Annotated in this window: 53 protein-coding genes and 2 pseudogenes; 37 read left to right on the forward strand and 18 right to left on the reverse strand. The window is 37.5% G+C overall.

The window, feature by feature from the left end; translation table 11 throughout:
- Together rlmD and BN990_RS20550 are read left to right on the forward strand one after the other, a co-directional pair.
- The coding region (gene rlmD / locus BN990_RS20545) for a 23S rRNA (uracil(1939)-C(5))-methyltransferase RlmD (RefSeq protein WP_038247338.1) at window positions 1-900 on the forward strand (900 nt) is incomplete at its 5' end.
- A gap of 352 nt (window positions 901-1252) precedes the next feature.
- The gene (locus tag BN990_RS20550; protein ID WP_031335422.1) at window positions 1253-1618 is read left to right on the forward strand and encodes a cupin domain-containing protein; all 366 of its coding nucleotides are present in this window, start codon (window positions 1253-1255) and stop codon (window positions 1616-1618) included.
- 216 nt (window positions 1619-1834) lie between these two features.
- Here the strand turns inward: BN990_RS20550 and BN990_RS20555 are convergent, their stop codons facing one another.
- From BN990_RS20555 to BN990_RS20570, 4 genes are all read right to left on the reverse strand, one after another.
- Window positions 1835-2401 (reverse strand): DUF4256 domain-containing protein, encoded by a 567-nt coding sequence (locus BN990_RS20555; RefSeq protein WP_031335421.1) that lies wholly within the window; start codon window positions 2399-2401, stop codon window positions 1835-1837.
- A 368-nt stretch (window positions 2402-2769) separates the two neighbouring features.
- Window positions 2770-3471, reverse strand: a complete 702-nt coding sequence (gene tatC, locus BN990_RS20560; RefSeq protein WP_369759874.1) for a twin-arginine translocase subunit TatC — start codon at window positions 3469-3471, stop codon at window positions 2770-2772.
- A 90-nt stretch (window positions 3472-3561) separates the two neighbouring features.
- The gene (tatA, locus tag BN990_RS20565) at window positions 3562-3753 is read right to left on the reverse strand and encodes a twin-arginine translocase TatA/TatE family subunit (RefSeq protein ID WP_038247343.1); all 192 of its coding nucleotides are present in this window, start codon (window positions 3751-3753) and stop codon (window positions 3562-3564) included.
- A 109-nt stretch (window positions 3754-3862) separates the two neighbouring features.
- A complete protein-coding gene (locus BN990_RS20570) occupies window positions 3863-5611 on the reverse strand; it encodes an alkaline phosphatase D family protein (RefSeq protein ID WP_021290721.1) in 1749 nt (582 codons plus the stop codon).
- A gap of 530 nt (window positions 5612-6141) precedes the next feature.
- Here BN990_RS20570 and BN990_RS20575 point away from each other — a divergent pair.
- Genes BN990_RS20575 through lhgO form a run of 3 tightly spaced genes read left to right on the forward strand, consistent with a single transcriptional unit; the run spans window position 6142 to window position 9339 of the window.
- Window positions 6142-6837, forward strand: a complete 696-nt coding sequence (locus BN990_RS20575; protein WP_021290720.1) for a FadR/GntR family transcriptional regulator — start codon at window positions 6142-6144, stop codon at window positions 6835-6837.
- Window positions 6838-6853: 16 nt separating this feature from the next.
- Entirely contained in the window at window positions 6854-8143 is a 1290-nt protein-coding gene (locus BN990_RS20580) for an Nramp family divalent metal transporter (protein WP_081856206.1), read from the forward strand.
- A gap of 14 nt (window positions 8144-8157) precedes the next feature.
- On the forward strand, window positions 8158-9339 hold the full coding sequence (lhgO, locus tag BN990_RS20585) for an L-2-hydroxyglutarate oxidase (RefSeq protein WP_021290718.1): 1182 nt from the start codon (window positions 8158-8160) through the stop codon (window positions 9337-9339).
- A gap of 206 nt (window positions 9340-9545) precedes the next feature.
- Here the strand turns inward: lhgO and BN990_RS20590 are convergent, their stop codons facing one another.
- Together BN990_RS20590 and BN990_RS22780 are read right to left on the reverse strand one after the other, a co-directional pair.
- Window positions 9546-9797, reverse strand: coding sequence for a DNA-directed RNA polymerase subunit alpha C-terminal domain-containing protein (locus tag BN990_RS20590; protein WP_051739396.1), 252 nt, complete (start codon window positions 9795-9797; stop codon window positions 9546-9548).
- A gap of 28 nt (window positions 9798-9825) precedes the next feature.
- Entirely contained in the window at window positions 9826-10236 is a 411-nt protein-coding gene (locus tag BN990_RS22780; protein ID WP_074436719.1) for a hypothetical protein, read from the reverse strand.
- Window positions 10237-10413: 177 nt separating this feature from the next.
- On the opposite strand from BN990_RS22780, the gene BN990_RS20595 reads away from it, so the two are divergent.
- Window positions 10414-10842: a DUF4181 domain-containing protein gene (locus BN990_RS20595; RefSeq protein WP_081674739.1), complete on the forward strand. Its 429-nt coding sequence runs from the start codon at window positions 10414-10416 to the stop codon at window positions 10840-10842.
- A gap of 44 nt (window positions 10843-10886) precedes the next feature.
- Here the strand turns inward: BN990_RS20595 and BN990_RS20600 are convergent, their stop codons facing one another.
- On the reverse strand, window positions 10887-11459 hold the full coding sequence (locus tag BN990_RS20600) for a TetR/AcrR family transcriptional regulator (RefSeq protein ID WP_021290715.1): 573 nt from the start codon (window positions 11457-11459) through the stop codon (window positions 10887-10889).
- Window positions 11460-11727: 268 nt separating this feature from the next.
- Between BN990_RS20600 and BN990_RS20605 the strand changes: the two genes are divergently transcribed.
- The 8 genes from BN990_RS20605 (at window position 11728) to BN990_RS20635 (ending at window position 18332) form a co-directional block, all read left to right on the forward strand.
- Window positions 11728-13671, forward strand: a complete 1944-nt coding sequence (locus tag BN990_RS20605) for an efflux RND transporter permease subunit (protein WP_021290714.1) — start codon at window positions 11728-11730, stop codon at window positions 13669-13671.
- 4 nt (window positions 13672-13675) lie between these two features.
- Window positions 13676-15502: a methyl-accepting chemotaxis protein gene (locus BN990_RS20610; RefSeq protein ID WP_038247346.1), complete on the forward strand. Its 1827-nt coding sequence runs from the start codon at window positions 13676-13678 to the stop codon at window positions 15500-15502.
- Window positions 15503-15884: 382 nt separating this feature from the next.
- Entirely contained in the window at window positions 15885-16139 is a 255-nt protein-coding gene (locus BN990_RS20615; protein WP_051739399.1) for a hypothetical protein, read from the forward strand.
- A gap of 64 nt (window positions 16140-16203) precedes the next feature.
- Complete coding sequence (locus BN990_RS22785) at window positions 16204-16362, forward strand: hypothetical protein (RefSeq protein WP_021290711.1); 159 nt, start codon at window positions 16204-16206, stop codon at window positions 16360-16362.
- A 90-nt stretch (window positions 16363-16452) separates the two neighbouring features.
- Window positions 16453-16845, forward strand: coding sequence for a hypothetical protein (locus BN990_RS20620; protein ID WP_021290710.1), 393 nt, complete (start codon window positions 16453-16455; stop codon window positions 16843-16845).
- On the forward strand, window positions 16778-17545 hold the full coding sequence (locus BN990_RS20625) for a hypothetical protein (protein WP_021290709.1): 768 nt from the start codon (window positions 16778-16780) through the stop codon (window positions 17543-17545). The genes BN990_RS20620 and BN990_RS20625 overlap by 68 nt, the downstream gene beginning before the upstream one ends.
- A 120-nt stretch (window positions 17546-17665) precedes the next feature.
- Window positions 17666-18124 carry a hypothetical protein gene (locus BN990_RS20630; RefSeq protein ID WP_038247349.1) on the forward strand — a complete coding sequence of 153 codons (459 nt, stop codon included), beginning with the start codon at window positions 17666-17668 and terminating at the stop codon, window positions 18122-18124.
- On the forward strand, window positions 18117-18332 hold the full coding sequence (locus tag BN990_RS20635) for a hypothetical protein (protein ID WP_021290707.1): 216 nt from the start codon (window positions 18117-18119) through the stop codon (window positions 18330-18332). The genes BN990_RS20630 and BN990_RS20635 overlap by 8 nt, the downstream gene beginning before the upstream one ends.
- 100 nt (window positions 18333-18432) lie before the next feature.
- Here the strand turns inward: BN990_RS20635 and BN990_RS20640 are convergent, their stop codons facing one another.
- Both BN990_RS20640 and BN990_RS20645 read right to left on the reverse strand, forming a co-directional pair.
- Window positions 18433-18741 (reverse strand): hypothetical protein, encoded by a 309-nt coding sequence (locus BN990_RS20640; RefSeq protein ID WP_021290706.1) that lies wholly within the window; start codon window positions 18739-18741, stop codon window positions 18433-18435.
- Between the two features lie 115 nt (window positions 18742-18856).
- Window positions 18857-19750 carry a LysR family transcriptional regulator gene (locus BN990_RS20645; protein WP_021290705.1) on the reverse strand — a complete coding sequence of 298 codons (894 nt, stop codon included), beginning with the start codon at window positions 19748-19750 and terminating at the stop codon, window positions 18857-18859.
- Window positions 19751-19904: 154 nt separating this feature from the next.
- Here BN990_RS20645 and BN990_RS20650 point away from each other — a divergent pair, with 154 nt between their 5' ends.
- From BN990_RS20650 to BN990_RS20700, 11 genes are all read left to right on the forward strand, one after another.
- The gene (locus tag BN990_RS20650; protein ID WP_021290704.1) at window positions 19905-22082 is read left to right on the forward strand and encodes a malate synthase G; all 2178 of its coding nucleotides are present in this window, start codon (window positions 19905-19907) and stop codon (window positions 22080-22082) included.
- 263 nt (window positions 22083-22345) lie between these two features.
- Window positions 22346-23665 carry an FAD-binding oxidoreductase gene (locus tag BN990_RS20655; protein WP_038247354.1) on the forward strand — a complete coding sequence of 440 codons (1320 nt, stop codon included), beginning with the start codon at window positions 22346-22348 and terminating at the stop codon, window positions 23663-23665.
- A complete protein-coding gene (locus tag BN990_RS20660; RefSeq protein WP_038247357.1) occupies window positions 23666-25042 on the forward strand; it encodes a (Fe-S)-binding protein in 1377 nt (458 codons plus the stop codon).
- A 12-nt stretch (window positions 25043-25054) separates the two neighbouring features.
- Window positions 25055-26515, forward strand: coding sequence for an FAD-linked oxidase C-terminal domain-containing protein (locus BN990_RS20665; protein WP_021290701.1), 1461 nt, complete (start codon window positions 25055-25057; stop codon window positions 26513-26515).
- 24 nt (window positions 26516-26539) lie between these two features.
- The gene (locus BN990_RS20670) at window positions 26540-27328 is read left to right on the forward strand and encodes a fumarylacetoacetate hydrolase family protein (RefSeq protein ID WP_021290700.1); all 789 of its coding nucleotides are present in this window, start codon (window positions 26540-26542) and stop codon (window positions 27326-27328) included.
- A 93-nt stretch (window positions 27329-27421) separates the two neighbouring features.
- Entirely contained in the window at window positions 27422-29188 is a 1767-nt protein-coding gene (locus BN990_RS20675) for an L-lactate permease (protein WP_031335414.1), read from the forward strand.
- Between the two features lie 135 nt (window positions 29189-29323).
- Window positions 29324-30205, forward strand: a complete 882-nt coding sequence (locus BN990_RS20680; protein WP_038247366.1) for a helix-turn-helix transcriptional regulator — start codon at window positions 29324-29326, stop codon at window positions 30203-30205.
- A gap of 256 nt (window positions 30206-30461) precedes the next feature.
- Complete coding sequence (locus BN990_RS20685; protein ID WP_021290697.1) at window positions 30462-30929, forward strand: nucleoside deaminase; 468 nt, start codon at window positions 30462-30464, stop codon at window positions 30927-30929.
- A gap of 101 nt (window positions 30930-31030) precedes the next feature.
- A complete protein-coding gene (locus BN990_RS20690; RefSeq protein WP_038247367.1) occupies window positions 31031-31999 on the forward strand; it encodes an LLM class flavin-dependent oxidoreductase in 969 nt (322 codons plus the stop codon).
- 94 nt (window positions 32000-32093) lie between these two features.
- Window positions 32094-32345, forward strand: a complete 252-nt coding sequence (locus BN990_RS20695) for a GlsB/YeaQ/YmgE family stress response membrane protein (RefSeq protein WP_021290695.1) — start codon at window positions 32094-32096, stop codon at window positions 32343-32345.
- Between the two features lie 103 nt (window positions 32346-32448).
- Entirely contained in the window at window positions 32449-33096 is a 648-nt protein-coding gene (locus tag BN990_RS20700) for a peptidylprolyl isomerase (RefSeq protein ID WP_187370483.1), read from the forward strand.
- A gap of 212 nt (window positions 33097-33308) precedes the next feature.
- On the opposite strand, the pseudogene BN990_RS23295 reads toward BN990_RS20700, so the two are convergent.
- A pseudogene (locus tag BN990_RS23295) lies at window positions 33309-33461 on the reverse strand (helix-turn-helix transcriptional regulator); the annotation flags it as partial.
- Between the two features lie 480 nt (window positions 33462-33941).
- On the opposite strand from BN990_RS23295, the gene BN990_RS20705 reads away from it, so the two are divergent.
- The 3 genes from BN990_RS20705 to BN990_RS20715 all read left to right on the forward strand — a co-directional run bounded on the left by BN990_RS20705 (window position 33942) and on the right by BN990_RS20715 (window position 37298).
- Entirely contained in the window at window positions 33942-34883 is a 942-nt protein-coding gene (locus BN990_RS20705) for an aminoglycoside phosphotransferase family protein (RefSeq protein WP_038247368.1), read from the forward strand.
- 69 nt (window positions 34884-34952) lie between these two features.
- The gene (locus BN990_RS20710) at window positions 34953-35639 is read left to right on the forward strand and encodes a DUF421 domain-containing protein (RefSeq protein ID WP_021290692.1); all 687 of its coding nucleotides are present in this window, start codon (window positions 34953-34955) and stop codon (window positions 35637-35639) included.
- A 480-nt stretch (window positions 35640-36119) separates the two neighbouring features.
- A complete protein-coding gene (locus tag BN990_RS20715) occupies window positions 36120-37298 on the forward strand; it encodes a bis-aminopropyl spermidine synthase family protein (protein WP_038247375.1) in 1179 nt (392 codons plus the stop codon).
- 66 nt (window positions 37299-37364) lie between these two features.
- On the opposite strand, the gene BN990_RS20720 is transcribed toward BN990_RS20715, so the two are convergent.
- Window positions 37365-38546, reverse strand: a complete 1182-nt coding sequence (locus tag BN990_RS20720; protein ID WP_051170061.1) for an MFS transporter — start codon at window positions 38544-38546, stop codon at window positions 37365-37367.
- 357 nt (window positions 38547-38903) lie between these two features.
- Here BN990_RS20720 and BN990_RS20725 point away from each other — a divergent pair, with 357 nt between their 5' ends.
- A complete protein-coding gene (locus BN990_RS20725) occupies window positions 38904-43088 on the forward strand; it encodes a GH92 family glycosyl hydrolase (protein ID WP_074436718.1) in 4185 nt (1394 codons plus the stop codon).
- A 20-nt stretch (window positions 43089-43108) separates the two neighbouring features.
- Here BN990_RS20725 and BN990_RS20730 read toward each other — a convergent pair whose 3' ends face one another.
- Window positions 43109-43678, reverse strand: coding sequence for a macro domain-containing protein (locus BN990_RS20730; RefSeq protein ID WP_369759872.1), 570 nt, complete (start codon window positions 43676-43678; stop codon window positions 43109-43111).
- A 175-nt stretch (window positions 43679-43853) separates the two neighbouring features.
- Between BN990_RS20730 and BN990_RS23300 the strand changes: the two are divergent.
- Window positions 43854-44330 (forward strand): annotated as a pseudogene (locus BN990_RS23300) (DUF6157 family protein).
- On the opposite strand, the gene BN990_RS20740 reads toward BN990_RS23300, so the two are convergent.
- The 3 genes from BN990_RS20740 to BN990_RS20750 form a co-directional block, all read right to left on the reverse strand.
- Window positions 44314-45663 carry a gluconate:H+ symporter gene (locus tag BN990_RS20740; RefSeq protein ID WP_021290685.1) on the reverse strand — a complete coding sequence of 450 codons (1350 nt, stop codon included), beginning with the start codon at window positions 45661-45663 and terminating at the stop codon, window positions 44314-44316. The pseudogene BN990_RS23300 and the gene BN990_RS20740 overlap by 17 nt on opposite strands.
- 76 nt (window positions 45664-45739) lie before the next feature.
- Window positions 45740-46420 carry a GntR family transcriptional regulator gene (locus BN990_RS20745; RefSeq protein ID WP_021290684.1) on the reverse strand — a complete coding sequence of 227 codons (681 nt, stop codon included), beginning with the start codon at window positions 46418-46420 and terminating at the stop codon, window positions 45740-45742.
- A gap of 267 nt (window positions 46421-46687) precedes the next feature.
- Window positions 46688-47557, reverse strand: coding sequence for a LysR family transcriptional regulator (locus BN990_RS20750; protein ID WP_021290683.1), 870 nt, complete (start codon window positions 47555-47557; stop codon window positions 46688-46690).
- A 161-nt stretch (window positions 47558-47718) separates the two neighbouring features.
- On the opposite strand from BN990_RS20750, the gene mmgD reads away from it, so the two are divergent.
- Genes mmgD through prpB form a run of 3 tightly spaced genes read left to right on the forward strand, consistent with a single transcriptional unit; the run spans window position 47719 to window position 51228 of the window.
- Window positions 47719-48825, forward strand: coding sequence for a citrate synthase (mmgD, locus tag BN990_RS20755; protein WP_021290682.1), 1107 nt, complete (start codon window positions 47719-47721; stop codon window positions 48823-48825).
- A gap of 44 nt (window positions 48826-48869) precedes the next feature.
- Window positions 48870-50306, forward strand: a complete 1437-nt coding sequence (gene prpD, locus BN990_RS20760) for a 2-methylcitrate dehydratase (protein ID WP_038247383.1) — start codon at window positions 48870-48872, stop codon at window positions 50304-50306.
- 19 nt (window positions 50307-50325) lie between these two features.
- Window positions 50326-51228, forward strand: coding sequence for a methylisocitrate lyase (gene prpB / locus BN990_RS20765; protein ID WP_021290680.1), 903 nt, complete (start codon window positions 50326-50328; stop codon window positions 51226-51228).
- A gap of 232 nt (window positions 51229-51460) precedes the next feature.
- Here the strand turns inward: prpB and BN990_RS20770 are convergent, their stop codons facing one another.
- Genes BN990_RS20770 through BN990_RS20780 form a run of 3 tightly spaced genes read right to left on the reverse strand, consistent with a single transcriptional unit; the run spans window position 51461 to window position 54334 of the window.
- Complete coding sequence (locus BN990_RS20770; RefSeq protein ID WP_021290679.1) at window positions 51461-52873, reverse strand: amidohydrolase; 1413 nt, start codon at window positions 52871-52873, stop codon at window positions 51461-51463.
- A 15-nt stretch (window positions 52874-52888) separates the two neighbouring features.
- A complete protein-coding gene (locus tag BN990_RS20775; protein WP_021290678.1) occupies window positions 52889-53599 on the reverse strand; it encodes a hypothetical protein in 711 nt (236 codons plus the stop codon).
- 18 nt (window positions 53600-53617) lie between these two features.
- Window positions 53618-54334, reverse strand: coding sequence for a DUF5058 family protein (locus BN990_RS20780; RefSeq protein ID WP_021290677.1), 717 nt, complete (start codon window positions 54332-54334; stop codon window positions 53618-53620).
- 263 nt (window positions 54335-54597) lie between these two features.
- On the opposite strand from BN990_RS20780, the gene BN990_RS20785 reads away from it, so the two are divergent.
- The 4 genes from BN990_RS20785 (at window position 54598) to BN990_RS20800 (ending at window position 57579) form a co-directional block, all read left to right on the forward strand.
- Window positions 54598-54990, forward strand: a complete 393-nt coding sequence (locus tag BN990_RS20785) for an acyl-CoA thioesterase (protein WP_021290676.1) — start codon at window positions 54598-54600, stop codon at window positions 54988-54990.
- A gap of 197 nt (window positions 54991-55187) precedes the next feature.
- Window positions 55188-55976 carry a glutamine ABC transporter substrate-binding protein gene (locus tag BN990_RS20790; protein WP_038247387.1) on the forward strand — a complete coding sequence of 263 codons (789 nt, stop codon included), beginning with the start codon at window positions 55188-55190 and terminating at the stop codon, window positions 55974-55976.
- A gap of 224 nt (window positions 55977-56200) precedes the next feature.
- A complete protein-coding gene (locus tag BN990_RS20795; protein WP_031335408.1) occupies window positions 56201-56857 on the forward strand; it encodes an amino acid ABC transporter permease in 657 nt (218 codons plus the stop codon).
- Window positions 56857-57579, forward strand: a complete 723-nt coding sequence (locus BN990_RS20800; protein ID WP_021290673.1) for an amino acid ABC transporter ATP-binding protein — start codon at window positions 56857-56859, stop codon at window positions 57577-57579. Before BN990_RS20795 ends, BN990_RS20800 begins: the two co-directional genes overlap by 1 nt.
- Window positions 57580-57671 lie beyond the last annotated feature (92 nt).

Below are 57671 nucleotides of genomic sequence, written 5' to 3' on the forward strand. Positions count from 1 at the left end.
ATGGATACGTGTGTAATACAAGATGACAGCAATGATCGACTTGTAGAAGCGGTTCGCCGAATTGCAGATCGATTAGATATCGAAGCATATGATGAGCAGCATAATCGAGGGGTATTGCGCCATATCATGGTTCGTACTGGAAGAGAAACCAATGACGCGATGATTGTTATTGTTACCCGTACACAAAAAATACCGTATCAAGACAAATTAATAAATGAATTAACGGAAACGTATCCGCATGTGAAATCAATTATTCATAATGTCAACAACGAACGTACCAATGTCATAATGGGTAAGAAAACAAAGGTTATTTGGGGAGACGAGTACATATACGATACAATTGGCGAGGTACGTTTCGCTATTTCGGCCAAATCCTTTTATCAAGTAAATCCACCTCAAACAAAGGTTCTATATGACAAAGCATTAGAATATGCAAACATCGGAGCGAATGATATTGTTGTTGATGCCTATTGTGGAATTGGAACCATTTCATTATTCTTAGCACAACAAGCGAAAAAGGTTTACGGTATCGAAGTTGTTCCAGAGGCCATTAGCGACGCCAAGAAGAATGCTAAATTAAATGGAATAACGAATGCAGAATTCGTTGTGGGTGAAGCAGAAAAAGTCATGCCATGGTGGAAAGCCCAGGGCCTGCGTCCAGATGTAATTGTTGTTGATCCACCTCGAAAAGGCTGTGAGGTAGATTTCTTAAACGCCATGATTGAAATGGAACCAAAGCGAATTGTATATGTTTCCTGTAACCCGTCAACCCTAGCACGTGATTTGAAAATATTAGATGAAGGTGGCTATGAAACGAAAGAAGTCCAACCTGTTGATATGTTCTCACAGACAAATCACGTCGAGTGCGTAGCGTGGTTGGAAAGGAATTTGTCTAATTAAAATATAAATCACCGAACCAAAATAAACATTTCCGATTAAGACCTCGATTTCGTGAAAATAAACATTTCCGATTTCAGGGTCTTTTTCATGCCCATCCCTTGTCTTGTCTCGGTTTTCTCGTGTGTTTCCATTACGCAACATTCTCGGAAAATTTCTTTGTTAACTCAGAAAAGGCGAAAAAAAGCGGAATAACGGCATGTTTTTAACTGGACATGATAGAGTAGGGGGGGGTTCATTGCAAATTAAAATGATTATTAACATGACTGTATTATAAATGTAAAGAATAGAAATTAGTTATTAGTAGGTAATAAAAATTAGTATTGACAGGAAGTTAAAAGATGGAGGGATAAATATCATATACCAAGCCATTAATCTAAGGGAAAAATTATCAAAATTCAGTGATCACTGGTCTCCCAAAATTATTAGTGAAATAAATGACTATCAATTTAAGTTAGTCAAAATACAAGGTGATTTTGTGTGGCATGATCACAAGCATACGGATGAAGTATTTATTGTGTTACAAGGTGAAATGTCGATCCTATTTCGAGATGGGAAAGTTAAACTCTCTCAAGGAGAGATGTTTGTGGTACCAAAAGGGATAGAGCATAAGACTTTTTCCGAAACGGAATGTCATGCCATGATAGTTGAACCTAAAGGTGTAGTCAACACTGGTGAGGTTGAATCTGGATTAACTGCCGAAAATGATGTTTGGATTTAAGGAATATTATTCTATTACTTATATTGAATAGAAAAACGATAGGTATATATTTTTCATTGGTACATTTGAAAAAGACAAGTTTTAAACGCATCAGCTTAATATTACTAATTTAACTAGTGATAGATTAGAGGCAAATGATTCAACAAGATTTCCGAGGTCGAAATGAACTATCGAACGCTTTTCTGGTCCAAGAAAAGCGTTCGATCATGGAATCATTCACACGCTTAACGAGCCACGGAATCCTCTGGCACCATAGTAAGAGGATGCGCCGTTGTGATAGACGAAGACATGCCCGAAGCGGTAATCGCAAAAAAGGGCACCGCCGAGTTCTCTGATATCAGAGGGGGTTTGTACCCAACTTGATGTTTTTAAATCGAAATCTTCAAGTTGCTGCAATGCTCGATATTGTTCTTCCGTTAAAATTTCAATGCCCATGTCAGTTGCCATATCAAAAGCATTATTTTCCGGTTTGTGTTTTTTCCTTGACTCCAGCGCTTCTCGGTCATAACAAACACTTCTACGACCTTTTGGGCTTTCTTTTGAACAATCATAAAAAATAAATTCGTTCTTCTTTTTATCATAAATAACGACATCTGGTTCGCCGCCAGTTCGTTCCATTTCGTTGAGTGACCATAGTTTTTCAGTGTTATTAGCCAACTTTGCTTGAACGTTATCCCATTCCAGTCCTTTATGGCGGTGCATGTTTTTTTCAAAACGATCTCTCAATGCATGTAATAACGCTTCACGCTGTTCCTTTGATAATTCCTGTTTATTCGTCACGATCGTTTCCTCCTTATTGTTTTTATTCCGTAATAGTTTAAGTATATATAAATGTAGCTTGATAATAAAATCGTTTCAATAAGTGGTTGAATTCAGTTTACAATAAATCTTAGGATAAAGTAAATGACTTCTTCACCCTTATCAACCATTCAACCCATTCATAATAAGTAATAGAGTAGAAGAATGAAGAAGTAAAACGGAGGTATGTAGTGAGGTTCGTTTTGGAATTACATGTTGTCAGTATGCTATATGCTGTCATTCTATTTATTCCTATTGAACGGATGTTAAATAGCCGCAATTTTCATTCGAAATCGCGGCTTATGTACAGTTTTTTCTGAATGAATGCTACCAGTCACATCGTTCCTCATGTGTTAAGATTCGGATACACGTTGCCTGGTTAATACCCATTTCGATAATTGAATACTAATCTCGTATAGCAGGATGAGAGGTAATGCTACAATTAATGGCATGACAAGATCCGGTGGAGTTAACATGGTACATATAATAATTAATACAAAATAGGCATACTTCCTGATTTTCTTCATAAAATCTGGAGTTAGAATTCCAAGTGTTGTTAGGAACATGACAATGATTGGAAGTTCAAATAAAAAGGCAAATGGTATCGTCATTCCAAATAAAAATTTAAAGTAGCGGTCCACGGTTAACATAACTTCAAACATACCTTCAGATAAGGAAAGAATAAAAGGGAATATCAGCTTTACAAAAACTGCATAACCAAATACAAGACCACCAATAAATAATAAAAATAAGAAAGGGATGTATGATAAAGAAACCTTTCTTTCTTTTGCAGTTAACCCTGGCTTCACAAACGCCCAAATCTCATATGCGATGACAGGAATGATGCCCGTCAGTCCCACTAATCCGGCCATGCGGAAGTAAATCCAGATGATTTCCGAAGGGCTGATTACCATTAAATCGATATCAATATCATTGATAAAAAATGTGTAAATATAATCCACAAAAAGAAAACCTGTTAAAAAAAATAAAACAAACCAGCCAACGGTTACAAAGATTCGATTTCTTAATTCCGACAGATGACCAACGATATCCATTTCGATTTCATTCTCCAAATTGGTAACTCCTTTCTTATAACATACAGGAAGATGCAGGGGTTCCCACATCTTCACCTGTCCAATAATTATTCAACATTTTTTATTAACACTGGTTTTTTCTTCATTATCTGTGTCTCTTGTTAAATCATTCGTAGCTTTCTTAAATTCTTTCAACGTTTGCCCAGTTGCTTTTCCGATTTCTGGTAGCTTTTTTGGTCCAAAAATTACCAAAGCAATGATTAAGATCAAGATTAACCCTGGTATACCGATTGAGGATAACATTGATACACCTTCCTTCATCCATTTATACAAGTTGTATGTCTAAAGACCCCTATCCACTCCTACTGATACGTTAGCAAAAAGGTCCTCATCTAAGGGACCTTTTCACAAATCAATTTCCCGTTCCATTGCCTTGTTTCTGTACTTGTTTGTCATGTGCTTTATCTTGCGCTTTAATGCGGTCTTCTTCCACCTCACTCGATTGCTTCTTATGTGTAGACAATGGCTTGTCCTGTTTGGAAACTAAACCAGGCTGGTCGTGTTTTATCTCAAACGATGCCCTTGTATGGATTGGTGCGCCAGGTTGGCTTACATAGGATACGACACGGTAATCTGCCGTCCATTTCTCAGGTGTTACCTGACACCGCACATATCCTCGGAAGTCATTGAAAAATTTGATATGTGGATTTTCTTCTAAAATCGCATCGGTATCCTGACGCTTTTCACTTCCATCCCCACCTGAAGTGATTGAAGTTCCGACAAATTCTGACCCAAGCGTTGCTGAATCCGGGTCGTCAAAGTCGGTCTTAATATCTCCAGCCCAGTTTGCATGGACATCTCCTGTCAAAACAACTAAGTTCTTGACATCATTTTCTTGTACGTATTCGAGTATACGATCACGATTGGCAGAATAACCATCCCAAGCATCCATATTGTAAAGAACTTCACCATCAATATCATTATTAAGTTGATTAAAGAAGATTTGTTGAGCTAACACATTCCAACGGGCATTCGAGCGTCCAAGACCTTCTAACAACCAGTTCTCCTGTTCATTTCCAAGTAAGGTACGATTCGGGTCAGTAGATTCCTCGTTTGGAGGTTTGATGCCATCTCCGTTTGCTTGATTATCGCGGTATTGACGGGTATCTAGAACATTAAATTCAATTAAATCCCCATAAGTAAAACGGCGATATAAATTCATATCTGCTCCTTGCGGAAGGCTGGACTCTCGTAAAGGCATGTGTTCGTAGTAAGCTTGATAGGCGTGGATTCGTCTTCGGATGAATTCTTCAACAGATTGATCTCTTTCCGGAATATCATCGGCATAATTATTTTCTACTTCATGGTCATCCCAGGTAACGATCCATGGAAATGCTGCATGAGCTGACTGAAGGTATTTGTCTGTTTTATATTGCGCATGTCTGTTTCGATAATCGTCTAATGACATAATTTCCGGGCTGCTATGTGTGCGAACGTTCCCTGTAGTTGCAACATATTCGTTTGGCCCATATTCATAAATATAGTCTCCAAGATGTATGACGAAATCTAGCTTTTCTTCGGCCATATGCTTATAAGCAGTATAGAATCCATGTTCGAATTGTTGGCAAGAGGCAAAAGCAAAGCTTAATTTTCCTAGGTTTTCACCAGGTGCAGGCAATGTTTTTGTTTTTCCAATTGGGCTTACTTCATACCCTGCTTTGAAACGGTAATAATAATCACGGTTCGGCTCAAGGTCAAAAACTTCCACATGTACGGAGTGAGCCAGTTCGGGACGAGCAAGTTCTGTACCATGATTAATGATATGTTTAAAATGCTTGTCTTCCGAAATTTCCCATTCCACAGGGACATTATAGCTTGGCATTCCTCCATTGTTTAAAGGCTCAGGAGCCAGTCTTGTCCACAGTACAACACTATCAGATAGCGGATCTCCGGAAGCAACACCTAATTTAAATGGATAGCCAGTAAATTGTGGAGAAGCCTCTACTTTTAATCCATTAAATTGACTTGCTAAAGTCATTCCTAGAGCAATACCAGCTACCTTTGTAGTCTGGGATAAAAAATTCCTCCGATCCATCGAATGATTGAGCAGACGTTCGGACTCCGATTTGAGCATTTTCTCCAAATTTCGTTCTTTACTCATTTCAATTTCTCCTTTCTTACATGATTTGCATGAAAAATATAAAATATTTGAAATCACCTTCAGTATAAAAAAGGAATATAAACTGTATTTAAATGGAAATAAAAGATTCTGTAAAAGAAATTAGGAATATATAAGCATGAGCAAGGTGCTGGTTCCATGTGCCCTCCTAGTCGAAATCTAGTTGTGTGCTTAAGATGTTCTTGCAATGGAAGCTATATTTCATTCTTTTTCTAGGTAACAATATCTAACAAAATCTACCTAAAAATTTGATAGTTATTCATAATCTAATTTTTGATTAATGTTAATTATTCATATTATCTACATCATTTCTTAATATTAGTGTTCCAACTATAAAAAATATTGAAGCTTGCCTAATCATCAAAAAAACATGGGAGGCTTTGAATATAATTAAAACGTTGTTCTTTTTCATTACAATTAACAAAATATTCTTGCTTAAATAATTATTTTATTCTATACTGTATCAAACTGGACCACCCAATTTACCAGTATGTGAAAAGAGGAATGGTGATATGGATTTTTCGCCGGTAAAGAAGCAGCGGGTCTATCGGGAGATTGTTCGCCAGCTAAGAAAAAAGATAGAGGAGGGAGAGATTGCTTTAGGAGAACAATTACCATCCGAACGTAATCTAGCAGAAAGTCTTTCGGTGTCGAGAAGTTCTGTTAAGGAAGCCTTTAGCGTATTGGAATCTGTAGGTGTAGTGGAGATTAAACAAGGCAGTGGAGTTTACCTGCGTAATAACAACCATAACGATGTGATTGCAAAAATCAATGCGATTATTCATGGGGTTTCTGTTGATATTGTAGAGTTAATGGAGTTTAGACTAGCTTTAGAGCGAGATACTGCGTATTATGCGGCAATTCGTGGGAACAGGGAAGAAATCAGCAATATTGCAAGCGCATATCGTAATTTAGAAATGGCCGCAGAACAGAATGAGAATGGAGCGGAAGAAGATTTAGCCTTCCATATGGCAATAGCAAGAGCCGCGGGCAATTCAATTGTTGAGAGAGTCATGTATATGTTATCTAGTGAAGTTCGAGAAGGATTGAAGGAAAGCAGGGAAAGCACATTACATGTACCAGCAAGATCCAGTATGGTGCTTAAGGAACATAAAGCAATATATGATGCGATCAAAAATGGAAGCGCTAACATAGCGAGGGAAGCAATGGCTGTTCATCTAGAAGGCGTTCGAAAACGTTATTTATAGCAAAGGGGGAAAATAAATGCGTGCTGAAACAGTGGAAGAAAGAGCGGTAGATTATACGGATGAATCATTAGCACCGCCGACAACATGGAAAGGCAAGCTGAAGATGGTAGGGCCTGGTTTTGTTACAGCGGCAACCGGTGTTGGAACTGGCGACTTGATTGCTGCGTTAGTTGCAGGTGCAGGGTTTGGCATGACGTTGATATGGGCAATTGTAGTTGGAGCTATTTTTAAGTATTTTTTCACAGAAGGAATGGGGCGATGGCATTTAGCAACAGGTAGAACAATTCTTGAGGGATTCCACTCGCTGGGGAAATGGGCCACCGGTTATTTCGGCGTCTATGCTATACTGTGGGGTTTAAGCTATGGAGCAGCTGCTATGTCTACGAGTGCAATAATGATGGTAACGATGTTTCCGATTATGCCGTTATGGGCTTGGGCGATCATACATGGACTTGCAGGTATGGCCCTTGTATTAACAGGAAAATATAAGCTGTTCGAACGTATTATGACAGTCATGATAGGTATTATGTTCATCACTGTTGTTGGTTCAGCAGTTATTCTTTTACCCAATATTGGCGATATTCTAAGTGGGTTTGTACCTCGCACTGGAGACGGATCATTATTACTGGTTATGGGTCTCCTTGGAGGTGTTGGTGGTACTATTACAATGGCTTCATATGGTTACTGGATTCGAGAAAACAAATGGCAAGGTAGTAAGTGGATTCCAATGATGAAACTTGATTCAGCGATTGGTTACGTGATCACAGGGATTTTTACCGTGTCATTGCTCGTAATAGGGGCAGAGTTTTTATATGGAAGTGGAATTGAAATTAACGGGGAAGAGGGTCTTGTCACACTTTCTTCCATGTTCAGTAATGAGTTTGGTGAAGTGGCGCGTTGGATGTTCTTAATTGGTGCTTGGAGTGCGGCATTTTCTTCCTTACTGGGTGTTTGGAATGGTGTACCTTATTTGTTCGCAGATTTTGTAAGGATGCTGCGCGGAAAAGCGGAAAAAACAGTAAAACCAATATCTGAAAAAGATCCAGCATACCGAGCTTATCTACTTTGGTTGACTTTTCCTCCAATGCTGCTGCTGTTCTTTGACAAGCCAGTATTTCTTGTTATTTTATACGGTGCCCTTGGCGCATTATTCATGCCATTTTTGGCAATTACGCTTTTGTGGTTATTAAATTCTAATCGAGTAGAAAGCGCCTATAAGAATGGATGGCTCGCAAACATTGTATTGATATGCTGTGTTTTAATGTTTGGATATCTTAGTATCGTTGAACTAATCAACATGTTTTAAAGGGAGTGGACAACATGGTTTATGACTATGCAATAATTGGTGGCGGAATAATTGGTCTTTCTGTAGGAATGGAACTCTGTAAAAAACATCCGGATGCGTCCATTATTATTTTGGAGAAGGAAGAAGCATTGTCCCAGCATCAAACTGGTAATAATAGTGGTGTCATTCATTCTGGGATTTATTATCCACCAGGCAGTTTGAAGTCCAAACTTGCACGGCAAGGAAATAGACAGATGACAGCATTTTGCAAAAAGCATGGGATCACATTTGAACAATGCGGGAAAGTGATTGTAGCAACAAAGGAATCAGAATTGCCACTGTTGGAAGATCTTTATCATCGAGGGCTTCAAAATCAACTGAAGGTTGAGAAAATATCATTGGAAGAGCTCTATGAAGTGGAGCCGCATGTGAATGCAATTGCTGCGATTCGCGTTCCTAGTACTGGCATTGTCGATTTCAGTGAAGTATCGGCAGTATTTGCAGATTATATTGTACAAGGAAATGGTAATATAGCGCTGGGAACAGAAGTGATGGATATTGATGATCAAGAGGATTATGTGAACTTGGTGACCAATAAGGGGAAGGTTCGTAGTCGTTTCTTAATTAACTGTTCTGGGCTATTTTCAGACAAAGTTACGGAACTGGCTGGCATTAAAACAGATATGAAGATAATTCCATTCCGAGGAGAATATTATGAGTTGAATCCGGATAAACGACACTTAGTCCATAACCTCATTTACCCAGTCCCAAATCCAGACTTCCCGTTTCTTGGCGTTCATTTTACAAGAATGGCCGATGGAAGGGTATTGATCGGGCCAAATGCTGTCTATAGTTTTAAGCGAGAAGGCTATCGAAAATGGGATTTTAATTGGCGTGATTTTATAGAGGGAGCAACCTATCCAGGCTTTTTAAAACTAGCTAGAAGCAATATGAAAGAAGGATTAAAAGAAATGTACCGTTCGTACAGTAAGAGAGCGTTTATCAAAGAAGTTCAGCGGTTTATTCCTGAAATTAACGAAGATGATATTACATCAGCTACATCTGGAGTCCGTGCACAGGCACTAGACAGTGAAGGCAAATTGCTTGATGACTTTGTTATTATTCGTCAAGAAAAGGCTGTGCATGTCTGTAATGCACCTTCGCCGGCTGCAACAGCCTCAATTGAGATCGGTAAAGAAATAGTGGGAGCGCTGTAAGGGACGTACTTTATGGTGAAATCATGGCAGCGCAGGAAAGGTGGCAGAACGATCTCATACGGAGGAAAATTGTTTTGTATTGTAGAGAATGGGAGATTTCCCATTCTCTTTACTGATAGTAGTTTTGACCTTATTTATATATCGTTTGCATTTTGTCCTATTTTAAATAAAGGATTTGTATATTCGTTTATAATTTAAGAAAAATCTTACTTACTTTCTACCTTTTTAAAGGATAATCCATTCTCTTCTAATGATTGTTTCAATTTAGGTATGGAGGATGGTCCTATTCCATGAAACTGTAAGATTTCAGCTTCACTATACTGAGATAACTGTTGCAAAGAAGTAATATTATTGTTTTCCAACGCACGTCTGGCTGGTGCGGATAATAGGGAAAGGAATCCGTTTTTAGGTTTGTGTTCTTGCTCACATGTTCTAAGTGTCTTCCTTGAATTGATCATTAGCAAGGCCTCCTTTATTCTGACAAGATTAGTGTAAATACCCGCGAAATAGCATATACCTACAATACCAATATAATCCGAAAGTTAACAGTAAAATAGATAGATCAAAGAGAGATTGTGTAAAACCAAAAATCGTTAAACGGTTCATAAAAATGAAGGTAATGGCATTCAATAAGAAAAGTGCTACGGTAGATAGGAGGGCTAATATAATCGATCGTTTCATACGTAATAAGAGGAAAATGGGAGCAATCATTCCACTGATAAGATTTAGTGTCCAGCATATAAGTAGATAATTAGAAAAGTAATGATATTGATCATTTCCATCATCCTGTGAATCAAAATAGGTTGTGTTTAAACTAAGCGACATGATGTAATCATATATTCCAATCATGTAAAGAAAGATAAAAAATAGTGCAATTACCCATAGATGTAATGGCATCTTCTTCGTTTTTGACAGAACCATCTATCCAACGCTTTTCTTTCGTATAAGTAATGAGAAATGTTTATGTACGGAAAGCATCACTTACTTTATGATTAGGGTAACACATTATTGTTCATTTTATAAAAGATGCTAAAAGAAAAGCTTCTTTTATTTGGGAGGAATTTGGTTGTTATGATGAACGATGGCTTAGGGGCTATATTTTTGGGAAAACTAATTTTAATTATCGTTATTTTCCTTTTAAGTTTATTTCTTTTCAATTATGGAATTCGTAAATGGCTTAAAGTAAAGAGGAAGAAATTCTTTTCTTATAGTCATGTTAATGAGAAGCATGAACGAATAGATTGGATCATAAGGATTTCATTTATTTTCATCTTTTTGTTTCTTCCTATCATTAATCTAAGTTTGCCAGATAGTCAATGGTATCTTGAGCCAAGTTTTTTAATGATTATTTTTATTAATACCGTTGAAATAACCCGGTCGATAATGGAATGGAGATATGATTCGGACGAAAATTCCTATCTTTTTACCATTAGTCAGTTGCTATTCATCAATTTTTTCATTTTTTTCTTGTTTATTACTAATTTTTTCGATTGGTTTATATAAGTCTAATTCTATTAAAAGATGAAGAGCTAGGTAAGTAGAGTAAATTAATCTACGTAACAGTTATTAATTCCATTTAAAGCAATACGGTTAATAATTTGAGCAATTTGATGTGGAGTTTTATCCATATTACGAGCAAGCCAAAGTTTAATAACATGAATGCTGCCACTTATAATAAATGTACTGAGGTATTCAGAGTTAGCTTGATCTATTTCATCATCATTCATCCAGTTATTAATTAGGAAGTTGCTAGCTACCTCCATTACTCTTCGCTCAAAAGATGTATCCTCATTTTCATTTAAAAGTGTGTAAAATATATCGTACTTTGAAACGATATATTCTAATAACCTCTCTGTTGTTTGTAAAGCCTGTTCTTTTTCTTCAAAGTTATGCTGATTTAAATACGTATTCATGTCCGCGATAATTTCTTCTTCTATTTGTCTAAGTAAATCAAATTGATCTTTGTAATGCGTATAAAAAGTGGATCGATTAATGTCAGCATGTTCACAGAGTTCTTTGACAGTAATTCCAGATAGGGCTTTTGATTTTAATAATGTCATTAAACTATCCTTTAATACCATTCGCGTATATCTTTTTCGTCGATCTAATTTTTCGTTCATAAAAAATTCACACTTTCTTCCTAGTATTATCCGACACGATTGTTAAATATGTTGGATTTTGTACGTGACTTAACAAACTGTTTGTTGTTAATCCAACACTGTGTATATTATAATAATAAATGATTTCAATTAAGGGTGCAAGAGAGGATGAGCTCCGATTGGTTGGACAACAAAGATTTTAAAACATAAAAAGTCAGTCGTAATTACATTTATCACACTGGCAATTATTAGTGTTTTTGCTCAATTTGCCGTATCTATTAATTATAATATGGTAGATTATCTTCCAGAAGATTCACCATCGACAACGGCGATGGATACAATGAATGAGGAATTTGATGGTGCCATTGCTAATACGCGCGTGATGATGAGAGATATTAGCATTCAAGAGGCATTAGCCTTTAAAAAAGAATTAGAAGCTACCGACGGCGTTTCAGAAGTGACCTGGCTTGATGATGCAATTGATATGAAAACACCAATCGAAATGGCCGATACGGATACCGTGGAATCTTATTATAAAGATGGGAATGCATTATTCTCCTTCCACATTGAAGAAGGAAAAGAAGTTGAAACGACAGAGGCGATTTATCAATTAATTGGTGAAGACAATGCGATGTCTGGAGAAGCACTTGATACAGCAACATCTCAAAAAATGACAGGGACAGAAACAATGTATGCTGCTGCCCTGCTGATACCAATTATTATTCTAATTTTGATTTTATCTACTCGATCTTGGGCCGAACCGGTATTTTTCCTTACGGCAATTGGTGTTTCTGTACTTATCAACTTGGGCACGAATATTTTTATCGGAGAAATATCATTTATAACGCAATCCGTTGCTCCGATATTGCAACTTGCGGTCTCGCTTGATTATGCCATCTTCTTATTGCATAGCTTTTCGGATTATCGTAAGCAAACAGAGACGCCAGAAGAAGCGATGAAAATGGCGATGAAGCGATCATTTCCAGCAATTGCTGCTAGTGCGTCAACGACTTTCTTCGGTTTTATCGCATTGACATTTATGGATTTCGAAATTGGTGCAGATTTAGGACTTAATCTGGTTAAAGGGATCGTACTTAGCTTTATAAGTGTTATGGTATTTCTTCCAGCGTTAACATTAATGTTCTATCATTGGATTGATAAGACACAACATAAACAATTATTACCAAGTATACGCAATGTCGGCAAAACATTGTTGAAATTCCGGATACCAGCGCTAATTATTCTGTTCATCTTGATTGTACCTGCATTCTTGGGTCAAAGTCAGACTAACTTTATGTATGGGATTGGCGATCAACCAGATGACACAAGAGCGGGTAGTGATGCAACAGCCATTGAAGACGTATTTGAAAAGCATACGCCAATGGTATTATTAGTTCCAAAAGGAGATATCGCGAAAGAAGAGAACTTAGTTCAAGAATTAAAAGGGATATCTCAAGTGAAAAGTACCGTTTCTTACGTTGATGCAGTTAGTCCTGCTATACCACCTGAATACCTGGAAGAATCGGCAACAGAACAATTTTTCTCAGAGAATTATAGTCGAATTATCGTAAATTCAACTGTAGATAAAGAAGGAGAAGCAACGTTTGCGTTCATTGATCAACTAAGGTCACTAACGGCTGATTACTATGGTGATAACTATCATTTATTAGGGGAAAGTGTCACCTTATATGATATGAAGAATGTAGTGGAGAAAGATAACACGGTTGTTAATCTGTTAACGGTGATTACTATTGCCATCGTACTACTCGTTACGTTCCGTTCCATTTCCTTCCCAGTCGTATTATTAATTACTATCCAATCTGCCGTTTGGATTAATTTATCCATTCCATATTTCACGAATACGACATTGGTATATGTAGGTTATTTAATTATTAGTACGGTACAGTTAGCAGCAACGGTTGATTACGCAATTTTATTAACCGAAGCGTATAAAGAAAATCGTAAAGAAATGCCTGCCTTAAAGGCAGTTAAGAAAACAATCGATGAAAAAATCTTTTCCATTGGTGTCTCTGCATCTATCTTATCAAGTGTCGGGTTTATCTTATGGATGACATCTTCCAATCAGGTAGTTTCATCTATTGGATTGCTCTTAGGTAGAGGGGCATTATTAGCATTCATTATGGTAGTGTTGGTGCTGCCTGCCCTTCTGATTGTACTTGATCGAATAATTAAGAAAACCACGTGGAAACCAAATTTTTATAAGGGGAAGTGATGAGTTGCGAACCAAAAAAATAGGCCTGTTGATATTGAGTACTATGTTGGTGTTTTCGTCCTTTCCTTCTATTACCTTAGCTAATGAAGATAAGGAAGCCAAAAGCTCTGAAAATCAAGAAAAGACAGGAGACTATACCACGAAAGATGAGGTTGTATATGGGAATTTGGATGCAGCTGGAAAAATAGAAGATATGTATGTAGTCAATACTTTCCGTATGACAGAACCTGGAAAAGTTGTGGATTATGGTAATTATGCTTCTGTACGAAATCTTACTAATCTAGCAAACTTGGAAAATAAGGAAGGCAAAGTCCAATTCCAAGCTGAAGAAGAAGCGTTTTATTACCAGGGAAATATGAAGAATAAATCCTTACCCTGGGATGTTTCCATTACGTATTTACTAGATGGTAAGGAGATGGAGCCGCAAGAATTAGCTGGTAAGAGTGGATCTTTAGAAATACAAATATCTACAGCCGCGAATGATGAGGTTGATCCAGAATTCTTTGAGAATTTCTTGTTACAGATTGCCGTTACATTGGATCCAACGAAGTTTGATAATATTCAGGCACCTGAAGGGACAAAAGCAAACGCAGGTCAAAATAAACTAATAAACTTCTCGGTTATGCCTGAACAGGAAGAAGAATATATTATCTCGGCAGACGTTTCTAACTTTGAAATGGATCCGATTGAAATAAGTGCAGCACCTTATTCAATGTCGATTGAAAGTCCTGATACCAGTGGAGTAACTGGGGAAATGCAGGAACTTTCAAATGCAATTAGTGACGTTCATTCTGGTGTTGGAGAATTAAACGATGGAGTTAGTGAACTGAACCAAGGTGCGCAAGAGTTAAGTGATGGTTCGACTGATTATCGAAATGGAATGAATGAATTAAATCAATCTTCTAGTGAATTAATTAATGGTTCTGCATCCATACGAGATGCATTAACAACGATTAATCAAACCGTTCAGGAGAGCACTGGAAATGTAGATTTGAATAAGTTAAAGGAATTTCCAAATCGCCTGCGTGAAGTGGCAAGTGGTTTAGAAGATTCCGCGCAGGCAATTGATGGTATGAAGCAGGAATACAACAACGCTAACCAACAATTGAATGAAGCAATAAATGGTATTCCGTCTCATCAAATAAGTGAAGCACAATTCAATGAATTGAAGGAAAGTAATGCAGACCAACAGGTTATTGACCAATTGATTGAAACGTACCAAGCGGCAACTACAGCTAAAGAAACGTATAATGCTGTCAAAGGAGCATTTGACAGTGTGACAGGGGCATTGGATCAATCTTCCAGTGTAACTCGAGAGATGGCATCTAATCTAAATGAAATGGCTACTGAAATAGAGAAGACAATGGGAACAATGGAAGAAGTGGATGTGATTTCACAAATACAGGAAGGACTTTCTTCCTTCTCTTCGAACTATCAATCGTTCCATAATGGTTTAGTAAGTTACACGGATGGTGTCGATGAGTTAGCTTCATCGTATCAAGAATTGGATGCTGGGATACAAGAGTTGGCTAAAGGAACTGCTTCTACCAGTGACGGAGTGAATGAATTATATTCAGGTACAGAAGAATTGCAAGAAGCAACTAGCAACTTACCGGGTCAAGTCCAACAGCAAACCGATGAAATGATGGAGGAATACGATAACTCTGACTACAAACCTAGTTCCTTTGTGTCCGATCAAAATAAACATGTGGAAGTTGTACAGTTTGTTTTGCAAACAGAAAGTATTGAAATTCCCGAACCAGAATCATCCGAAAAAACAGAAGAAGAAGAAAAAGGTATTTGGGAACGATTCTTAGATCTCTTTCGGTAAGTGATCTTAGAAGCTGGGAAAAAATCAGCCAAATTAGCTAAAGTGGGTTCAATCATCGGTTTTGATGGTCGAACCCGTTTTTGTTTGGGTTTATTAAGACATGCAATAAGTCATCTGACTGAAACGAAAGGTGACTGACTCCAGCGGGAAAAGCAAGCGTCTGAAGACCCCGTAGGAATGTGCTCTGATGAGGGAGGGCCAATTATCAGATGGTCTGCCTGACTTCTACCAGGGTTTGTTCTCTCCTCTATTTGCTATTTTTTTATAGTAAATATTGACAGGAATACTTGATAATAGTTAACTATTAGGAGAAAAGATTTACATGTTATTCACGTTTATATGAAGAGAAGTAATTTGATTCGTTTGAAGGAGGGGAAGAAAGGTGGAGAGAAGAACGTTCGGTCTTATTTCAACTGGATTATTTTTTGTTGGCTTAATAACGTATTTCGTTTTTTTGTTAGGAAATGATCGTTTTTATGTTGCTGGAGGAATAATTACGTTCGTAGGATTTATCTTGGCATTTATATCCGATAAGGGAAGACATAAATGGATTGGTGTGATCGGGAACGGAATTATGGTGTTTATGATTTTTATTTTTCCTTTTCTTGTAACCACTTTCTTTTGGAATACACCTTAACCTGCCTAAAATCAAAAGGGGGAGGAAATGGAAGCGTGTAGTTATCTATATCTTTCATTGTATTATGTCATTATTGGGTGCGGATAACCAAGAAGATTTACCTACCATCGCAGCTGCAGAAGGTTTAAACTATGAAACTACATTTGAAGACCTGAACTTAGGACACCTATTTCACTTTGATTTTACACTTCCGCAAGCAGATCAGCGAGAGGTTTCCCTTTGAGTAGAGAAATATGTTAATGGCGAGAAGGCAGCACTTCCGATCAAGCAATTAACCTATGCAAATAGCCCCAATGAAAAGAATGAAGGAGAATTGGGTTTTGGTATCATCAATAATCAACAAGGCGTATCAATCTTTTTATATTCTCCCTATAGTTATCAAACACCGACGAATGTAGACTTAGCAACGGATCAATACTCAATAAATTGGGCTGATTATATTATTGATCAAAGAGAAAAATTATCTCTACAACTTGGAGAAGTCAAAACATTAGCTGCTTCTATTAAATCAAACGAAGATAGTATTCGAACAATCGATACAAGTTCGATTCAACAACTAATTCACTCCCATGACATGGTACTGTTATTAAAAATCAAAGTAGTACAGAGAAAAAAGACGAATGAGTTAGGGGGATTTTGTGGAAGTAAAAACGATCGCAGAAAGAAAATTAACTACTTCTTTCGTTACATCCGTATTTATTTCTAGTTTGTTTGCTAGTACCTTTATTTTGAATTCTAGTGAAGACGCCCATTTCTTAGAAGGTTTTTTTGGGATGTTTATCTTATATGGCATATATATTGGAGCAATTGTTTTTATTTATGGAAATCTAGTATCGGTAGGACTTGAGTACCTGAAAAAAAGAGGATTTATCAAATTTACATGGCTATACATACTTCTCCATGGCCTATTTGGGTTAGCAAATGGATTATTATTTCAACTTTGGATCCTTGGTTTACTTGGTATGATCGTTGCTATTCTTTATGGCAGTATCGATAGATGGCTTCATGCAAGGACACGGAAGCGAAAAAAGATTTGGATGTTCAATGTAGTTTCGGTTGCACTTGTACTATTGCTCTCCACTCATTCACAGCTTCAAAGACAACCTTCAGAAACATTCGCGCCTTTTACGGAGAAAGACGCTGTCGCAACTGTTACCAAAAACTTTACTGTCCAAAACAATGTTTTTCCCACTGAAGTTGGCGTATGGGAAGGTGACATTCGAGATTATCATGTAGAGCGTGAAACCGCCGTAGAGCCGTTAGGAAATGAGAAGTACATTGTCTCTTTTACAGAACGATGGAAAAAGGCTGATGAAGCAGGCTCTTTTGCACGTTATTATGAAGTAGATCGGAATGGGCAAAAATCTAAAGGCTTTGAAGGAGAAGATCCGCCTTATTATAAATAGGATTACGTCGATAAATTTTAATGCTGCATGAGGATAGGTTTGACTCGATCTAACATTTTATATAGCAAGACAACGTAAAAGAGTATTTTATATAGTTATTATTGTAATCAGGAGGTAAAAATGGCATACCAACTTAGACCATATCGTTTCCATTTTTTCAGTTTAGTTTTGACAATTATATGCTACAATTATATAACCGATCATTATGGATGGTTAATCAGCATTCCTATCTCTTTTATTTTAATTTTGATACTAACTTCTATAAAGATTACATTAACGATTAACGAAGCTTCTATAAGTTATGAGATGTCATTTCTCCATTTGTCTATATATCGAAAAGAATTATCTCCTGTTGAAATCAGTCAGATTAAATTTTTCCGGATTCGTTGGAAAACGAAAGCAGCGGAGATAAAAAGAGTGAAAGGATGGAATTGGAGAGTTGCTGATTTTGGCAAAGAAGAGGTTTTCGATTATTTACTGGATGTTGCAAATAAGCATCAAATAAAAGTTGATAAAACAAAGGATTACCTTATCCTAGAAAAGCAGAATCAAATTGAGGAGGAGAAGGGGAATGGTTAAATCGATAAAAGGACAGTTTATTTTATCCATGTTTGTGGCTATCGCTTTTATTTATAACACATCTAATTTTACTGATTTCATAAAAGAAGATGCGTTCCATCTTCCTTATGTGATGTTTTATGTTGCCATGATAGCATCCGTTTTTAATGCAGGTATCTGTACACAAAAGTATGTGGAATTTAGAAAGAATGCAAAAGGTAAAAATTAAGGAAAACGACATCGTTATACAGTAAAGCGCAAATTGTCGAACTTATGCTGGTATCAACTGAAGTAATTTTTGCTATTTTCGTAACCAGAAGCTGGTAGTGCTAGTCTGGATGATTATAATGATGAAGGTTCTTTAACAACCCAATAAACAGTAAATATAGAAAGTAAGCTCCTAAATAAAGGCCGCTGATTTGAAAAAAAGGATTTAATAAGATGGCATGAATATCTGTCATTAACACGGTATTGTTTTTAATGACCTGATAAATGGATGTAGCAACGATATTACCGAAAACAAGTGCTGCAAATAGTGCAGCAAAGGTAAACATAATATGTGTTTTTCTATAACGCCGTTGAATATAATACATCCATGCAGGAATGAAGATACTTCCTAGGATCAATAGGAGTTTCATACACATCACCTCAGAGCAGTTGGTCTCATTAGTTATGTGTAATTGATGGGAAAACCATTCCTTAAATATTTACCTTTGGATCTTAGGAAGAATTGTCCCTAAGAACGCCTGTCTATCAATATTCATAAGTAACATACTGTTCTGCTGAACCAATAAATTCCCTAACAGCAAATGATAAGTATTTATTTCTTTTCCATATCATGCCTAACTCTAAATGTACGGTTGGATTTGTAAATGGAACTGTTTTAATTGCCTTCGTATGAATCTGTTTACAGATTTTACTCGGCAATAAAGCTATTCCTAATTTTGCCTCTACCATTTCAATCATGAAGTCTTTTTGTGAGCTTTCACAGACGATCGTTGGTTGGAAACCGTGCAGTTGACATGCTTCCATAATGCGGTCATGAAGGGAAAAGTCATGTCGATATAAGATGAACGATTCCTGCCTTATATCGAAAAAATCGATTGATTCTCTTTTCGCTAATGGATGATTGGCATGTACAATTAACATAAGGGGATCTTTAAGTAATTTAATGATTTCGAAGCTTTCGTTCTTAATTGGTATATTACATATCAATCCAATATCAAGCTCTCCCTCATTAACACCTTGTTTAATTTTATTACTCCCCACCTCATGTAGTGTCATATCAAAGGAGGGGTGGGCTTCCTTATAATTACTAATGAGTTTAGAAAAAAAGGCGGCACCAATAATCGGTGGAATTCCGATTTTAATTTCTCCTTTTTTGAGATGGATGACATCGTTTAATTCCGAGGTTAAATTATTAAAAGCATCAAGCACATTCATAGCATTGATTAGAAAAGCTTGACCAGCATCCGTGAGCTCCAGCTGCTTTGAACCACGAAAGAATAGAGTTGCCCCGAGTTCGTTTTCCAAGTTTTTAATCGTTTTACTTAAGGAAGGCTGAGATATATGAAGAACGGAAGCGGCTTTGGTAAAGTTTCTTTGCTTCGCAACTTCTGCAAAATATTCTACTTGCCTAATATCCATCATATCCCTCTTTTATAAAACAGAATGTGTAATTGTACCTTATTATACTGCAAGGTATAGCTAAAAGGAATAGTGTCCATGCAAAACATATATTTTAGTTTCTATTCTCTACAGATTAAAATAAGAATTAGATAGCTGAAAAAGGAGGAATAGCATGACGGAATATGTAACAGTAGGGAATTTACAAGTTGCCAACGAACTTTATCAATTTGTTCATGCAGAAGCATTACCGGAAACTGGCCTAAATGAATCAAAGTTTTGGGCAGATGTTGAAGGGCTCATTTCTGATTTAACTCCAAAAAATCATGCTTTGATAGAAGAGCGTAAGATGTTCCAAAAAAAGGTCGATGCGTGGCATAAGGATCATGATGGATATGATTTTCAAGCATATCAATTATTTTTAGAAGAAATCGGATATATCGAGCCTAAAGTTGAAGATTTTGCCATTATGACAGAGAATGTCGATGATGTGATAACTATGCAATCAGGGCCACAATTGGTTGTACCGATTGATAATGCTCGCTATGCAATTAATGCAGCAAATGCTCGCTGGGGTTCACTTTATGATGCATTATATGGAACCGATGTCATTACTGAAGCAGGGGGAGCAGAAAAGACAGCAGCTTATAATCCAATACGAGGAGAGAAGGTAATTTCATTTGCCAAAGCGTTTTTAGATCAACACATACCTCTGTCGGCTTCTTCCCACAAATCAGTTACGAAATACGTTGTCATAAACGGGAAGTTGGAAGTATCACTTGAGAATGGTGAGACTGCTAGACTGCTGGATGAATCCAAGTTTATTGGTTATCGAGGAGTACCTGGAAACCTGGAAGCAGTATTATTCAAGAACAATGGTCTCCATATAGAAATTCAAATTGATGAAAATGACTCCATTGGTCAATCAGATAAGGCAGGAGTTAAAGACGTACTTATCGAATCTGCAACGTCATGTATTATGGATTGTGAAGATTCGGTGGCAGCCGTTGATGCAGAGGACAAAACACGTGTATATAGAAATTGGTTGGGTTTAAACCGTGGTAATTTAACTTCGGCTTTCACCAAAAATGGGAAGGAAATCAATCGAACTTTAAATCCCGATCGAAGTTACACTGGAACAAATGGAGAGAACATAACACTACCTGGTCGCGTACTTATGTTTATCCGTAACGTTGGCCATTTAATGACAACCAATGCTATTCTCAATCAGCATGGTGAAGAAATTCCTGAAGGGATAATGGATGGTGTGTTTACGAGCTTGATGGCCAAACATGATGTATTAGGGAATAGCCCATTTCAAAATTCACAAAAAGCATCCATTTATATTGTGAAACCGAAAATGCATGGGTCGAAGGAAGTTGCTTTTGCGAATGAATTATTTAATCGGGTTGAAGATATACTGGAACTGCCTCGTCACACGATTAAAATTGGTGTCATGGATGAAGAACGCCGGACAACATTAAACTTGAAAAATTGCATTCATGAAGTAAAAGATCGAATTGTATTTATTAACACTGGCTTTTTAGATCGTACTGGTGATGAAATCCATACGTCGATGGAAGCAGGTCCGATGATTCGTAAAGGTGAGATGAAATCATCTAAATGGCTGAATGGGTATGAAAAAAACAATGTACTAACTGGATTAGGAACGGGAATGAAAGGAAAAGCACAAATTGGTAAAGGAATGTGGGCGATGCCAGACTTAATGTCAGAGATGCTAGCCCAAAAAGGTGGTCATCTACAGGCTGGTGGAAATACGGCTTGGGTGCCTTCACCGACAGCTGCTACGCTCCATGCCCTTCATTATCATGAAATAGACGTAAAGAAAGTGCAATCGGAGTTAGAGAAAGAGACAGTGAATTACCAAACGGATATATTACAATTGCCTGTAGCCCACAATAGAAATTGGTCAACTGAAGAAATACAAGAGGAGCTGGATAATAGCGCACAAACATTACTAGGTTACGTTGTTCGTTGGGTAGATCAAGGGGTTGGCTGTTCGAAGGTTCCTGATATCAAAGATGTAGCATTAATGGAGGATCGTGCAACATTACGTATTTCCAGTCAAATGTTAGCGAATTGGCTTCATCATGGAATTTGTACCAAGCAACAAATCATGGATACATTGAAGCGGATGGCGAAAATCGTAGATAAGCAAAATGAAAAAGACTCAGCATATCGTGCGATGGTACCAAACTATCATGAATCGATTGCTTTTCAAGCTGCTTGCGATCTTGTGTTGAAAGGTAAAGAACAACCAAGTGGTTATACAGAACCAATTCTTCATAAACGTCGGTTGGAAGCAAAAGAAAAACACCAAGTAAAGAGCTAAATAGATAATATATATTGGAAGAGGGGGAATAGCGGTCCCCCTTTTCCTTACTGAATTTTCTATATTATAAAGTCTAAATAGAACCTAAAAATTTTCATTATTTTGAATTTATAATTGACTTTAATATCTACCAGTGGTTTACTTAGTAACAAATCATTCATCAGATATCTGATGATAATGGAACAGTTATCTTTGAAAACGGTTACTTATAAACAGGCGAATGGCTGCTCTCAAGTATGATTTCCAGTAAAGGAGGAAGATTCATGGTTTCTTCTCATCAGGATACTGACTTGTGCACGGAACCTGAAGTGCTTAGAACAAATAATGAACTAGGACATCCGCTTGGTAATGGCGGTGAGGAATTCGTTGACTGTTACAGTGAAGCTGATATTTCAAAAACATTAGCATATGCCTATGAAACTAATCGAACGGTAAACATTATTTCAGGTGGAACAAAACGGGGATATGGAGGACAAATTGAACAAGCAGATATCTTATTATCACTAAAACATTACAAGGGGATTGTCGAACATTCCATTGGAGATTTAACGATGACAGTTCGACCTGGTACCACAATAAAAGAAATTACGGACGAATTAAGTCCATTTGGGCAATGCCTCGCACTGGATCCACCATGGCCGGAACAAGCAACTATCGGTGGTGTGATAGCTGCGAATGATAGCGGGCCCAAGAGATTGCTTTATGGGTCTGCCAGAGATTTTGTTATTGGAACTCGGATTGTTTATGCAGACGGCAGGATTATTCGTACAGGTGGGAAAGTGGTTAAGAATGTAGCTGGATACGATATGAATAAGTTATTTATTGGTTCAATGGGGACACTTGGTGTTATTAGTGAAATAACATTGAAATTACGACCAATACCTAAATATGAGGGAGTCTCCATTTTACACTTTCAGAATGTTCAGGAGATGGCTATTCGGAAGTTTGCCGTTCACCTGCTAGATTCTATGCTGGAACCGGTTTGCTTGGAGGTCCTAACACCATCTGTTGCTAAAAAAATGACTGGAAAAAATCAATATGCCCTTGTAATTGCATTTGAAGACCGTGAACGTGCAGTCCGTGAACAAGAAAAATGGATACAGGAGCATATTCCCAAGGAAGCTGTGCTTACAATATTCCATCAGCATGAGGCAAGCGAATGGTGGGGGCAGTTTTACCATTTAGGCGCGAGTCGATGTAACACCACAGACGATGTGAAAATCCAAGCAGCGTTGAAAATAGGAAGCAATAATTTAGATGTACTTGATAATTTACAAATAGCTTGTCAGCTTGCAGATGATATTGGTGTATATGTAGAAGGACATGGGGGAGTGGGGCATGGGATTACAAAAATTTTTATGGAAGGGTTTCCAGAAGCATTCATCTCCTTTGTTGAATTACTACGGAAAAAAGTGGAAGAGCGACATGGATATGTCTTATGTACCCATCTACCATTCGTCTTAAGACAGAAAATTTCTGTTTGGGGGGATAAACCAGAACATTTCTTCCTATTAGATGGTATTAAGCAAGTCAATGACCCAAAGCGCATCCTCAATCGCAAACGCTATGTAGGAGGGTTATAAATGGCTGATAACAAAGGCAGACTAGTTGATTTATTAAGCAAAGACAATGTTGAGTCGGGAGCACCTTGTGAAAGAAAAAGACTAGGTAATTACTTATGGGATGATCCCCCTGACGAAAATAAATGGGCAGATTGTGTACATTGTGGGATGTGTTTGGAAGCTTGTCCAACCTATCAAGAAACAGGAGAAGAACAACAATCACCTCGAGGAAGAGTCTATTTAATTAAAGCAGTTGCAGAAGGAAAAATTGATGTAAATGATGCCTTTGCAAAACCTGTCTTTGACTGCCTTGATTGTCGAGCTTGTGAAACCGCATGTCCTGCTGATGTGCAAGTGGGAGGTTTAATTGAAGAAGCTAGGGGACAAATTCGTCAGGCGCTGCCATTAACGGGGTTCGCTGGTGTTTTTAGTAGAACGGTTTTAAGAGGTATTTTTCCACATCAAAATCGTATCAACACACTTGGGGGATTGATGCGGTTTTATCAGAAAAGCGGTATGCAACAATTGGCAAGAAAATCGGGTGTTCTTCGAATAATGCCAACCCATTTGAAAGACATGGAAGCGATTCTTCCTGAGGTAGGCAAACCTGTACAAGGGAGATTCCCTGATGTAGTTCCGGCAGAAGGGATACCTAAGCAGCGTGTAGCTATTCTAACAGGTTGTATTATGGATGTAATGTTTAGTGATGTGAATGAAGCGACGATTCGCGTACTAACCCATAACGGATTTGAGGTTGGTCTTCCTAAACGGCAGGGATGTTGTGGGGCACTTCATGTACATGCTGGTGAACGGGAAACTGGGAAGAAACTTGCAAAACAAAACATCGAAGCATTTAAGGAGTATGATAAGGTACTTGTTAATGCTGCAGGGTGTGGTTGCGCATTACAGGAGTATCCAGAATTATTTAAAGATGACCCAGATATGTTGCCTTTAGCAGAGGCTTTTTCAAGTAAGGTGGAAGATGTATCGAAATTTTTATATGACAATGATTTTAAACGGCCTACAGCCGAGCTTAAAACAAAAATAACTTATCATGATGCTTGTCATTTAGCACATGGTCAAGGTGTACGCTTTGAACCACGCCATATTTTAAGCGAAATACCAGGAGTGGAAATGGTAGATTTACCAGATGCAGATAGATGTTGTGGCAGTGCTGGAATTTATAATTTAACGCATCCAGAAATGGCTGGCAAATTACTTGATCGCAAGATAGATGACATTCCAGAGCAAGTAGAGATGGTATCGATGGGGAATCCGGGGTGTATGCTTCAGATTGCAATGGGTGTAACGAAATACGGAAGAAGTGAAAAAGTTGTTCACACCGTTCAATTGCTTGATTGGGCATATGAGAAAGAAAAATCAGCGACTACTTCATAAAGGATGTGAATCATGTTGTTTGGAAAGGATCGAAAAGCAACAAAGCCAGATGCAATTATCCAACAATTAATGCGTATCGTTGGTCAAAAAGAAGTGCTTTATTTACAAGAAGATCTTATTTCCTATGAGTGTGATGGATATACCATGTCCAAAGGAATGCCAAAAGCAGTCGTATTTGTAAACAATACCAAACAGGTTTCTGATGTTGTGAAGTATTTGAATAAGCAAGGAATTCCATATATTGCACGCGGTGCTGGGACAGGGCTTAGTGGAGGAGCAACACCACTTGGTGGGGAGGTATTAATCAGTTTAGTTCGTATGAAAAAAATGCTGCACCTTGATTTAGAAAATAGGAAAGCGGTTGTGGAACCAGGCTATATTAATCTGAAACTGACGCAGTCCATTTCAGATAAAGGGTATTATTATGCACCAGATCCCTCCAGTCAATATGCCTGTACGATTGGCGGTAATGTAGCTGAAAATTCAGGAGGTGCGCATTGTTTAAAGTATGGCGTAACGACCAATCATATTTTGGGACTTGAAGTTGTACTGCCTACTGGTGAAATTATTGAACTTGGGGAGGATGGTGTGCCAGACCGTCCCGGATATGACTTGTTAGGTCTATTGACTGGGTCAGAAGGGACTCTAGGGATTGTAACAAAGATAACCGTTAAAGTGTTAAAGAATCCAGAGGCAAAAAAAACGGTTCTAGCATATTTCGACGACATAGCAGATGCAAGTCAGGCAGTTTCTGAGATTATTGCTGCTGGCATTATTCCTGCAGCACTTGAAATGATGGATCAGATAGCCATCGAAGGGGTTGAATCTGCTGCTTATCCAGTTGGGCACCCAAGAGATATTGCTGCTTTTTTACTTATTGAGGTAGATGGAGTCGCTGCTGGAATCGAAGATCAGATAGATGAAATCCTTACTGTTTGTAAAGATAATCAAGTTCGGGAAGTGAAGGTAGCAAGAGATGAGGCGGAACGTGGACTTTGGTGGGCGAACCGTAAAATGGGATTTGGTGCTATGGGAGCGATTTCTCCTGATTACCTCGTACAGGATGGTGTTATTCCAAGAACTCGTTTACCTGAAGTACTAACAAAGATCGCCGAAATTAGTAAGAAATATGACCTTAGAATCGCTAATATATTTCATGCAGGAGATGGAAATTTACATCCACTGATTTTGTTTGATGCCCGTATTCCTGGACAAAGTGAACGTGCATCAAGCGCGGGCTCAGCGTGTTTAAAAGTTTGTGCAGATGTTGGTGGTTCCATTACAGGAGAGCATGGGGTTGGTATTGAAAAATCAGATGAAATGCGGTTTATTTTTCATGATGATGAAATAGAGGCTCAAACAAAGATACGTGCTGTATTTAATCCAGATGATCGATTGAACCCTGGTAAACTATTTCCACAGCCTGGTCGTTGTGTGGAAGTAAAGCAAGAAATGAGCAAAGAAGGATTGTAATTTTAGTAGGGAGAGTGAAGATAGATGAAATTTGCAAGGTTTAAAACAAATGATCGTAGAATTCTTCAAGGGATAGTGGACAAGGATTATGTCCAACAGATCAGTGGTGATTTATTTACCGAATGGAGTTATACCGGAGAAAGCTATGAAATGGAAGAGATTGAACTATTAGCACCGCTTACTCCAAAGCATATTATTGGAATTGGCGCAAATTATGTTAGCCAGACAACTGACTTGCCAGATCAGCTGCCCGATATGCCTGTTTTTTTCTATAAACCTATCTCCTCGGTAATTGGTAGTAATCGGTCTATTATTATTCCAAAAAACTGTGGAGAAGTGAAATTCGAAGCAGAACTTGCCGTTGTCATAGGAAAACAAGCGAGTAATATTAATGAAAATGAAGTGACAGATTATATTTTTGGTTATACGGTTGCAAATGATGTAACTGCCCCGCAATTTTTTCACGAAGCTGGTCACTGGACGATTGGAAAGTCGTTCGACTCGTTTACCCCCCTTGGGCCATACATTGAGACGGAGTTAGATCCAGATGAAATAAAGGTGGAAGCATATTTAAACGGACAAAAAAAGCAGGATAGTTCTACGAAATTGATGATTTTTTCGATGAGACAAATGGTTGCTTATTTATCAAACGTGATGACACTCCAACCTGGAGATATCATTCTAACCGGAAGCCCTGTCGGAGCAGAGATGATGAAGGATGGCGATGAAATTAGTTGTGAGATAGCAGAAATTGGAATACTTAGAAACGCTGTGAAACAATATCAAGCTATTGAAATGAATAGTAAAGCTTAATAAAAATATCCGTTAACAACAATGTTGCTTTCTTGGTTATAGGAGGTGATATTGTTGTTTTCTATAAAAAATTTTATTAAGGGGGATATGATCATGAGTAATGGGTTGTTAGCAATTTTAGCATTTCTGCCGATAATTGTTGTTGCTGTATTCCTAGTAGGACTAAAGTGGCCAGCAAGCAAGGCAATGCCACTTTCTTATCTTTGTGCTGTGTTATTAGCTTTGTTTGTTTGGGATGTAGCTTTTCCGAAGGTCGCAGCTGCTTCCGTGCATGGACTGATTGTTGCCATTACGCTCTTATTTATTATCTTTGGTGCTATTTTACTTTTGAATACATTACAAGAAAGCGGCGGTCTTCACACCATTCGTAGAGGTTTTACCGACATTACCCCGGATCGACGTATTCAGGTGATTATCATTGCTTGGTTATTTGGTTCATTTATTGAGGGCTCTGCAGGATTTGGTACACCAGCAGCAGTAGCCGTTCCATTATTGGTAGGGCTTGGGTTTCCAGCAATGGCAGCCGTTGTATCAGGGATGATTATCCAAAGCACACCAGTTTCTTTTGGTGCTGTCGGAACTCCTATGATTGTAGGCGTGGGCAGCGGTATTGAACCACTTACACAAATCACAGACGTTTCTACTTTCGTATTTGGTGTCGCAGGGAAGGTAGCCCTCCTGCATGCTATAGCGGGACTATTTATTCCTTTATTTTTAGTAAGTATTCTAACTAGATTCTTCGGGAAGAACAGATCATTTAGCGAAGGTTTAAAGGTGTGGAAGTTTGCACTCTTTGCATCTTTAGCAATGACCATTCCGTATGTGATTGTTGCAAACGTCTTAGGTCCAGAATTTCCAGCAATGATTGGCGGGCTTATCGGATTATTAATTGTTATTCCAGCAGCTAAAAAAGGTTTTCTCATGCCTAAAAATGATGAAATTTGGGAGTTTGAGGCAAAAGATCGTTGGGATCCTACCTGGACAGGGAAAATTGAACTCAAACAAAGTGATATTTATGCTGGTAAAATAAGTATGTGGCGTGCATGGACACCTTACGTACTGATTGCAATTTTATTGCTAATTTCCAGACTGACAGAAGTCGGAGACTGGCTAAAATCCGTTACATTTACACTTCCAAATATATTTGGTACAGAAATATCGTCAAGTTGGGAAATTTTATTCTCCCCGGGTTTTATCTTTATCGTTGTTGCCGTTATTACCTATTATATCCATGGAATGAAAGGACAAGATTTTGCCAGAGCATGGAAGGATTCAGCCCGAACGATGATTCTCGCGGGATCTGCGCTTGTCTTTACAGTGCCGATGGTGCAAGTATTCCTCAATTCTGATGGTGGTGCAGCGGGGTATCAGGAGATGCCGCTTGTACTTGCAGAAGGAGTTGCAAATCTTGCTGGTTCGGTTTACCCAATATTTGCAACGTTCATTGGAGGACTTGGTGCGTTTGTAGCTGGAAGTAATACAGTTAGTAATATGATGTTCTCTCTATTCCAATATGGAGTTGGAGACCAAATCGGTGGAAATCCGACTTGGATGGTTGCTTTGCAAGCAGTTGGTGGTGCTGCCGGAAATATGATATGTGTGCATAATGTCGTTGCAGCATCTGCCGTAGTTGGTTTAGTTGGAAAGGAAGGGCATGTCATACGTAAAACATTACTGCCATTTTGCTATTACGCATTATTATTAGGGTCCGTAGGTTATTCGATTATGTGGACAGCTGAAAAAGGCATATTTAATATTGGCTCAATTCTAGCTATGATTATTTGGGGAATTATCATTTACATCATTGCAACAAACAACAGGCGGCTGAACGCACTCGAAAAAAATCGTCATATTGCTTAGAGACATACGCGTAATATCTTTCAAGAAGCTTTCGTCTTTCGGACTGACGAAAGCTTCTTTTTTAATATCGCAAAAATTATCAAAACATACCTGTTCCTATTTGATATGCTTTATATATGGGAAGGGAGCGGGGCCATGAGATATGAGGAAATAATTAATGAAGTTATTCAGTATATAGAAGGAAATTTGCATCAATCAATAGGGACTGAAAAAATTGCTCAGCTAGCAGGACTCTCTGAATTTCATTTCCATCGAATTTTTAAACAAACAATCGGTTTGTCTGTATCAGAATATACCCGTATAAGGCGTCTCGCAAATGCAGCGATTAGGTTGCTATATACAAAGGATCGAATTATTGATATTGCTTATGATTATTGCTTTGAGTCTCAGGAAGCTTTTACAAGAGCGTTTAAAAGATATTATCAAATCCCGCCTGGTCAATATAGAAAGGTGATGTCATGGGTGACAAAACAAAAGGAGGAAAATAATATGAACAATGGTTTAAAGGGATGGTTTTTAAGCGGAGTAGACCCATTTAATTATGAAATAGGAAAGGACCATAAGGTGGTCCATCAAGGGAAAGCGTCAGGTTATATTAAATCAACAAAGGTATTGGATGCTACTCATTTTGCGACAATGATGCAGCAATTTAAAGCAGATAAATTTATAGGAAAAAGAATGAGATTATCCTGTTTTCTTAGAACAGCATGTGTTCAATCCTTTTCTGGTATGTGGATGAGAGTTGATGATGCTGCTGAGGATGTCTTACAATTTGATAATATGAGTAATCGGCCAATAAAAGGAGATACAGGTTGGAATCGATACACTATCGTATTAGATATACCGAAGGAAAGTAAAATGATTGCATTTGGAATAATCTTATCGGGTCAAGGGCAGGTTTGGGTTGATCACGTTTGTTTTGATGAAGTAGGTAAAGACGTTCCAACAACTAATTTAGAAATCGAACCACAATTACTTAATGAGCCAATCAACTTAACATTTGAAGATGAAATATAATGTTCTCTTTTTATAAGCTGCAATTTATCGCAGCTTTCTTTTTTATATTAAGAAATAAACAGATATAGTAAAAAGGATAATCCTTTTTTTCTATAATATAAATATCCGAACTTTTTAGTATGCTTCTACTAGGTTGGTATCCGATAGTAAAATGGAAGAGATGATTTATAACTTTATAAAAACGAGGAATAATTAAAATAGCTTCAATTATTCTAGAATAGAATATGGAAAATACCTTTTTAATAGGGGGAAGTAGATGAAGTTAGAATTCATGAAGATGGCAGTTGAATTGGCAGTCAATAATGTGAAAACAAACAATGGTGGTCCATTTGGAGCAGTCGTTGTAAGGGATGGGAAGGTTATCGGAGAGGGATGTAATCAAGTAACGGTGATAAACGATCCTACAGCACATGCCGAAGTACAAGCTATTCGCAATGCATGTAAGCATGTAAATGATTTTCAATTAGCAGACTGTGAAATCTATACGAGTTGTGAACCATGTCCCATGTGTATGGGAGCAATTTATTGGGCACGGCCGAAAGCTGTTTATTTTGCTGCAACTAAAAAAGAAGCAGCTGATGCAGGTTTTGATGATGCATTTATTTATCAGGAATTAGATAAGCCCATTGAAAAAAGGAAACTGACAATCAAACAAATGCAATTTGAAAAGTACAATCTTCCGTTTGTAAGTTGGTTGGAAACGGATAAGAAAGTGGAATACTAGGGGTAACCACCTTTTTTATTAGAAAGCATATGCTTTGGTGAATGGTTTGATATTTCGCTATCATAATAGTTAATGATAGAGGTGAAAAGGGGAAATCGATCATGAGGTTTGGCATATTGGATCAAATGGCACAGCCAAAACAAAGTAGTGCAGAGGAAGTAGCTGCAGAAACGATCAAAGTTGCTCAATATGTTGAACAATTGGGATATCATAGTTATTGGTTCGCAGAGCACCATGGAACGAAGGGGCTTGTATCCAGTTCACCAGAGATTATGATGGCCGCTATAGCAAGCAATACAAAGCAATTATCGGTCGGGAGTGGTGGGATTCTTCTTCCTCAATATAGTGCATATAAAGTGGCTTCTCAATTATTACAGTTACAAGCACTGTTTCCAGATAGAATAGAGGCAGGTGTCGGCCGCTCTCCAGGTGGTAGTGAGCGCATTAGGGCCCTATTGGCTGATGGAAAGCCAAATCAACAGGAGGAATATCCTGATAAATTAGCGGCCTTAGCACGTTATCTCAATAGAGAAGGGAGTGTCCGAGCAGCACCACGTACAAAAGAATCCCCGAAACTTTTTTCATTAGGTCTGGGAGAAAATAGTGCAGAACTTGCGGCTAAGTTAGGAATTGGCTATGTTTATGGACATTTCATTAATCCGTACAGAGGAGAAGCTGCCCTTCAAACGTATCAAGAAACATTTACTACTGGTTATCTAAACAATCCACTTGCACGTTCAGCAATATTTATTGTTTGCGGTGAGTCCGATGATCATGCAGAAGAATTAGCAATAAGCCAAGACGCTTGGTTACTTCAAGTAGAAAAAGGATTGGATAGTCGTGTGCCTAGTGTAGAAGAAGTAAAAGCAAGAAGCTGGAATGAGAAAGACAGACAACGGATACAAAACAACCGGAAACGGATGATTATTGGCGGCCCATCCAAAGTAAAAGAGGAACTACAAGTCTTATCTGAACGGTATCAATGTGATGATTGGCTTATCCTTACCAATATATACGATAACCATGAAAAGTGTATGTCCTATCAACGAATCATTGAGATGTTTCCATAATTAATTCGAATAAATCTATTTATTGGTATATGTATAAAAAAACAATTACTGGGCAATTTAAACCTAATTGTTATATTATACGGAGGTATGAATAATGGGATTTATTTGGTCTTTAATTATTGGAGGAATTCTTGGATGGTTGGCGAGCCTAATTGTTGGTCGTGACGTCCCTGGGGGAATAATAGGAAATATTGTTGCTGGTTTTGTAGGAGCATGGTTAGGTTCTCTTATTTTAGGAGAATGGGGACCAGAAACTGGTGGTTTTTATATCGTTCCAGCCTTAATCGGAGCGATTGTATTAATTTTCATAGCGAGTTTAATTATGAAAGGTATGCGTAATAATTAGATATTATCAAACAAAGGCAGCTCTTTTCTCTATAAGGGAAAGGTAGTTGCTTTTTTTCATGTTATAATACAGACAAGCAATATTTATGAGGGGAGAGTAAAAGATGAACCATCTGTTACAAAAGTGGAAATGGCCTCTGTTTATTCTTCTTATCGTATTCGCTTTAGTAGGATGTAGCGATATGACGGAAGAAGGGAAAGCAGGAAAGAAAGAAAACAATCAAAACTATCCAGAAGATGTAAGCGAAAATCCGATTGCAACCATAACCATGGAGAATGACCAACAAATTTCGATTGAGCTCTATCCAGAAATAGCACCGAATACGGTAGCAAATTTTATTAGCTTAGCGAATGATACGTTTTATGACGGGCTCACTTTTCATCGAATAATCCCTGATTTTATGATTCAGGGCGGTGACCCGCAAGGAAACGGAACTGGCGGACCAGGATATTCAATAGAAGGAGAATTTAGCTCGAATGATTTTACAAATGATCTAAAGCATGAGCGTGGTATTATTTCCATGGCAAGATCAAATGCTCCTAACTCAGCAGGTTCTCAATTTTTTATCATGGTTGCAGATGCGCCTCACTTAGATGGAGATTATGCTGCATTTGGAAAAGTCATTGATGGAATGGATGCGGTAGATAAAATTGTGGAGATGAGTATAGATGCTGCTGAATCCCCAACGATGAAATCTGTTACTATCGATACCATGGGTTACGATTACCCAAGCCCAGAAAGAGTAGAATAAGGTACGATGAGATATCATCCTAGGAAGGATTATTAAACTTGTATGCACTAATTAAAACATACGTACGTTTGGATGGGGCACCTCAACCTAAAACAACACTTGCGGAAAAAATGAAAAATTAGTTTAGCGAGAGTGCTTGGATACTCCCTCAAAAGCCCCATACAAATATAGCGAAGATGATTCACCAACTTATTATTAATCACCACCGTAAAAAATAATGCGTCCACTCGAGTATTTAGCACAAAAGCAATTTGAAATGCTAATTTTAGTGTAGGGTTATATTTACTGTTTTCAATTGCATTTATGGTATGTCGAGAAACGCTACATTGCTTCGCTTTACGTAAACGTTTCATTTGATTCTTCATTTAGTCTCCAAACCTTATTTTAAAAAAAACGTAAGCTAAGTAAATAAATAATAGAAATACAGCAATGTAGAAACGAAGACCATTCCTTCGTTGATTGATTCAATAGCTTACTTTACCAATCTTAATAGTAAACAAAATAAATATAACCGAAAACGTGTAAGATTACGCCTTCATAAATTATCGAATGTGCTTTTTGTATAGGTATTTCTCATTTCTACCCATTCCTCGTTATATATATCCGTAATGAGTTTACTCACATCTATATCGTCCGTTTTTGCTTGAAATACTAATTCGCAATCTTGGCATTGCACTAAATGGAATGTTGGATACGAATAATATTCGCAAATAGTTTCTGAATCACAGAGATAGCATTTATTGGTTCCATTCTCATATACGACATTTACATCAAATATCGTACTCTATGAGAGTGAAAAAGGTGTATTCGGCAATAAAGGAAATTCCAAAAGAAGGTGAAATGAAATGAACCGTCTAACTTCTATGTTAAAAACATACTATAATTTAGAATTACCAACGATACAAGAACAAAAAGGAGGTTGGGCTTCGCTTGCTTATAAAGTGTCGATCGGAACTGAGGCCTACTTTCTAAAGGTCTATGAAAAGCAACGGGCTTCCACGCCAAAGTATACAGAGTTAATCAACGATTATGCACCAGTCCTTAAATGGTTAGAAGAAAATACGGAATTAAATGGCCATCTTCCAGTCCCTATTTTAACAAGGAATGACAGTTATACCTGTGAAGATGATCAAGCCGTATATATGGTATACAACTATATTGAGGGGGATACGATTGGTGATACAAAATTATCGCAATCCCAAATCATCCATCTTGCGAAATTACTATCCAAATTGCATACGTTTGGTGAAAAAGAAATACCCATGAACTTATATGCACTCAAGGAATCGTATGATCTTCCGTTTTTAAGTCAGCTAACCAAAAGTTTGAAAGCAATAGAAAAGCTTCCAACTGACATTAGAGAACTGCTATGGTTTTATCAGGATCCTTTGGAGCAGTTACTATCTGAAATGAAAAGGTTAGCTTCGTCATTAAAAAATGCCAAATTAACGATGAGATTGTGTCATACAGATCTCCATTATTGGAATTTAATGCAGACATCTAATCAACTTATTCTAATTGATTGGGAGGGGTTAAAACTAGCACCTGTCGAAGCAGATTTAATGTTCTTTGTTGATAAGCCTTACTTTAAACAGTTTCTAGATGTTTATCGACAGAGGCATAACCAGTTTAAAATCAATGAATCCGCTCTTCAATTTTATCAACTTCGCAGAAAACTAGAAGACATCTGGGAGTTTCTCGAACAGTTGATGATTGATAGACTGGAAGGAAGAGCAAGGCAACACACGATAAACATATTAAAAAAAGAATTAAGTACCTTAATTTAATACAAGGATATTTCGCGGTATAAAAATCACCTCCCTTCGAAATACTTGTACTAGATGGAGGTTGAGCGAATGAGTGTCTTTGAATTACTATTAAAGATCGTGGTATCTTTTCTCGTATTGCTATGTTTAGCTAGATTGATGGGAAGAAAAGAAATTAGTCAAATGACATTTTTTAATTTTGTTTCCGCGATGACGATTGGTTCCATAGCTGCAGATACAATTATGAATCAACAAACTCATTTACATATCGGAATGATAGCTCTTATTGCATGGGCTTTATTTACAATACTGATGGGATATTTGGATATTAAATCAAAGAAGGTAAGAAAAGTGGTGAATGGCCAGCCTATCACAGTCATAAAAAATGGGGTACTGCTGGAAAAGTCCTTGCGCAAGACAAGATTAACGATTGACTCTCTGCAATCTTTATTGCGAGAGAAAAATATCTTTTCGATAAATGATGTGGACCAGGCGATTTTTGAAACAAGTGGAAAGTTATCGGTATTGCAAAAACATTCGAAGCAGCAGCTCTCAAAAACGAAAGATAGCCCTGAACCAGTAGAAGTTATTTCAAGTGGAAAAATAAATGTAACTAATTTAGCTAAATTAAATTTGGATATCCCTTGGTTAGACCGGCAGATTCAGGAAATTGGCATTGCTACCATATCGGAAATCACTCATGCAGAAGTAGAACCAAAGGGCTCTCTTTATATTCAGATAAAGAATAAGCCAAAAAATGAAAGGAAGCAAAGCTAATTGTATTGTTGATGTATTTATGTTATGCTTACGACAACTCTATATGAAGAGGAGATAATTTCATGTTAACAGGTGTTTTCAACTAATTCAGTAACTAAATAAGGTTAAAATTCACTTCATTTTATTTGAGTAAATATAAATGTTTTTTCGTGATGAATTTTTAACCTTCTGAATTAGCAAGAACAACGGTTAATTTGTCTTTATTTCTATCGTGAAACCCAAATCCGTGCTGTTCGAGTACGGATTTTTCTGCTTTTTAGGGGTTCTCTAAGTCAAAGACGGCGAATGGCGTATGTTCATTTGCTGTCTTTTTTACATTCGAGTGGAAGCGATAATTATAGAGGGAGCAAGGGATGGTAGAAAGTTACATCCAGTACAACAGTTACGCCTTTTACAATTTAAAGGAGGAATGAATGATGAATGTAGAAAAGCAAGTTAGCCGATGGAAGGAAAATAACGAGATTATATGGAGGTATCATGATGATAAAGGTGATAGAACAGGTAAATGGAAACCTTGATTTAGAAGAAGGTTCTCTTGTAATTGAACACTTGATGATTGAATGTTTTTTAACTCCTGGAATTTCCACGAAAATATTGGCCAGAAAGGTTTTATTACCAGTGCCTGTTACAGTTGCAATAAAAAAAGAGTTAATTGAAAATGGATTATTAAAGCAGGACAGAGGAGTACGGTGTACACAAAAAGGAAAAGCCCTTGTTGAACAATCGTTGGACTATAAAGGATTAGATAAACAGCTCCATGAACGGTTATTATCAAGACCAGATAACTTGGAAGCTGATTTGGACAGTATTCTTATCATTCTTCATGATTTGTTTTCCAAACGTCCCCAAGTAAATGTGCAATTAGATCAGTCTTTGTGTACTCCTGAAACAAGCTTACGGAGAGCTATTCTATGTTTAAGTGAACGTTCTCTTATTGGAAAGCGAATATTATGTGTGGGCGATGATGATCTTGTAAGTGTAGCTATAGGTTTACTTCTACAAAAATTATTTCCTAGGAAATCGGAGTTTCATACATGGATTGATGTAATGGATATTGATACTCGTTTTCTTGCATTTATTAATAAAATTGCAAAGGAAAAAAACTTACCAATTACATGTATAGAGCATGATATGCGAAAACCAGTCGCTAGTGCGTATGTCAGCAGATATGATTGCTTTCTTACTGATCCGCCCTATACTTTACAAGGGATGGAACTATTTGTTTCACGGGGAGTTCATGCCTTAAAGAGGCAGAGTGGCATGCCTATTTTCTTATCATTTGCACACAAATCACCAGCATTTATGCTGAAAATGCAGCAAATATTCATTCGTTTAGGATTGAGTGTAACAGCTACATTACCTCAATTTGATCATTATCTTGGTGCTCAGATGATTGCTAACCAAAGTCAGATGTTGATTATGAAAACAACGACTTCAACCGAGATACCAATTGATTTATTACAAGAATACCAAGACCCAATATATACTGGAGAAATGAAGCAGTCGTTTCGTATTTACCGATGTAAAAGTTGCGGGATAGAAAGGAAGGTAGGGGCCAACTTTCCGTTTAAAACAATCGAGCAGTTAAAAGAAAGTACCTGTCCAGTTTGTTGTAACAATACGTTTCTTTTAATCAAAAAAAGAACAGGAAATAAATAATCAAGCGGATAGATACTTGCTTACAAAGCGGTATCTATCCTGTCTTATTAGTATAAATAAGCTATGTTATTGAACCGACTGTTCCTTATTGTCTGTTTTGATACATTTCCATACCAAAAGGAGAAGGAAAACCCCAATTATTCCCATGACCATATAAGTCAGGTTTAAGAAATGATTCATCGTCATCGATATAACCGGAGGACCTAAGGCAACTCCGATGAATCTACAAGAGCTGTAAAATGAAGTAATGGTGCCACGTTCCTCTTTCTCAATTCCTTCAGTTATCATTGCGTCGAGTGTGGGGAGTATTGCTCCAATGGCAGTACCTAGTAACGAGGTAATGATAAGCAATAGGATTAAGTTATTACTTGTGTAGCCTACAAAAATAACGCTTACAGAGGAAATGATTAAGCTTAGCATGATTACGCTTTTCATAATCTTTAAATTACCTTTAATTGTTCTACCTGTAATATAAGAAGCAACACAAAGGCAAAAGAGAGGGATAGCTAAGACAAACCCTTTTTTTACATCGTACAAGCTATGTTGTTTTTCAAAAATATCCGATAAGAAAAATAATACCCCAAATAAAACAAGCATTAAATGAATCCCAATGAAAAAGACGGTATAAAGCCATTTACCATCATTTTTAAAGATTGTTTTTGTCTTTTCATAAAACGTTCTAAATCGCGGTGGTTCTTCCTTCTGTTTTGGAACCTTTATAAAGAAAAAAACAAGAACAATTGAAATTAGGCTGAAAAAAGAAATGGAGAAAAACGGTAAAAACCACAAAAATGAAGCAAACAGTGCTCCGAGAATAGGACTTAGTACTTTTCCAAAAGTATTTGATGTTTCAACGATTCCTAAACAAGAGCTTGTCTTTTCATCATCATCTTTATAGAGATCACCAACTAATGGTAAAATGATCGGTGCTGCTCCAGCAGCGCCAATGCCCTGCAAAATACGACCAACGATGATCCATGAAAACGGATCAGCCATTCTCCATGATGCCATACCAGCAATAATGCCGCCAATCATGGCTAGTATTAAACTAGGTAAAATCACGATTTTTCTTCCATAACGGTCAGATAAGTAACCAGCTACCGGAATAAGAAAGATGGCTGCAATCGAATAACTGGTAATGACCATGCTGGATTGAAAAGAAGTGATTCCGACCTTGTCTTCAAATATAGGTAAAACAGGAATTAGCATCGAATTACCTAACGTCATTACTAGCGGAATGGATGCCATGCTTACAATGCACCATTTGCTTACTTGTTGGTTGTTTTCTTCGTTTATCACAATAGACACCTCATTCTTTCCTACTTCATATAATTCCAATTGATTTGAATTCCTATACGAATGAAAATGTATGGTAAATCATGCTAAAGCTATCATTACAAATTCCTAGCCTAGTCAGTCATTACTAAATTCTTGTAGTTATATAGCCCATGAGCATAGAAAAATCCAGCTTTTCATAAGAAAATCCTAAAAATAAGTTGTATTCTGAAGGGAGATTATAACATGATGTTTGTAAGCGTTATCAATAATGGAAGGGGGAGAGATTTTGAGTAACCATACTATTTAAACCTGGGAGGGAATGAATCATTGAAGTTTTATCAATTTAAGAAGTATGGTAGGTATGCGTTTTTTGCAATCCTCTTAACTTTGCTTCTTACATCAGCAAGTAATATGGTGACTCATGGACAAGAGATGGATTTTTTTACTTCATTTGAAGAAAATGACAGAACCCCTACGTGGGAAAATACAGTTGAGGTGGATAGAGAGGGGGACGAAAAAGCATCAGGTATTGATGGCAATATTGATGAAGATAGAATCCAAGGGGATATAACAGATAAAGTGCAAAGCATTACAGCAAGTGCGAATAATCCCCCAAACGAAATCGAAGAAAAGTTAATCGATAATGATCAAAATACGAAATGGTTGGCATTTGAATCCGATGGTTGGATAGAGATGGAATTATCTGAGAAGGAGAAACTTGTAAAATATGCGTTTACTTCGGCAAATGACTCTCCAGAAAGAGATCCGAAGCAATGGAGCGTCTTTGGTTCCTCGAACGGTGAAGATTGGGTCGAAATTGATTCGCGAGAAAATCAATCTTTCGAGAACCGATTTGAACGGAAAATTTATACCTTTGAAAATAATCGGGCGTACAAGTATTATCGTTTTGAATTACGAGAAAATCATAGTGGTGATATTATACAATTGGCCGATATTGCCCTTTCCAATGGGGAGGATACTCCGGAAGAGCCACCAACCGATATGAAATCGTATCAAAGTGATGGACCACCAAGGTCTTATACAGCAAAAACGAATGTCGGTTGGGAAGGATTAAAGGCATTTACGTATGAGGGTACACATCTTTCTAAAGGAAGGGCGTATTCCTATAATAAGGTGTATGATGTTGATATTCCTGTAACTGCTGAGACAAAGCTTTCGTACTTTATTAGTCCATTATTTATGGATACGAAGGAAAATGATTATTCAAGTACGTATGCTTCCATCGATCTTGCCTTTAGTGATGGTTCTTATTTAAGTGAACTAGGAGTGAAAGATCAGCATGGAGTTGTACTCCATCCGACCAAGCAAGGGAATTCCAACACACTCTACCCAAATCAATGGAATTATAAAGAAGCAATGATTGGGGAGGTAGCTAAAGGGAAGACAATCAAAAGAATTTTAGTTGCTTACGATAACCCAAATGGACCGACAACCTTTAAAGGATCTGTTGATAATATAAAAATCGGCGATGCAATTGATGAGGAAGCAGATAACTTTACGGATTATGTTAATATTTTAAGAGGCACTCAATCAAATGGTACATTTTCTCGGGGGAATAATATACCGGCAGTAGCTGTACCGCATGGATTTAATTTTTGGACACCAGTTACAGATGCTGGCTCTACCAGTTGGCTGTATAGTTATCATCAAGATAATAATGAGGAAAATCTTCCAGAACTAGAGGCATTCTCCGTCAGTCATGAACCAAGCCCATGGATGGGAGACAGGCAGACCTTTCAAGTGATGCCTTCAAGTACGGAAGGAGAACCGACAGCTGATCGATCAGAACGTGCATTAGCTTTTCAGCATAAAAATGAGATCGCCAAACCACATTATTATAAAGTAAGCTTTGAAAATGGCATTGTCACAGAAATGGCCCCAACGAACCATGCAGCGATGTTTCGTTTTACGTTCCCAGATAATCAATCGAAGCTAATTTTCGATAATGTAAATAATAATGGTGGATTAAGCTTACATCCCGAATCACAGAGTCTTTCTGGTTACTCTGATGTTAAAAGTGGCCTCTCAGCAGGAGCGACAAGAATGTTTATCTATGCAACCTTTGATAAACCGATAGCGGAGTCGAGCAAGCTTCCAGGAAATGATCGAGATAATGTGGCGGGTTATTATAAATTTGATATTGGAAATAGCAAGGAAGTTAATATGAAAATAGCTACGTCACTAATTAGTGTGGAGCAAGCAAAGAAGAATCTACAGCAGGAAATATCGCAAGAGGATAGCTTGGAAGATGTAAAAGAAAAAGCAAATCAACAATGGAACGACAAGTTACGTCGAATTGAAGTAGAAGGAGCAAATTATGATCAACTAACTACCCTGTATTCGAATATGTATCGCTTATTCCTATATCCCAATATAGCATATGAAAATGTTGGCTCGGTGGCAGAACCAGTATATCAATATGCAAGTCCTTTCTCTGAACCAGTTGGTGAAGATACACCTACAGAGACTGGTGCAAAGGTGAATTATGGTAAACCATATGTGAATAATGGGTTCTGGGATACTTATCGAACAGCTTGGCCTGCTTATACATTATTAACTCCACAGAAAACCGGAGAAATGATCGACGGATTTGTTCAGCATTACAAAGATGGTGGATGGATTTCTAGATGGTCTTCTCCTGGCTATGCAAATCTGATGGTAGGTACAAGTTCGGATATTGCATTTGCAGATGCCTATACAAAAGGGGTTAAGAATTTTGATGTGACGTCATTTTATGAATCGGCATTAAAAAATGCCGCGGTGGTTAGTCCGAGTCAGGCTACTGGAAGAAAGGGATTAGAAACGTCTATCTTTAATGGTTATACCAGTACGGCTATAAGTGAAGGAATGTCTTGGTCCATGGACGGTTATATCAATGATTTTGGCATTGCAAACTTCGCGCGAGCGATGAAGAAACAAGAAAATGGTACGAATCCATATTATGATCAGCTGGATGATGACTATCTGTATTTCTTAAATCGTTCCAGACAGTATCGGTACCTCTTTAATGAACAAGTTCAATTTTTCATGGGAAGAGCTGAAGATGGAAAATGGCGTGAAACAAAAGAAACCTTCGATCCACGAAGTTGGGGAGGGGATTATACAGAAACAAATGCTTGGAATATGGCATTTCATGCTCCGCATGATGGACAAGGTTTAGCGAATCTTTATGGAGGCAGGGAAGGACTTGCTAATAAACTAGACGCATTCTTTTCCACCAAGGAGACAGCTACGTATCCAGGTCATTATGGTGGTGTTATTCATGAAATGCGTGAAGCAAGAGATGTAAGGATGGGCATGTATGGCCATAGTAATCAACCTGCTCATCATATTGTATATATGTATAATTATGCTGGAGAGCCTTGGAAGACCCAAAGCAAAGTAAGGGAAATCTTATCTAGACAGTATATCGGTAGTGAGATAGGTCAAGGTTATGCAGGTGATGAAGACAATGGTGAAATGTCTGCCTGGTATTTATTAAGTGCTGGAGGAATTTATCCTTTAACGATGGGAACAGGGGAGTATGCCATAGGAGCGCCTTTCTTTGAAAAAATGACGATTCATTTAGAGAATGGGAAAGATTTGGAAATTCTTGCTCCTGAGGTTAGTGATACGAATAAATATATTCAAAATGTCACTATAAATGGGGAAGATCATAATAAATTAACCATTTCCCATCAAAGAATTTTGGAAGGTGGCACCATCGAATATGAAATGGGAAGTGAACCTTCCGATTGGGGTACATCAGATGAAGCCTTGCCTAATTCTATTGTAGATACGAAAACAGATGGTACGACTATTCCACTTCCCCCAATGCATGATTTAACCGATAACAATAAATATAGTGGTATTACTAACGAACAGAAACGTTTATTTGATAATGCATCCACAACGGAATGGCATATAGATGATCAAGTAGCTCGTATTCGAACAGAATTTACGAATGCCCCTTTGCAAGCTGAGATGTATACCATCACTTCTGGAGAAGATAAAAAATATGATCCAATAAGCTGGGTGTTAAAGGGATCTAATAATGGGCAAGATTGGAAGATAATTGATTCTAGAGAAAATGAGTCATTTAAATGGCGTAACTATACACGTTCATTTAAAATAGAAAGTCCAAATAAATACAGTCACTACCAGTTGGAAATCACCAAAAACAATGGCGCTGACCGTACAACCATTTCAGAAATCGAATTGCTTGGCTACGATAATCTGAATCAGATCTTCGAGCAAATAACCGAACAGTTAATAAAATTCCAGAAAGCTGAAGATTTGAACAAGGGGATGGCCGACCAAATTATCCATCAATTAGGCAATGTGGAAAAGCATGTTCAAAAAGGGAAAATGGAACAAGCAATTAAACAAACTCGCAATTTAATACAGCATATAGAAAAAAGGAAGAAGCAAAAGAAAATAGATGAATCAGTCTGCAAGCAGATAGAGGCAGAATTATACAGCCTGATTCAGCTAATACAACAAAAGAAATAAGGTCAAACCCGGCGTGTACTTCACGTCGGGTTTATTATCTTATCTAGTTCTGTTTTATAAACGTAATAGTCATCTTTAGAAGATAGTGTCATCGTTGCCTCTCCGAATCGATGGCTTTGTAGATACTGACCAATGGAACGGATCGCTATTTGTGCAGCTCTATCTAGCGGATAACGATAAATACCAGTCGAAATAGAGGGGAATGATATACTTGATAAATCGTAGTTACTTGCTAATTGCAATGAATTTATGTAACAATTCATTAATCTTTGATCTAATGTCGAGGCATTAGACTCATTCCACACGGGACCTACGGTATGGATTACATAGGCTGCTGGAAGTTGAAATCCATTTGTTATAACTGCTTCTCCAGTAGATAATCTTTCCCCATGAAGTTTTTGTTCACGGATGGTTTTGCAAGCTTGTACTAATTTACTCCCAGCAGCTTGGTGAATAGCCCCATCAACACCTCCGCCCCCCATTAATGTTCCATTTGCAGCATTAACAATGGCATCGGTGTTTTGCTTTGTAATATCAGCGACGGTTAGCTCCAATGTATTACCGTTGATTTCAACTTTCAATCTCTTCACCTCTTGGTTCACTGTTGTACTCATGGAAGAAAACGGATCTTATGTCCAGTATAAGAAAATATATGGATGAAGCAGGTATAGGCTAAAGAGATATAGAAACGTATAAAATATAAAATTGGGCTTGGTCGAATACGTAGTGATGAATTCTAGAATACTGAATGGGGGGTGATTTGCCATGAGTTATAAAAATACGTTTATTACTGTTTCGGAGGATTCCACAGCTACTTCAGGGATGGAACCAACTCCAAGAAACAATAAACCAACGATTGCATCAATTGAGTACGAACTAATGAGGGAAAATCCATATACCTATACTCAAGTGGATGTACAATTTCAAACGTAGCTTATTAAGAACAACATTGTCCAGAGGAAAATAGAAGGTATAAGAGAAGCATTCTTTTCTAAATCAAGAGCTTGTTTTCGAGCTTCCCCATTAGTAAAGAAATTTGGTTGGGGTATACATTATGATGAAGATGGAAGAATTGCCATTTACGAAGTTAACAGTAGTTCGTATAACCAATTTCTTCAACAAGAAGGGACGAATATATTAAAAGGAATGCGTTCAAAAAATAGAGTGGTTACCTTCATTTTATTAAAAGACCGAGAACCTGGATTCTCGGTCTTTTATAATGCAATTAAACAAATGCGCTGATCAATAGTATGAACACAAGACCACTTACCGATATAATCGTTTCAAGCATGGTCCATGTCAAAAAGGTTTCTTTAACTGTTAAACCAAAGGACTCTTTTATGATCCAGAATCCGGTATCGTTAACATGTGAAGCGATTAAGCTTCCTGCTCCAGTGGCTAGTACCATTAATGCTAAGTTTACGTCTGTACCTGCCATTAATGGAATTACTAATCCTGCGGTCGTCAAGGCAGCGACTGTTGCAGAACCTTGAGCAATTCTTAAAACAGCAGCAATTAACCAAGCAAGAATGATAGGAGAAATCGCACTTCCTTCAAAAATCTGAGCAACATAGTCACCTACACCGCCGTCAATTAATACTTGTTTTAGAGCACCACCTGCACCAATGATTAATAACATCATGGCAATTGATCTTACTGAACTTTCGGCTGAAGCCATTACATCTTTCATTGGGATGTGTCTTGCCACCCCCATTGTATAGATTGCTAATAGAACAGAAAGTAACATTACCGTAGAGGGTGAACCTAGGATTTCAATAAAATCGAAAAACCAGCCTGTTGCCCCAATTCCTTCTTGGATTAACGAAACGATCGTTGATAGCATCATCAACAAGACAGGAAATAGTGCAGTAAATGCACTTATTCCGAAGCTAGGTGTTTCTTCTAATTTATATTGTTTTGCATCACCAATTTCAGTAAGGCTTCCACCTTCTATTTTTTCAAAAGCAGAAGGGACGAGCCTCTTAGCGATTTTTGCATATAATGGCCCAGCTATTAATGTTGTTGGAATAGCAACAATAATCCCGTAAATGAGTACCATACCTATGTTAGCGTCATACTCTTGAGCAATAACGGTTGGTCCAGGATGTGGAGGCAAAAACCCATGGGTAACCGATAATGCGGCAGCCATTGGAAGACCAAGTGATAAGAATGAAACATTGGTTTGTTTTGCAATTTGATAAATAATTGGAATTAACAATACTAATCCTACTTCAAAGAATAAGGCAATACCAAGAATAAAGGAGGCGATAACTACTGCCCATTGAATATTCTTTTCACCAAATTTATTAATTAGCGTCATGGCAATACGTTGTGCACCACCAGCGTCAGCAATTAGCTTACCAAGAATGGCTCCAAGTCCAAATACTAAAGCAATACTTCCTAATGTTCCACCCATTCCTGATTCAATTGAAGCGACAATTTCATTTAATGGCATACCTAATGCTAGAGCAATTAAGAATGCTACAACTACTAATGAAATAAATGTGTTTATATTTAATTTCATAATTAAAAATAGTAATACAAGCACACCTAGTGCGACGATAAGTAACGGCATATTTATCTTCCTTTCTCTGTGCAAGATAAGCAATACGTAACCCTTTTCACGAATGCTTATGTTTATCTAGTTGAGTTTATTTTGTCTCTCTTTCTTTTTCTAGCATATGCTGTGTATGGAAGTTTTGATAGATTGCTTTAGTTAGTAATTCTCTATCCTTGTTTTGAATAGCTTCAATGATCGAAATATGATTACTAACAATACGTTCTGCGTCTTCTGGTTTATCAATAAACCGTCTTCTCATTGATAGCAGAATAAAGCATTCCATCACTGGTCGTAATTTAGACCATAGAAGCATAATTTGGTTATGATGTATCGTTCTAATTATGGTTTCATGAAAGTCCAAATCTTGTATAGTAAGCCCTTCGGCATCTTGATACTTTACCGAAATACGCATCATTTCAATAATTTGTCTTAACTTCTTTATTAAATCATCATTTTCCGATTCGATTACACGTTCAAGGACAAATGACTCGATCATTTTTCGGATGTCATACATTTCTTCGATGTCGTTTTCTGAGAATCCTATTACAACAGCTCCCATCCTCTCTAGTTGAATTAATCCATCAGAAGAAAGAACTTTAAGTGCTTCCCGGACAGGTGAACGGCTAGTACCGAATTGTGAAGCTATTTTGTTTTCAGAAATAACGGAACCGCTTTCAATACGGTCAGAAATAATCTGCATACGTAATTCAGCAGCTACTCTTTCTCCAATTGATGATTTATCTAACCATTCTTTTGGGTAAAGCGTATTCATTTTAGCATTTCTCCCTAAGACTAATATACTTGTTTATCTTGTATACAAGTATATTACCAGATAATCTAAGAATTTGTAAACCCTTTATTCTTCTCTAAAATAAATTTATAGAATAGCATGTGAAGTTCCAGCTAATTAGTAGTTTTACAAGGAAAATAGCATTGAATTACTAGAAAGGCTTTGGAAAGTTGTGAGAGGTTACTGACTAAAGAAGTGCTTTAACATTACGTAGGCTAGATCAGGGCACTTCATGCATAGAAGGCCCTATTATAATGCTTTAACATCTAAGGTTTGGATAAACCGAACAAATGCATGAACAATATTTAGTTGTAAGGTATCCTCATGATAGTACATCCAAGTCTTGCGTGTAATAGCCTTACCGGATGCTAGGTGAAGTGGCTTGATAATTAGTTCTCGATATGGACGGACAACAAGATTTGCAATAATTGCATATCCTAGGCCATTAATAACCATTTCTTTACATGTTTCTACTTGATTGACCTGAATATTTATATTTGGACCTTGCTTATAATTACTGTACCACCATTGATCTACGATACTTCGCATTTTTTCATCCGTATGGTAGTCGATACGCGGTAAATCAGGAAGGTTTTCCCATTCGAATTCCCACGGTGAAGCAAGACATATTTCCTCTTCATAAAGTAAATCCTTGTTTTCATTCCATAGATAATCCCCTTTGATAAAACCAATATGAACATCATGATTTAAGATAAGCCGATGCATTTCACTGCTCCATCCAGTAACAACTTGAAACTCAACATTTGGATAGTTTTGTTTAAATAGGCGCAGTAACTTTGGCATTTTATTTAATGCAAAGAAATTAGATACACCAACCCTTATCGTACCAGCAACTTCTTCCTTCATATTATGAAGCTGTTCTTCTATTTTCCGTTGTTCGTGAATCATTCTCTGCGCATGTTGGGCTAACTGTTCACCTTCAGGTGTAAATGTAATCCCTCGTTGCTTTCGAATAATTAGTTGGACACCGTAGTAATTTTCCAGCTTTTTTAATCGGGAGGTTAATGTGGGTTGTGATAAAAACAACTGCTTTGCTGTCTTTGTAATATTTTCGGTTTCATAAAGCACGGACAGCATTTCCCAATCTTGCATTCGCATAGACAATGACACCTCGTTTAGCAATTTGATATTGAAAAAATTTATGGCTGATAATTAAAATTATATATTTTCCTAATTTTCATTTCAATTCTATAATAGAGATAGAAAATAAAGAAATTACAGAAATATAGTGAATCTATAATTCTAAAAGGAGGATATATATGAGTACGAAAGAACAGTATGTCCCAGGATTAGATGGAGTGATAGCTTCAGAGACAGCCATTTCATTTCTTGATACGGAACAAGAGAAAATTATTATACGAGGGCATGAATTAATTGATCTTTCAAAACAGAATGATTATATTGATATTGTGCATCTCTTATTAGATAAAAAACTACCGAATCAAGAAGAAAAAGCTGACTTAGAGAAAAAACTAACTTCAAATTATCATATTCCCTCAAATATAATGGATCTTTTAGCGTTATTACCAGAGCATACGCACCCAATGGATGGTTTACGCACAGGATTGTCAGCGCTTTCTGGTTATGATGAGGATATCGATAATCGTTCCTTGGAAGCGAATAAAAGCCGTGCTTATGCATTATTAGGCAAACTTCCCGCTATTACAGTTAATAGCTATAGACTGATTCAGGGGCAAAAGGCTGTGCAACCAAACCAAGACTTAGCGTATAGTGCTAACTTTTTGTATATGATTACTGGAAAGAAGCCAGAAAATGTAGAGGCCGAAATTTTTGACCGCTCGTTACTTTTGTATAGTGAACATGAAATGCCTAATTCAACATTTACTGCAAGAGTAATTGCTTCTACTAATTCGGATATGTATGGAGCGCTTACAGGTGGAGTAGCTTCACTAAAAGGAAATTTACATGGTGGTGCGAATGAAGCGGTTATGTACATGTTAAATGAAGCAAAATCTGAAGCTGAATTTGAAGAATTGCTTCATAAAAAACTGGTAAAAAAAGAAAAGATCATGGGATTTGGTCATCGTGTTTATATGAAGAAAATGGATCCTCGTGCATTAGTAATGAAGGAATCATTAAAGCAATTATGTGATGAAAAGGGGGACCATCTTTTACTCGAAATGTGTGAAGCTGGAGAGAAAATAATGAAAGAGGAAAAAGGCCTTTATCCTAATCTTGATTATTACGCGGCGCCTGTTTATTGGATGTTAGGTATCCCAATTGGTTTATATACTCCTATTTTCTTTAGTGCGCGAACGGCTGGTTTAGCTGCGCATGTAATAGAGCAACACGAGCATAACCGTCTTTTCAGACCACGTGTTAACTATGTTGGCAAGAGTTATTAAGATCAAACGAATGAAGAACTTTTTTGTTAGAAAGGAAGAAAAACATGTTAAAAGTAGAGGAACAGAAAAAAACAGACACGCTGTTAGAGGAAATTACCGATTATGTTTTGAATAAAGAAATTACAAGTGAAGAAGCATATTCAACTGCGCATTATGTGCTTATTGATACAATTGGTTGTGGGGTATTGGCATTAAACTATCCGGAATGTACGAAGCATCTAGGCCCTATCGTGCCTGGAACAGTAGTACCAAATGGTACAAGAGTACCAGGAACTTCCCATGTTCTTGATCCAGTACAAGGCGCATTTAATATTGGAGCCATTATTCGATGGTTAGATTATAATGATACATGGCTTGCTGCCGAATGGGGTCACCCATCGGATAATTTAGGTGGCATTCTTGCAGTAGCTGATTTTGTAAGCCAAGAACGTTTGGCAAAGGGGAAAGCGCCTTTAACAGTAAAAAATGTTTTGGAAGCAATGATTAAAGCACATGAGATACAAGGTGTGCTTGCCTTAGAAAACAGCTTAAATCGTGTAGGTTTAGACCATGTTCTTTATGTAAAAGTTGCCACTACGGCGGTAGTTACCGAAATGTTGGGTGGGGGGCGTGAAGAAATAATTAATGCCTTATCCAATGCATGGATTGATAATTCGAGCTTGCGTACTTACCGGCATGCACCTAATACTGGCTCACGTAAGTCTTGGGCTGCTGGAGACGCGACAAGTCGTGCTGTTCGTTTAGCAATGATGGCTATTAAAGGTGAGATGGGGTATCAAACAGCTTTAAGCGCTCCAGGATGGGGGTTTCAAGATGTGTTATTTAACAAGCAGGAATTAACAGTAAATCAACCTTTTAATAGTTATGTTATGGAGAATGTACTATTTAAAGTATCTTACCCTGCAGAATTTCATGCACAAACGGCAGCAGAAGCAGCTGTGAAATTATATCCAGAAGTCAAGGATCGTATCGATGATATTGATGAGATTAGGATAACAACCCACGAGTCTGCGATTCGTATTATCGATAAAAAAGGACCGTTATATAATCCAGCCGATCGAGATCATTGTATTCAGTATATAACAGCAATTGGTCTGTTAAAAGGGAACATTGTAGCTGAAGATTACGAAGATGAAGTGGCTGCAGATCCTCGTGTTGATACATTGCGAGATAAGATGGTGGTCACGGAAAACAAGGATTATACAAAAGATTATTTAGATCCAAATAAGCGATCGATCGCAAATGCTGTTCAAGTTCATTTTAAGGATGGAACATCAACGGAAAAGGTAGATTGTGAATATCCACTAGGCCATCGTTTCCGTAGAGATGAGGCTGTACCAAAAATCTTGGAGAAATATGCTGCAAACCTAGCAACACAGTATTCAAGAAAACAGCTACAACAAATTGAAGAAGTAAGTTATGATTATGATAAGCTTACAGCAATGAATGTGAATGAATTCATGGATTTATTAGTGAAGTAACAAGGAGGGGCCGATTGGTATGGCATGGATCGTTGACCGACCAAAAACACAAGAAGAACTAGCCACTGCATTTAAAGAATTAATACACGAAGAATCGATCTTACAAATTCCAGGTGCACATGATGCAATGGCAGCACTTGTAGCTAAAGAAGCTGGATTCTCGGCGCTTTATTTATCCGGGGGAGCATATACAGCGAGCAAGGGTTTACCTGATTTAGGTATTGTGACATCTACTGAAGTAGCAGAGCGTGCGAAAGAGCTTGTTCGTGCAACAAATATACCATTGCTTGTAGACATTGATACCGGCTTTGGAGGAGTGTTAAATGTAGCGCGAACTGCACAGGAAATGTTCGAAGCAAATGTTGCAGCTGTTCAAATTGAAGATCAACAGTTACCGAAGAAATGTGGCCATTTGAATGGAAAGCAGCTTGTGACAGTTGAGGAAATGGAACAAAAGATTCAAGCGATTAAAAAGGTTGCTCCATCCATCGTAGTTGTTGCTAGAACAGATGCACGTGCAAACGAAGGATTAGATGCTGCAATTAAACGTGCAACAAATTATGTGGCAGCTGGGGCAGATGCCATTTTTCCGGAGGCACTTCAAACCGATGAAGAATTTCGTTTATTTGCTGAAAAAGTACATGTGCCTTTATTAGCTAATATGACAGAGTTTGGAAAAACACCTTATATAACAGCAGAAGAATTTCAAAGCATGGGCTTTAGTATGGTTATATATCCAGTTACTTCCTTACGAGTTGCAGCGAAAGCTTATGAGCGCATTTTTAACTTAATTAAAGAAGAAGGAACACAAAAAAACGGGGTCTCTGATATGCAGTCGAGAAAAGAATTATATGAAACGATTTCGTATCATGATTTTGAAGAATTAGATAAGAAAATAGCTAAAACCGTATTAGGGGAATAGTTGAATCACTCCATTACATGATTAACAGGTTGTCATAATCTGACAACCTGTTTTTGTTTTAAAAGAATAGGATTTATTAAAAAAGCTGAGACATAATGATAACTCCTATGGTACAGGACGGAGAATCCAAACGATGGTTTCATTTTTCGCGAGCACGGTCTCAGCTAAGTGGATCTCTGCCAATGCTGTTCTCGCAGAAGTCTCACTATTTAAGTTGGCTCATGTTCTGAAGCTATACGTTCGGTACTGGAAGGACCGGAGGCTGTACGGAATCTGGGATACCAGCAGTGTACCCTTTTCCGTTTGTGTCTTTTTCAAATTCATTTCTAGCTTTATCAATAACGGATTCGTTCGTTATCAGGTCGTATAAAGTGAGAGCTATTGATTTAGCGGCTAGATGCATCCCTTTTAACCCAATAGAAGATCCATAGGAAGCAGTAGCTTGCCAAGAATGTGGCTGCACGCCGATAGGGGCACAAGTTGTCATAATCTGTCCCACAGGTGTAATCCAGCTCACATCTCCAACATCGGTTGAGCCACCAATGGAAGTACCTTTCAAATGTTGAAGATTGTAGAAGTCTTCAGGCAAGTGTTCTTTGAAGGTAACTCCCATACTTTGCTTAGCGGATTGGACAATTTCTTGATCTACCGTAGCTACCAAATCATTAGCAAAGGAATCTTCTTCTAGTGAGAACTTCTGTGATCCGGCAGTTATCATATTCTCATACATCAAATCGTTCAATGTATTGTTCGGCAGGGTATCATAAGCATTAGCCAACATTTCCTCGCTGACTTCTGTTTCTGTCATTAGTGCGGCTCCTTGAGCAATTTTTCTTATTCTCCTTAGCATCTGTTCTACCTGTGCTTTGCTAGCAGCTCGTAAATAATACCAAACACTCGCGTTATCTGGTACAACATTTGGCGCAAGTCCACCATTCGAGATAACATAATGAATACGTGAACCGTCTAATGTATGTTCTCGCATATAGTTTGCTCCAACGTTCATTAGTTCAACTGCATCCAAAGCACTTCGACCAGCATGGGGAGCACCAGCAGCATGTGCAGTTATTCCTTTGAAATGAAATTTGATGGATACCATTGCTTGCATACTGAAACTTGCTGTAATATTCGAGGTTCCAGGATGCCAAGTTAAAGCACAATCTAAATCATCAAATACTCCTTCTTTAGCCATAAATGTTTTACCTGATAGAACTTCTTCGGCTGGGCATCCATAATATCGTATGGTCCCTGATAATTGATTATTCTCCATTTCTGTTTTTAATGCAATAACAGCTTCGACTCCTGCTGTACCTAGCAGGTTATGCCCACAACCATGACCAGGGCCATTTGGATTAATCTCCTGTCGAGTTGTTGATTTTTTTTGAGACAGGCCTGGTAATGCATCATATTCACCCAATACGCCAATGATCGGCTGTGAGTTACCGAATTCTGCGACAAATGCCGTAGGTATTCCTGCAATATCAGATTTAATGGTAAATCCTGCTTGCCGTAATGTATCCATTTGTAAAGTTGCTGCATAGGTTTCTTCATAAGCAAGCTGTGGGTGATCCCATATGTCATTAGCTATTTCCGAAAAAAAAGATTGCTTTTCATCTAACCAGTCTAAAATGGAATTTTTTGCCATGTAAATTCTCCTTTATTATGCGTGTGATTGTTGATGTTTTCTCTTTTCTATAAAGATGCATAAGCTTATAGTAATAACAATACAACATAAGCCTTTAAAAAAACTTGGAATAGGTAACAGATATATGAGTAAACCACTTGTTAATGCAATGCACCCATATAAAGGTTTTTTTATTGCAAATTGAGCAAAAATACCGCCAAAAATAGCAGGAACAATATATGGGAAAATAGCACGAACAGAATCAGGAAGCATCGAAACGATAAAGGAACCGGAGATGATAATTACGGTTAATATCGCTAGATTAACTAAAGAAGCGGCTCCAATAGCAAGAGTGGCTACGATTTCTCCCTTTTTCGTACCTGGATCTGTACCAACTGCTAATTGAGCAGCTCCAGCAGAGGGTAAACACATGTTAGAGATATTACCGGTCAAAAAAGCAAGGTAAGTCCCAGATACGCCAAGTGTTGGAAAATAAGAAATTGGTTCTACTACCCAAACAAGTCCAATAACAGCTATATAAGCAGTTAAACCAGATAGAATAGGGGGCCAACCTGGATGGTAGCCAAGTACAAATGAAAGACAAATTGGTAAAGACAAAGTTAGTCCGATAATTGTCCAAATGGTGATTCTACCCCAGAAGTGAGATTTCGCATGAAACTCACTCATTTTTATCGTTTCAGATTGTTTTATCCGTTCAGTATGAAGAAACTTTTCGCTCACTTCCATTAAAACAACTCCCATTCGTTAGATGATGAAGTAAATAACAGATAGGCTTGTAAGTATAGCCAGACCTAGTGACCATTCGTGTAACCATTTTAATTTTCTAAACTTGTTAGCAACAAGCGTAACAACGATCATGGTAATTGCTGCAGCAATAATAACGATAACTGATTCGTATCCTTTAAATAATTCCTGTGTTAATAAATTACCGAATATGCCAAGCATTGCAGCTGTAGATATAATAATCATGATTGGAAAGCCTTTATCTTTTGTTTTGTTCGTTATAGAGGATTGGAATTTCCCTAAATGTTTTGTAAATAAGGCTACAAACAATAACCAACCACATCCCCCTAAACATAATACCCATGCTACAGTGGTAAATGCTTGAGACGTAAACGAAGATGAACCTAATTCTGTTCCAAAAGAAGTAGCAGCGATAGAAGCTCCCATTGATTCCGTTGCAGCTGATCCGATAATTCCAATTCTAATTAAAGTAAGTGGGTTGCCCAACAAGGTAATAAGTGAAATAGCGATAATCATAATGCCTAAGGAAGGTCCAATAGAGTTAATGGCCCCAACTTTAAGAGATGTTTTTACTTCGTGTTGAGATAACCCTACGCTAGCACTTGTCTTTGAGGCGATTCGGATAAATATAATCCCTTGAAAAGCGATGACGGCTATAATCAAACAAGCGATTACCCAAATGAACGGGTTATTAGCTACTAACATTGCCTTTTCCATTCTAACCTTCCCTTCTTTTTTAATAGTTTGAAAAATTAAATAATTATTTCTAGTTAAACATAGAATAATAGATGTCACTACTATAATGGAAGGAAATCTTACAAAAATTCGGAAAAATGAGTGAAAATGCCTAGAATAAGAGAAGGGACGATCCATTTTTATCATAGATGTTAGTAATTCGAACAAATTGAATACGGATTATAATCTAGTGAAAAGTTGCTGTATAATAAATCTTAAACTGATAGATGAAGGAGGAATAGGATATGTTTCAGATGAGGATCGAACCACGTGTTTCTGAAACGGATGGAGTTGGACATATTAATAACACGACCATACCAATCTGGCTAGAGGCAGCAAGAAATCCCATCTTTAAATTATTTACCCCAGATGATTCCTTTGCAAATTGGAAAATGATACTACTATCTATTCAAGTAGACTATCTTAGTCAAATTTATTTTGGGACTCCGGTAGAAATACATACGTGGGTAAAGAGAATTGGTAATACCAGCCTTGAATTATATGAGGAAGTCTATCAAAGAGGTCACCACTGCGCGAAAGGTAAAGCTGTATATGTAAATTACAATCAAGAGAAACAAGTATCTGAGTTAATTCCTGACAACATTCGACAGGAATTAGAAAAGCATCTTTATTCATAAAATGGAAGTGGAGAAGATAGTCTACTAGTTATTTAGAGTTAATTGTACGATTTATACGTATTTTCAAATTATTAAGGTGAGAAATTCAAGGAATCACGTTCATTCGACAATTTCCGCTCGTTTAGAATTTTTTAAATAATCATATCTTTGTTATTATTAAAGGGTATTCATTTTTTTATTACCAAGGGGGTTTTTACATGAATAAACACAAATGGAAATTACTGAGTATTCTGATTTTAATTGGTCTTGTTTTAGCGGGATGTGGTTCTTCTGAAGGGGATGCGGAGAATGGTAATAGTGAAGGTGAGTTGAAAGATACGTACACAGTAGCTAGTGATACATCCTTCGTGCCGTTTGAATTCAAAGAAGATGGCGAATACGTTGGCTTCGATATCGATCTTATTCATGCCATTGCGGATGAAGCTGGGTTTGAAATCGAATTAGAAACAACGAACTTTGATGGAATTATTCCTGGCTTGCAGACTGGTTCGTTTGATATTGCGATTGCTGGTATAAGTATTACTGAAGAAAGAAAACAGAAGATTGATTATAGTGAGCCATATTATGAATCTGGATTAGCAATTGGTGTCCGTAGTGATAACGATTCTGTTAAAGGGATTGAAGATTTAGAGGGGAAAACAATTGCCACTAGACTAGGATCTACCAGTGCTTCATATATCGATGAGAACATTGAAAATGCGGAGGCGAGTCAATTTGAACAGCTTGATCAAGCGTATTTAGCTGTTGAAAATGGCAGTGCTGATGCTATTTTATATGATGCTCCGAATGTAAATTATTACATTCAAACAAATGGAGACAACCTAAAAGTTGTTGGTGACCTTTACCAAGCTGAGGATTACGGTATTGCAATCTCGAAAGGGCAAGAAGAATTAGTTACTGCTATTAATGATGCATTAGCAACTTTAAAGGAAAACGGTAAATACGATGAAATCTATGAAAAATGGTTTGGAAAAAAACCAGAATAACAGAATTCGAACGATTACAAGTCGTTAAGGAGCACAGCCTCATGAAGAATAAGCAATAATGAATAGGGAATCTCCTGTTTTGATTGGACAGTTTGAATACGTAGTAACAAAATTGATGCTCATATGGAAACTGGGTCGTTACGAGTAAAAGAGGAGAATCTTCTTGTTTGGATGGGCTGACTTTTAAGGCAGCTCCTTTTTCTCTGACTAGCGAGGTGAAGCAAATGGTGAATTTTAATTGGCTGCAAGTGATTGATTTCTTACCTGAATTATTTACAGGACTTTATTATACCTTACTCATTTCTGTTATTGGCTTAATTATTGGATTTGTTCTTGGTGGAATCTTTGGACTAGGGAGAATAGCTAATAATAAACTTATTAAGAGCATTTCTGCAATATATGTAGAAGTTATTCGGGGTACACCTGTATTGGTACAAGCAATTTGGATATATTTCGCCCTACCACTAATCATTGGCTTTGAAATCGAGTCCATAATTGCCGGGGTTATCGTCATTGCGTTGAACTCAGGTGCTTATATTGCTGAAATTGTTCGTGGGGCAGTACAATCAATTGATAAAGGGCAGATGGAAGCAGGTCGCTCATTAGGGCTGAACCATGGACAAACAATGCGATATATCATTTGGCCACAGGCATTTAAACGAATGATTCCTCCATTAGGGAATCAGTTTATTATTAGTATTAAGGACACCTCACTCTTATCCGTAATATTAGTGCCGGAGTTGATTTTTCAAGGTCGATTAATCGCTGCCAACCATTTTAACGCGGTGGAAATTTATACAACGGTAGCAGTTTTTTATCTGGCTATTACGCTGACATTATCATTTGTATTACGGATTATTGAGAGGAGGCTGGATATTTAATGATTCAAGTAAAAGATTTATACAAAAACTTTGGAAAAACAGAGGTTCTTAAAGGAATAAATTGTGAGATTCAGCCCTCGGAAGTAGTTTGTGTAATTGGTCCAAGCGGTTCTGGAAAAAGTACTTTTTTACGTTGCTTAAATATGCTGGAATCAATTACTAGTGGTGAAGTGATTGTGGATGGGAATAACTTAAATGATTCTAATACAGATATAAATATGGTGCGTACAGAAGTAGGAATGGTCTTCCAACAGTTTAATTTATTTCCTCACAAGAAAGTCATTGAAAACTTAATGCTTGCACCTCAAAAAGTAAGAAATATTAGTCGTCAGGATGCAAGAGAAAGAGCAGAGAAATTGCTAGCAAAAGTTGGATTAGGAGATAAAGCTGAACAATATCCTCAGCAATTGTCTGGTGGCCAGCAACAGCGTGTTGCTATCGCACGAGCACTGGCCATGGAACCGAAAATGATGTTGTTTGATGAACCCACTTCTGCGTTAGACCCTGAATTAGTCGGAGAAGTATTAGAAGTGATGAAACAACTGGCTAAAGAGGGAATGACCATGTTTGTCGTGACACATGAAATGGGTTTTGCTAGAGAAGTGGGTGATCGAGTGTTGTTTATGGATAATGGTGTTATTGTTGAAGAAGGGAAACCCGATCAACTATTTTCTAACCCCCAATCTGATCGAACAAAAGAATTTTTAAATAAAATATTGTAACAAAACTAGCGTATTGGGTCGTTCGCCCAATACGTTTTTTATGTAATAACTTGATACAACAAGGACATAACTAATACTATTCGAAAATGTTT

The organism is Virgibacillus salexigens (assembly GCF_000723585.1).
Lineage (GTDB): Bacteria > Bacillota > Bacilli > Bacillales > Amphibacillaceae > Virgibacillus > Virgibacillus salexigens.

Bases quoted from the DNA above. Each gene is read 5' to 3' on its own strand.
- tatC (WP_369759874.1), bottom strand. From the start codon at position 3,471: ATGGATATCGTTGGTCATCTGTCGGAATTAAGAAATCGAATCTTTGTA.
- tatA (WP_038247343.1), bottom strand. From the start codon at position 3,753: ATGTTATCCTCAATCGGTATACCAGGGTTAATCTTGATCTTAATCATT.
- BN990_RS20570 (WP_021290721.1), bottom strand. From the start codon at position 5,611: ATGAGTAAAGAACGAAATTTGGAGAAAATGCTCAAATCGGAGTCCGAA.
- BN990_RS20575 (WP_021290720.1), top strand. From the start codon at position 6,142: ATGGATTTTTCGCCGGTAAAGAAGCAGCGGGTCTATCGGGAGATTGTT.
- BN990_RS20580 (WP_081856206.1), top strand. From the start codon at position 6,854: ATGCGTGCTGAAACAGTGGAAGAAAGAGCGGTAGATTATACGGATGAA.
- lhgO (WP_021290718.1), top strand. From the start codon at position 8,158: ATGGTTTATGACTATGCAATAATTGGTGGCGGAATAATTGGTCTTTCT.
- BN990_RS20590 (WP_051739396.1), bottom strand. From the start codon at position 9,797: ATGATCAATTCAAGGAAGACACTTAGAACATGTGAGCAAGAACACAAA.
- BN990_RS22780 (WP_074436719.1), bottom strand. From the start codon at position 10,236: ATGCCATTACATCTATGGGTAATTGCACTATTTTTTATCTTTCTTTAC.
- BN990_RS20595 (WP_081674739.1), top strand. From the start codon at position 10,414: ATGAACGATGGCTTAGGGGCTATATTTTTGGGAAAACTAATTTTAATT.
- BN990_RS20600 (WP_021290715.1), bottom strand. From the start codon at position 11,459: ATGAACGAAAAATTAGATCGACGAAAAAGATATACGCGAATGGTATTA.
- BN990_RS20605 (WP_021290714.1), top strand. From the start codon at position 11,728: ATGGTAGATTATCTTCCAGAAGATTCACCATCGACAACGGCGATGGAT.
- BN990_RS22785 (WP_021290711.1), top strand. From the start codon at position 16,204: ATGTCATTATTGGGTGCGGATAACCAAGAAGATTTACCTACCATCGCA.
- BN990_RS20630 (WP_038247349.1), top strand. From the start codon at position 17,666: ATGGCATACCAACTTAGACCATATCGTTTCCATTTTTTCAGTTTAGTT.
- BN990_RS20635 (WP_021290707.1), top strand. From the start codon at position 18,117: ATGGTTAAATCGATAAAAGGACAGTTTATTTTATCCATGTTTGTGGCT.
- BN990_RS20640 (WP_021290706.1), bottom strand. From the start codon at position 18,741: ATGAAACTCCTATTGATCCTAGGAAGTATCTTCATTCCTGCATGGATG.
- BN990_RS20645 (WP_021290705.1), bottom strand. From the start codon at position 19,750: ATGGATATTAGGCAAGTAGAATATTTTGCAGAAGTTGCGAAGCAAAGA.
- BN990_RS20650 (WP_021290704.1), top strand. From the start codon at position 19,905: ATGACGGAATATGTAACAGTAGGGAATTTACAAGTTGCCAACGAACTT.
- BN990_RS20655 (WP_038247354.1), top strand. From the start codon at position 22,346: ATGGTTTCTTCTCATCAGGATACTGACTTGTGCACGGAACCTGAAGTG.
- BN990_RS20660 (WP_038247357.1), top strand. From the start codon at position 23,666: ATGGCTGATAACAAAGGCAGACTAGTTGATTTATTAAGCAAAGACAAT.
- BN990_RS20665 (WP_021290701.1), top strand. From the start codon at position 25,055: ATGTTGTTTGGAAAGGATCGAAAAGCAACAAAGCCAGATGCAATTATC.
- BN990_RS20670 (WP_021290700.1), top strand. From the start codon at position 26,540: ATGAAATTTGCAAGGTTTAAAACAAATGATCGTAGAATTCTTCAAGGG.
- BN990_RS20675 (WP_031335414.1), top strand. From the start codon at position 27,422: ATGAGTAATGGGTTGTTAGCAATTTTAGCATTTCTGCCGATAATTGTT.
- BN990_RS20680 (WP_038247366.1), top strand. From the start codon at position 29,324: ATGAGATATGAGGAAATAATTAATGAAGTTATTCAGTATATAGAAGGA.
- BN990_RS20685 (WP_021290697.1), top strand. From the start codon at position 30,462: ATGAAGTTAGAATTCATGAAGATGGCAGTTGAATTGGCAGTCAATAAT.
- BN990_RS20690 (WP_038247367.1), top strand. From the start codon at position 31,031: ATGAGGTTTGGCATATTGGATCAAATGGCACAGCCAAAACAAAGTAGT.
- BN990_RS20695 (WP_021290695.1), top strand. From the start codon at position 32,094: ATGGGATTTATTTGGTCTTTAATTATTGGAGGAATTCTTGGATGGTTG.
- BN990_RS20700 (WP_187370483.1), top strand. From the start codon at position 32,449: ATGAACCATCTGTTACAAAAGTGGAAATGGCCTCTGTTTATTCTTCTT.
- BN990_RS20705 (WP_038247368.1), top strand. From the start codon at position 33,942: ATGAACCGTCTAACTTCTATGTTAAAAACATACTATAATTTAGAATTA.
- BN990_RS20710 (WP_021290692.1), top strand. From the start codon at position 34,953: ATGAGTGTCTTTGAATTACTATTAAAGATCGTGGTATCTTTTCTCGTA.
- BN990_RS20715 (WP_038247375.1), top strand. From the start codon at position 36,120: ATGATAAAGGTGATAGAACAGGTAAATGGAAACCTTGATTTAGAAGAA.
- BN990_RS20720 (WP_051170061.1), bottom strand. From the start codon at position 38,546: ATGGCATCCATTCCGCTAGTAATGACGTTAGGTAATTCGATGCTAATT.
- BN990_RS20740 (WP_021290685.1), bottom strand. From the start codon at position 45,663: ATGCCGTTACTTATCGTCGCACTAGGTGTGCTTGTATTACTATTTTTA.
- BN990_RS20745 (WP_021290684.1), bottom strand. From the start codon at position 46,420: ATGAATACGCTTTACCCAAAAGAATGGTTAGATAAATCATCAATTGGA.
- BN990_RS20750 (WP_021290683.1), bottom strand. From the start codon at position 47,557: ATGCGAATGCAAGATTGGGAAATGCTGTCCGTGCTTTATGAAACCGAA.
- mmgD (WP_021290682.1), top strand. From the start codon at position 47,719: ATGAGTACGAAAGAACAGTATGTCCCAGGATTAGATGGAGTGATAGCT.
- prpD (WP_038247383.1), top strand. From the start codon at position 48,870: ATGTTAAAAGTAGAGGAACAGAAAAAAACAGACACGCTGTTAGAGGAA.
- prpB (WP_021290680.1), top strand. From the start codon at position 50,326: ATGGCATGGATCGTTGACCGACCAAAAACACAAGAAGAACTAGCCACT.
- BN990_RS20770 (WP_021290679.1), bottom strand. From the start codon at position 52,873: ATGGCAAAAAATTCCATTTTAGACTGGTTAGATGAAAAGCAATCTTTT.
- BN990_RS20775 (WP_021290678.1), bottom strand. From the start codon at position 53,599: ATGGAAGTGAGCGAAAAGTTTCTTCATACTGAACGGATAAAACAATCT.
- BN990_RS20780 (WP_021290677.1), bottom strand. From the start codon at position 54,334: ATGGAAAAGGCAATGTTAGTAGCTAATAACCCGTTCATTTGGGTAATC.
- BN990_RS20785 (WP_021290676.1), top strand. From the start codon at position 54,598: ATGTTTCAGATGAGGATCGAACCACGTGTTTCTGAAACGGATGGAGTT.
- BN990_RS20790 (WP_038247387.1), top strand. From the start codon at position 55,188: ATGAATAAACACAAATGGAAATTACTGAGTATTCTGATTTTAATTGGT.
- BN990_RS20795 (WP_031335408.1), top strand. From the start codon at position 56,201: ATGGTGAATTTTAATTGGCTGCAAGTGATTGATTTCTTACCTGAATTA.
- BN990_RS20800 (WP_021290673.1), top strand. From the start codon at position 56,857: ATGATTCAAGTAAAAGATTTATACAAAAACTTTGGAAAAACAGAGGTT.